Origin of the sequence: Tatumella sp. JGM130 (genome assembly GCF_018257525.1) — a bacterium.
Lineage (GTDB): Bacteria > Pseudomonadota > Gammaproteobacteria > Enterobacterales > Enterobacteriaceae > Tatumella > Tatumella punctata.
Genome location: NZ_JAERJS010000031.1, coordinates 1 through 43,081, shown reverse-complemented (window position 1 = coordinate 43,081; position 43,081 = coordinate 1). Strand labels below are relative to the sequence as shown.

The 43,081-nt window shown below is 50.8% G+C and carries 33 protein-coding genes and 2 pseudogenes; 24 read left to right on the top strand and 11 right to left on the bottom strand.

Annotated features, from left to right (window positions below):
* The first annotated feature begins 519 nt into the window (after positions 1 to 519).
* Positions 520 to 2,650 (top strand): annotated as a pseudogene (gene fhuE, locus JK211_RS13490) (ferric-rhodotorulic acid/ferric-coprogen receptor FhuE).
* A 57-nt stretch (positions 2,651 to 2,707) separates the two neighbouring features.
* On the opposite strand, the gene blc reads toward fhuE, so the two are convergent.
* A complete protein-coding gene (gene blc / locus JK211_RS13485) occupies positions 2,708 to 3,238 on the bottom strand; it encodes an outer membrane lipoprotein Blc (RefSeq protein ID WP_212709187.1) in 531 nt (176 codons plus the stop codon).
* 263 nt (positions 3,239 to 3,501) lie between these two features.
* Here blc and JK211_RS13480 point away from each other — a divergent pair, with 263 nt between their 5' ends.
* Positions 3,502 to 4,749 (top strand): hypothetical protein, encoded by a 1,248-nt coding sequence (locus JK211_RS13480; protein WP_212709186.1) that lies wholly within the window; start codon positions 3,502 to 3,504, stop codon positions 4,747 to 4,749.
* Between the two features lie 108 nt (positions 4,750 to 4,857).
* A complete protein-coding gene (katG, locus tag JK211_RS13475; RefSeq protein ID WP_212709185.1) occupies positions 4,858 to 7,065 on the top strand; it encodes a catalase/peroxidase HPI in 2,208 nt (735 codons plus the stop codon).
* Between the two features lie 62 nt (positions 7,066 to 7,127).
* Here the strand turns inward: katG and JK211_RS13470 are convergent, their stop codons facing one another.
* Entirely contained in the window at positions 7,128 to 7,895 is a 768-nt protein-coding gene (locus JK211_RS13470) for a GntR family transcriptional regulator (RefSeq protein ID WP_212709184.1), read from the bottom strand.
* A gap of 154 nt (positions 7,896 to 8,049) precedes the next feature.
* Here JK211_RS13470 and JK211_RS13465 point away from each other — a divergent pair, with 154 nt between their 5' ends.
* Positions 8,050 to 9,438 carry an MFS transporter gene (locus JK211_RS13465; RefSeq protein ID WP_212709183.1) on the top strand — a complete coding sequence of 463 codons (1,389 nt, stop codon included), beginning with the start codon at positions 8,050 to 8,052 and terminating at the stop codon, positions 9,436 to 9,438.
* Between the two features lie 79 nt (positions 9,439 to 9,517).
* Positions 9,518 to 10,474: a nucleoside hydrolase gene (locus JK211_RS13460; protein WP_212709182.1), complete on the top strand. Its 957-nt coding sequence runs from the start codon at positions 9,518 to 9,520 to the stop codon at positions 10,472 to 10,474.
* A gap of 51 nt (positions 10,475 to 10,525) precedes the next feature.
* Here the strand turns inward: JK211_RS13460 and JK211_RS13455 are convergent, their stop codons facing one another.
* Both JK211_RS13455 and proX read right to left on the bottom strand, forming a co-directional pair.
* Positions 10,526 to 11,881 carry a glycoside hydrolase family 28 protein gene (locus tag JK211_RS13455; protein WP_212709181.1) on the bottom strand — a complete coding sequence of 452 codons (1,356 nt, stop codon included), beginning with the start codon at positions 11,879 to 11,881 and terminating at the stop codon, positions 10,526 to 10,528.
* A gap of 264 nt (positions 11,882 to 12,145) precedes the next feature.
* Complete coding sequence (gene proX / locus JK211_RS13450) at positions 12,146 to 13,141, bottom strand: glycine betaine/L-proline ABC transporter substrate-binding protein ProX (protein WP_212709180.1); 996 nt, start codon at positions 13,139 to 13,141, stop codon at positions 12,146 to 12,148.
* Between the two features lie 580 nt (positions 13,142 to 13,721).
* Between proX and JK211_RS13445 the strand changes: the two are divergent.
* Positions 13,722 to 14,048: pseudogene (locus JK211_RS13445) on the top strand (helix-turn-helix domain-containing protein); the annotation flags it as partial.
* A gap of 51 nt (positions 14,049 to 14,099) precedes the next feature.
* Here JK211_RS13445 and yniD read toward each other — a convergent pair.
* Both yniD and JK211_RS13440 read right to left on the bottom strand, forming a co-directional pair.
* On the bottom strand, positions 14,100 to 14,204 hold the full coding sequence (yniD, locus tag JK211_RS16935) for a small membrane protein YniD (RefSeq protein ID WP_249213055.1): 105 nt from the start codon (positions 14,202 to 14,204) through the stop codon (positions 14,100 to 14,102).
* 107 nt (positions 14,205 to 14,311) lie between these two features.
* Positions 14,312 to 14,635, bottom strand: a complete 324-nt coding sequence (locus tag JK211_RS13440; protein WP_212709178.1) for a DUF6388 family protein — start codon at positions 14,633 to 14,635, stop codon at positions 14,312 to 14,314.
* 193 nt (positions 14,636 to 14,828) lie between these two features.
* Between JK211_RS13440 and yedD the strand changes: the two genes are divergently transcribed.
* The gene (yedD, locus tag JK211_RS13435; RefSeq protein ID WP_212709177.1) at positions 14,829 to 15,308 is read left to right on the top strand and encodes a lipoprotein YedD; all 480 of its coding nucleotides are present in this window, start codon (positions 14,829 to 14,831) and stop codon (positions 15,306 to 15,308) included.
* A 24-nt stretch (positions 15,309 to 15,332) separates the two neighbouring features.
* On the opposite strand, the gene JK211_RS13430 is transcribed toward yedD, so the two are convergent.
* The 3 genes from JK211_RS13430 to fliD are packed head-to-tail and all read right to left on the bottom strand — an operon-like array spanning position 15,333 to position 17,479.
* Positions 15,333 to 15,635 (bottom strand): hypothetical protein, encoded by a 303-nt coding sequence (locus tag JK211_RS13430; protein WP_212709176.1) that lies wholly within the window; start codon positions 15,633 to 15,635, stop codon positions 15,333 to 15,335.
* A gap of 1 nt (position 15,636) precedes the next feature.
* Positions 15,637 to 16,029 (bottom strand): flagellar export chaperone FliS, encoded by a 393-nt coding sequence (gene fliS, locus JK211_RS13425; protein WP_212709192.1) that lies wholly within the window; start codon positions 16,027 to 16,029, stop codon positions 15,637 to 15,639.
* A 19-nt stretch (positions 16,030 to 16,048) separates the two neighbouring features.
* Positions 16,049 to 17,479, bottom strand: coding sequence for a flagellar filament capping protein FliD (gene fliD / locus JK211_RS13420; protein ID WP_212709175.1), 1,431 nt, complete (start codon positions 17,477 to 17,479; stop codon positions 16,049 to 16,051).
* A gap of 234 nt (positions 17,480 to 17,713) precedes the next feature.
* On the opposite strand from fliD, the gene JK211_RS13415 reads away from it, so the two are divergent.
* The 6 genes from JK211_RS13415 to JK211_RS13390 all read left to right on the top strand — a co-directional run bounded on the left by JK211_RS13415 (position 17,714) and on the right by JK211_RS13390 (position 25,729).
* Entirely contained in the window at positions 17,714 to 18,532 is an 819-nt protein-coding gene (locus JK211_RS13415) for a flagellin (RefSeq protein ID WP_249213056.1), read from the top strand.
* 72 nt (positions 18,533 to 18,604) lie between these two features.
* Entirely contained in the window at positions 18,605 to 22,348 is a 3,744-nt protein-coding gene (locus tag JK211_RS13410; RefSeq protein ID WP_212709174.1) for a glycosyltransferase, read from the top strand.
* Positions 22,341 to 23,147, top strand: coding sequence for a glycosyltransferase (locus tag JK211_RS13405; protein WP_212709173.1), 807 nt, complete (start codon positions 22,341 to 22,343; stop codon positions 23,145 to 23,147). The genes JK211_RS13410 and JK211_RS13405 overlap by 8 nt, the downstream gene beginning before the upstream one ends.
* A 133-nt stretch (positions 23,148 to 23,280) precedes the next feature.
* A complete protein-coding gene (locus JK211_RS13400; RefSeq protein ID WP_212709172.1) occupies positions 23,281 to 24,000 on the top strand; it encodes an RNA polymerase sigma factor FliA in 720 nt (239 codons plus the stop codon).
* 30 nt (positions 24,001 to 24,030) lie between these two features.
* Entirely contained in the window at positions 24,031 to 24,522 is a 492-nt protein-coding gene (locus JK211_RS13395; RefSeq protein WP_212709171.1) for a flagella biosynthesis regulatory protein FliZ, read from the top strand.
* A gap of 238 nt (positions 24,523 to 24,760) precedes the next feature.
* Entirely contained in the window at positions 24,761 to 25,729 is a 969-nt protein-coding gene (locus tag JK211_RS13390) for a helix-turn-helix domain-containing protein (protein WP_212709170.1), read from the top strand.
* Positions 25,730 to 25,827: 98 nt separating this feature from the next.
* Here the strand turns inward: JK211_RS13390 and JK211_RS17125 are convergent, their stop codons facing one another.
* Complete coding sequence (locus JK211_RS17125) at positions 25,828 to 25,920, bottom strand: small membrane protein (protein ID WP_212709169.1); 93 nt, start codon at positions 25,918 to 25,920, stop codon at positions 25,828 to 25,830.
* Between the two features lie 317 nt (positions 25,921 to 26,237).
* Entirely contained in the window at positions 26,238 to 30,191 is a 3,954-nt protein-coding gene (gene putA, locus JK211_RS13380; protein ID WP_249213805.1) for a trifunctional transcriptional regulator/proline dehydrogenase/L-glutamate gamma-semialdehyde dehydrogenase, read from the bottom strand.
* Between the two features lie 414 nt (positions 30,192 to 30,605).
* On the opposite strand from putA, the gene putP reads away from it, so the two are divergent.
* From putP to JK211_RS13325, 11 genes are all read left to right on the top strand, one after another.
* A complete protein-coding gene (putP, locus tag JK211_RS13375; RefSeq protein WP_212709168.1) occupies positions 30,606 to 32,090 on the top strand; it encodes a sodium/proline symporter PutP in 1,485 nt (494 codons plus the stop codon).
* Positions 32,091 to 32,272: 182 nt separating this feature from the next.
* Positions 32,273 to 33,106, top strand: coding sequence for an iron uptake transporter permease EfeU (gene efeU / locus JK211_RS13370; protein ID WP_212709167.1), 834 nt, complete (start codon positions 32,273 to 32,275; stop codon positions 33,104 to 33,106).
* A gap of 45 nt (positions 33,107 to 33,151) precedes the next feature.
* Positions 33,152 to 34,273 carry an iron uptake system protein EfeO gene (gene efeO, locus JK211_RS13365; protein WP_212709166.1) on the top strand — a complete coding sequence of 374 codons (1,122 nt, stop codon included), beginning with the start codon at positions 33,152 to 33,154 and terminating at the stop codon, positions 34,271 to 34,273.
* A gap of 2 nt (positions 34,274 to 34,275) precedes the next feature.
* Positions 34,276 to 35,553, top strand: coding sequence for an iron uptake transporter deferrochelatase/peroxidase subunit (gene efeB, locus JK211_RS13360; protein ID WP_212709165.1), 1,278 nt, complete (start codon positions 34,276 to 34,278; stop codon positions 35,551 to 35,553).
* A 533-nt stretch (positions 35,554 to 36,086) separates the two neighbouring features.
* A complete protein-coding gene (gene phoH, locus JK211_RS13355; protein ID WP_212709164.1) occupies positions 36,087 to 36,875 on the top strand; it encodes a phosphate starvation-inducible protein PhoH in 789 nt (262 codons plus the stop codon).
* A 476-nt stretch (positions 36,876 to 37,351) separates the two neighbouring features.
* Positions 37,352 to 37,975: a glycoside hydrolase family 19 protein gene (locus JK211_RS13350; protein WP_212709189.1), complete on the top strand. Its 624-nt coding sequence runs from the start codon at positions 37,352 to 37,354 to the stop codon at positions 37,973 to 37,975.
* The gene (locus JK211_RS13345; RefSeq protein ID WP_212709163.1) at positions 37,972 to 38,514 is read left to right on the top strand and encodes a hypothetical protein; all 543 of its coding nucleotides are present in this window, start codon (positions 37,972 to 37,974) and stop codon (positions 38,512 to 38,514) included. The genes JK211_RS13350 and JK211_RS13345 overlap by 4 nt, the downstream gene beginning before the upstream one ends.
* A gap of 399 nt (positions 38,515 to 38,913) precedes the next feature.
* Positions 38,914 to 39,828, top strand: a complete 915-nt coding sequence (locus JK211_RS13340; protein ID WP_212709162.1) for an alpha/beta hydrolase — start codon at positions 38,914 to 38,916, stop codon at positions 39,826 to 39,828.
* Between the two features lie 389 nt (positions 39,829 to 40,217).
* Complete coding sequence (locus JK211_RS13335; RefSeq protein ID WP_212709161.1) at positions 40,218 to 41,015, top strand: (S)-acetoin forming diacetyl reductase; 798 nt, start codon at positions 40,218 to 40,220, stop codon at positions 41,013 to 41,015.
* A gap of 221 nt (positions 41,016 to 41,236) precedes the next feature.
* Positions 41,237 to 41,638, top strand: a complete 402-nt coding sequence (locus JK211_RS13330) for a cupin domain-containing protein (RefSeq protein WP_249213058.1) — start codon at positions 41,237 to 41,239, stop codon at positions 41,636 to 41,638.
* Positions 41,639 to 41,940: 302 nt separating this feature from the next.
* A complete protein-coding gene (locus tag JK211_RS13325) occupies positions 41,941 to 42,858 on the top strand; it encodes an Rpn family recombination-promoting nuclease/putative transposase (RefSeq protein WP_212709160.1) in 918 nt (305 codons plus the stop codon).
* The last annotated feature ends 223 nt before the right edge of the window (positions 42,859 to 43,081 follow it).

Sequence of the window (43,081 nt, the reverse complement as noted above, 5' to 3'; positions counted from 1 at the left end):
AGTGCAGAGGGCGCGGCCATTGCGCCCTTTGCCTGGTCGCCCGCAGCGGGGCCGTAAAAAATGACTTTACGTAATGGTGAACAGAATCCCGCCGGATTGATATGCGACATATCCTCATCAGAGTTACTGTACCGGCCCGGGCGTAATACCCGCACCGGTCTAATCCACCGGCCCGGAGTGCAGAGGGCGCGGCCGTGCGTCCTCTGCACATCCCCCCCCGATCCTGTATTGGTTCCGTATCTTTACATTGAACTGACAATAAAAATGATTATACTTCTCATTCTTATTTTTGTGTGTGATTTGTTTCTCTGAGCTATGGCTGGTTATGGCCTGCGGGACAGGGGAAAAACCGACAGAGATGCAGAGTAAAACGTACGGTTGCAAATATCTGCACCGCCGATAAAAACGCTATTGAGGATAATGATGCCTTTTTACAGCAGTCAGTTCAGGGGGCGGGAACATTGTCCCGTGATTTACCGGGTGAAGGATTCGCGGCCTTCTCTGTCATTACTGGCTGTTATGGTTGCCGGTGCATTATATATGCCCCATAGCCAGGCCGCGGCAGGTGACAGTGGTATAAAAAATAACACCCTGCTGGTGACCGGGAACGAACCAGTATCCGACAGTGATACCCCTGAAGATACGGATTATACGGTACCGGTGACCCGTGCTGCGACAAAAATGGCCCTGACCGCGCGTGACACCCCTCAGTCAGTAACAGTCATTACCCGTCAGCGGATGACGGATCAGCAACTCAATACGCTTAATGATGTACTGGAGAACACGACAGGTATTTCTGAAGAGAACTCGGGGGCTAACCGCAGTAACTTCTATTCACGCGGATTTAAAATAGATAACTATCAGGTCGATGGTGTTCCGGTCCTGGTCGATGATCGCTGGAATCTCGGTGATACCCTGTCAGATACGGCAATTTATCAGCGGGTAGATGTGGTCCGTGGTGCGGCCGGTTTAATGAGTGGTGCCGGAGACCCGGCAGCCTCAGTGAATATGATACGTAAACAGGCCGACAGTAAAACCTTTAAAGGCAACCTTGATGCCAGTTACGGTAGCTGGGATAACCAGCGCTATGTGGCAGATCTTTCCGGTCCCCTGAGTGAATCCGGCCGGGTCCGTGGCCGTGTGGTTGCCGGTTATCAGCACAGTGGCAGCTGGCTCGATCACTATCATACGCAAAAGAAATTCCTTTACGCGGTGCTTGATGCAGACATTACGGAGTCGACGACGGCTTCTGTCGGGTATGACTATGAAGACACCGATGTTCACGGAGCAACCTGGGGAGGGCTGCCGACCTTCTATCTTGACGGTAGTAAAACCAGTTATAAACGCAGTACTAATCTTGCTCCTGACTGGGCCTATAATGATGTACATACCCGGCGGGTGTTTGCCAGCCTGAATCAGGCTCTGGCTAATGGCTGGCAGTTCACACTGAGTGGCAGCCATACTGAGTCGACGATGGACAGTAAGTTGCTGTATATTGATGGTTATTTTAATAAAACCACCGGGATTGGTGTCGGGCCTTATACAGGGTACGATCTGTTGGGGGGGCACCGGTTATAATACGGCGAAACGCCGTGAAAATGCTGCTGATGCTTATGTCAGCGGGCCGTATCAGTTATTCGGCCGTCAGCATGAACTGATGGCTGGTGTCAGTTATATCCGGCAGAACAACCGTTATTACAGTGCGTCGACCAGTTTTACCTCGGCCGATGTCGGTGACTTTAATGACTGGGGGAATTACCCGCAGCCAGACTGGGACCCACAGGCCCTTGCAGAAGATAATACTATTCACCAAAAGTCGGCCTATTTTGCGACCCGGATTACCCTGGCTGATCCGTTGCATCTGATCCTCGGCGCCCGTTATACCCGCTATACCGCAGATACTCTGACCGAGAATATGGTGAAAAATAATATCACTCCTTATGCCGGAGTCGTATACGACATCAACGATACCTATTCTGCCTATGCCAGCTATACCTCAATCTTTAAGCCACAGACTTATCGTGATGAAAATGGTGCTTATCTGAGCCCGGTCACCGGTAAAAACTACGAAACAGGGATAAAAGGTGACTGGCTGAACAGTCGCCTGACGGCTTCTCTGGCGATATTCCGTATTGAACAGGATCATCTCGGAGCGACAGATTATGCACTGGTGAAAGGCAGCACAGATTATGCTTACTATGAACAGAACGGTACAGTCAGCCGCGGTGCCGAATTCGAAATTAACGGAGCAGTGACCGATAACCTGCAGCTGACTTTCGGGGCTACCCGTTATGTCGCCCGTGATGGCAGCGGCGATGCCTTACAACCAACCCAGCCGCAAACGACCTTTAAACTGTTTGGCAGCTACCGGCTGCCATCGCTGCTGGCGCTGACGCTCGGTGGCGGTGTTAACTGGCAGAACCATACCTGGGATAAAGTGTCGGGTCCTGATGGTACGGCTAACTGGTATGCTGATCAGGGCAGTTACGCACTGGTTAATCTGTTTGGCCGTTATACGGTGAACAAAAACCTGTCACTGCAGGCGAACCTGAATAACCTGTTTGATAAAACCTATAATATTGATGTCGGACGTAACACTATTTACGGTGCTCCGCGTAATATTTCAGTTTCGGCAAGTTACCGCTTCTGACAGATACGCGAACTCCCGTGCAGGGAGTTCGCGTATTCTGTCGAATGATAAACCGTATTACCCTGAGTGCTGTATCCGGATTAACTGGTCAACCGGGAAGCTAAGCTGCTTGGCCAGTGCGATATAACGATCAAGCACTTGTTGCGGGATCTGCGGAGTGCGTGACAGGATCCACAAATAATGCCGGTTTGGTCCGCTGACCAGCGCATACTGGTAATCATCATCCAGAGCTATCACATTATACCCGCCGTAGAAAGGACCAAAAAATGAGACTTTCAGGGCGGCAGTATCATGGCTGCCGGTAAAATAGGCTTTGCCTTCACTGCTTTTCCAGCGCCCGCTTTGCGGGTCGTATCCGCGGTTAACCACACTGATCCCGCCATCCTTGCGCTGTCCGTAAGTCGCAGTCACTTGCTGCAGGCCCCGTTCAAAACGGTTATCCAGCCGCGCGATTTCATACCATTTACCGAGATAACGGCTGGCGTCAAAAGGGGTCAGCGGGGTGATACCTTTCGGCGGAACAGGGGACTGACAGGCCACCAGAGTCAGTGATAATGCGATCCCTGTCAGTACGGGCCATACTTTCATTATTACTCCTGTTAATAGTGCGGTCTGCTGCTACGGAAGAGGATTTATCAGAGTATAGCACGGGGACTCAGGATAGCCGGTAACGGGCCCGTTGTCGGCTATCAAAGCGGTTGTAAGGCATTTTATTCAATACATTATTGATTTAAGGTTGTGGTGTTAACCGTAGGCGAGATGTTGTACGGCTGGCCTGACAAACAAAATATCTGGAACCGGGACAGCAGGCTAAGCCAGACTGGAAGGCCAATACTTTCAGAGGAAATAACATGACTGACACTATTATTTCACAGCCCCTGACAATAAATGTTCCGGCCGATTATGCCGATATCCAGTCAGCGTTAGATGCACTGGAAAATAGCACCCTCCGGGCCAGCGTAAATATACAGGTAGCTGACGGTGAGTATACTATTTCTGCCAGCATCACCTCGCGGATCCGGAATTATGATCAGTTGACCTTAAGAGGGAATGAACAGGACTGTTCAAAATGTATTTTGTATATAGACAATACCCAAAACAAAGACGGATTCTTATTTGAGAACGGGTTCGGTATCTCATGGCTCAATGGTTTTACTATTGCCGGCGTCAGTGGCTGGATTGCCGCCGGAGAATGGAACGACCAGTGTTACGGGGCAGGGATCCGCTCGGTAGGCGGCGGCAGCGTTATACTTGGGCCAGCCCTGCATATCACCAAAATGTACTACGGGATCCGTGCAATGAACGGTGCCTTTATCTCGAATGAAACTCAGCCTTCCGGCGGAAATCAGGGCGGCGGGATCACCGTCAGCAATGCCGGAGATGTGGCCTTCCATGCCTACGCTGCTACGCTGAAAGTTAACTGTGCTGAGGCTTATTTCAGCTCGCACAGCAGTGAATCTCTCGGCTTTGGTTTCTGTGCCGAAGCGGGCGGCTTTTTGCAATGTGAATATGCAATCTCTCAGGGTAACCTGCGGGCCGGATTCTATGCCCTGACCAATGGCTCAGTCTGGGCCCATGGCGTCAAAGGTATCAGTAATCTCTACGGTGTACTGGCCTGGGGCGGTGCGGTGGAATGTAATTCATTGGATAACTATATATCCTCTTTTTCCCTGAATAGCGGAGCCGGTATCTATGCGGCATATAATGGTTTTGCCGGTGCTAATAATGCCCGTTGTTCTCAGAATACTCACGGGGTGATGTGTGACAGCGGCGGGCTGGCTGATATTACCTATCTGACCAGCGAAAATAATACGGGCAATGGATTTTATTGCTCTGACTTCGGCGCGATGAGCGGAGGGTATTCAGCTGCCAGTAATAATCAGGGTAATGGCTACCATTGTGAATACGGCAGTTATATGAATATCAGCCACGGTATTGCCAGTAATAATAACAGTCATGGTTTCTATGCCAAAAAAAACAGTCATATTTATTGTTATGCATTTGGCGGGTCGGGGAACGGATATTTCTGCTCACCGGTGCAGACCAGCATTAACGCCAGCGGAGGAAACAGCAACGCCAGTATTGATGACACACTCTGAACGGCGAAGCCATTATAAGGCCGGAGCTATCAGACAGATAGGGTAATACAGGTATCAACAATAGCATGCTGCCGCTACTGTAAGCACAGTTTAATACAGGGGGTTAGCATGAGTAATTCAGAATATGGGAATAATAACCGGTCAGTTTCTGACGTGATTACACCAGAATCCGCGGCAGGAAAATGTCCTTTTCATCAGCAAAAAAATCATCAGGTTGCCGGGACAGGCACCAGAAACAGTGACTGGTGGCCGAATCAGCTGCGGGTGGATTTACTTAACCAGCACTCAGGACGTTCAACTCCGCTGGACAGGGAGTTTGATTACCGGCGTGAATTTGCCGGACTGGATTATTTTGCGCTGAAAGCAGACCTTACGCGTTTACTGACAGATTCTCAGGGCTGGTGGCCAGCCGACTGGGGCAGTTATATTGGTTTGTTTATCCGCATGGCCTGGCACAGTGCCGGAACCTATCGTGCCCTTGACGGACGGGGGGGCTCGGGACGTGGCCAGCAACGTTTTGCTCCTCTCAATGCCTGGCCTGATAACGTCAGCCTTGATAAAGCTCGCCGGCTGCTTTGGCCGGTAAAACAGAAATACGGACAGAAAATCTCCTGGGCTGATTTATATATCCTCGCGGGTAATGTGGCACTGGAAAACGCGGGTTTCCGCACCCTTGGTTTTGCCGGCGGACGTGAGGACGTCTGGGAACCGGATTTGGATGTTAACTGGGGAGCTGAACATCACTGGCTTGAACATCGTCATCCTGAAACTCTGGCTGACTCGTCCCTCGGGGCGACGGAGATGGGGTTGATTTATGTGAACCCGGAAGGACCGGAGCACAGTGGTGATCCGGCGTCGGCAGCACCTGCTATCCGTGCAACCTTCGGCAATATGGGGATGGATGATGAAGAAATAGTGGCATTGATTGCCGGTGGTCATACTCTGGGGAAGACACATGGCGCAGGCCCTGTCAGCCATGTGGGTGCGGATCCTGAGACGGCACCGATTGAAGCTCAGGGATTAGGATGGGCCAGCAGTTTTAACAGCGGTGCCGGTGCCGATGCCATCACCTCCGGACTGGAAGTGACCTGGTCACAGACCCCGACCCGCTGGAGCCACTATTTCTTCGAGAATTTATTTAACTATCAATGGGTACAGACTCGCAGCCCGGCGGGTGCGATTCAGTTTGAAGCCAGAGAGGCCCCGGACAGTATTCCGGATGCGTTTAATCCGCAGAAAAAACATAAACCGGCGATGCTGGTGACTGATTTGACGTTACGCTTCGATCCGCAATTTGAAAAAATTTCGCGACGTTTCCTTAATGACCCGCAGTTATTTAACGACGCCTTTGCCAGGGCCTGGTTTAAACTGACTCACAGAGATATGGGCCCGAAAGCCCGGTACCTCGGTCCGGAAGTGCCGGAGAAAGATTTTCTCTGGCAGGATCCGCTGCCGACAGTACATCAGTGTCCGTCACCGGCAGATATTGCTGCCCTGAAACAAAAAATTGCGGCCTCCGGTCTTAGCGTCTCTGAACTGGTATCTGTTGCCTGGGCCTCTGCGTCAACGTTCCGTGGCGGCGATAAGCGCGGCGGTGCCAATGGTGCACGGCTGGCATTATTACCCCAGCGTCACTGGCCGGTGAATGCCATCGCGGCCAGGGTGCTGCCGGTACTGGAAGCTATTCATCAGTCATTCCCTGTGGCCTCACTGGCAGATATTATTGTACTGGCCGGGGTCGTCGGGCTGGAAACAGCGATTAACGCAACGGGACTGATAGCCGAAGTACCCTTTATGGCCGGCAGGGTGGATGCCAGTCAGCAGCAGACGGATATTGATGCGTTTGGTTTACTGGAGCCACAGGCTGACGGATTCCGCAACTATTATAATGCCACAGGGACAAGTGCTGCAGAGCAGTTGTTAATTGATAAAGCGCAACAACTGACGCTGACAGCGCCTGAACTGACAGTACTGGTCGGTGGTATGCGTTCCCTGGGGGCGAACTTTGACGGCGGGTCCGCAGGGATATTTGGCAGCCATACGGGTGAACTGAATAATAGTTTCTTTGTTAACCTGTTAGATATGCGTACTGAATGGCTGCCATCCGCCGGTTCAGATCATCTTTTTACGGGGCGTGAGCGGAGCAGTGGTGAAGTCCGGTATACGGCGACCCGTGCTGATCTGATTTTTGGTTCTCATCCGGTATTACGTGCCATTGCTGAAGTTTATGCCAGTGAGGACGCCGGAGAAAAACTGGTGAAAGATTTCGTGGCTGCATGGACTAAAGTCATGAATCTGGACCGTTTCGATTTATAACCACCGGCAGTCACGGCAGTCACGGCAGTCACGGCAGTTCCCGCAGGACAGGGGACCTGCCGTTACAGGGCTGATACCGACTGATTAATACTCAGCGGAAAACCGGCTTTTATCACCATTTTCGCCAGGTAAAGCGGGCCGGACGGGTATCTCAGTGATCGGGTCAGTACCATCACCGGGGCGTCGGCCGCAATGTCCAGCTTTTTACCGCGATCTTCCCCCGGAACTCCTGCCTGCAACTGGCAGACTGCCGGTTGCGGTGTCTCTTGCAGTATATTCAGTAACAGCGAGTGCACTGACCGGCAGTGGTACTGGCGGGCGGAAAAATCAACCGCCGGAGCAATACGCGGGTCTGCCGCATCCAGACGCTGACCCGCGGGCAGATGTTCCTGTAATAAAGCTATCACTGTATTGCCACTGTAGATCAGGCTTTCACAGAACCAGCTTGCGTCATCATCACTGGTTTCCAGTAATTTATGTGTGAAATCTGAAGGCTGCTGTAACCGTGCATCAATCCGTTGCAAACGTATTTCCCCCGGCGGGCAGCCAAATATTTCCTCAGGGGGAAGCAAATTTTCCAGACCCGGGGTCGGGAGTTTATGGGTAACAAAGCGTCCGATACCGCGTCTGGTGAGTAACAGACCATCTTCTTCCAGCAGCATCAGTGCTTCACGGATTACGGTCCGGCTTACCCCCATTTGTTCACCCAAATCACTCTCTTTTGGCAGCATTGCACCCGGCAGCAGCAGACCCCGGCGAATGGCGGCAGACAGCCGTGAATAGACCGCAACCCGTAACGGTTGTCCGCTTCCGGCAGTCAGGGGAGACATAAGAAATTGATTGATCTCTGACATGAGCATATTTAAACAGCAGTAACAGAAAAGAAAATAGTAAGTGGATCCCGGTGATAAGTAAAACGCATTTGTGAGATATTATACAGGCAAGTATAACATCTGATTTATTATTACTCTGACAGGACTTTTTATGAACTCTGTGGCAGTATCACCGGCTTCCGGCGGGCTGGAAGGCAAAAATGCCGCTCTGCTGGTTTCTGCACTTATGCTCGCGATTCTTGCTTTTCAGCTGAATTGTTCGATGCTTTCACCGGCTTTGCCCGAAATGGCGAAGCAACTTAATGTCAGCATGACGGATATTTCCGCCGTGTCGTCATTGTTTTTTCTTTCCGGATCAATTTGCGGAGTGGTACTGAGCCGTTTCAGTGATTTTATTGGTCGCCGGCGTATGCTGATTGCGGTGATGGTTATCTGCAGTGTCGGTACGCTGATCAGTGCCTTTACCCACGACTATTACACTATGCTGGCCGGGCGCGTACTCCAGGGAGCAAGCAGCGCGACATTTCAGCTTTCCTATTTGCTGCTGCATCAGCGTATCAGCCGCCGTCTGTTCGGTACCGCCATTGGCGTGATTACTGCGGTGAATGGTGGTGTCGGGGGCATCGATGGTTATATAGGCGGGCTGCTCAGTGATGCTTATGGTTACCAGTCCATTTTTCTGATCACACTGGCGGTGTGTGTAGTAGCGCTGGTGGCAATAAGCCTGCTTATTCCCCGTGATGAACCTGGTGTAGCTGAAGGTAAAATGGACTGGCCGGGAGCTGTGATACTGTCCTTCAGTATTATTTTTATTAATATCTGCCTTGATAAAGGATCGTCAGCGGGCTGGTTAAGCCAGCAGACACTGTTGTACCTGCTGCTGTTTGTGGCAGCCATTGTGCTGTTCTGGTTTATAGAAAAACGTCGTGCAATACCCCTGGTGCCGGTGGAACACTTTTTTACCCGTCAGTTCTGGCCGGTCATTGCCACAACTATCCTGATTCTGGCGGGTGTCTTTTCGGTGCTGGGTTTCGCGGTGATTATTATCTCGCAGGATACCCATGCCGGCCTTGGGATGAGTGCTGCCCGTTCATCGCTGCTGTTTCTGACCCCGCCAGCGTTGATGGGTTTTCTCTCGGCGCCTCCGTCGGGCTGGCTGGCCGGAAAGGCGGGCTGGATTAAAACATTCAGAACCGGACTGGTACTCTGCCTGGTCCTGATGGTGGTCATTACCCTGAATCCGGTAAATAAACCGGTACTGATCGTCAGTTTATTACTGCTGGGGATAACCTACTATGGTGTGGTACTGAGTTGTATCAGTGGACTGAGTGTGCTGTTGTCGCCCAAAGAAGCACCATCTTCCCTGACGGCGGTAAACGGGGCGTCATTCGGTCTCGGGGCGGGGCTGGGAATTGGTCTGATTGCAGCTTCGGTGGGCAGTGGTACCCTTGAAGGTTTCCGTCACGGATTAATGATCAGTACCGGGCTGACAGCCCTGGCGGTTATTTCCGGTTTTATGGTTAAGATGCGGAAAACATAATTTGTCGTGACATAGTATGCCAGTGTGGCTGCAGGTTTATCAGCGCTACACTGGCCCTTCTGTTCAGTAAAGGTACAAAATGCAACCACTAAAACTGTTTTTTGACTGTGACACAGGTATTGATGATGCTCTGGCGCTGGGGTATTTGCTGGCGGAAAAAGAGAAGGTTGAGATTGTCGGTATAGGCAGTGTCTGCGGTAACACTGACGCCGCTTCGGGGGCACGTAATACCCTTAATTTGCTGAGTCTGGCAGGTGCCGAAGGTATTCCTGTGGCACAGGGGAATGCCGGCCATTTGTGTGCTGCTTTCCATAACAGCAGCCAGCATATTCATGGTGAAAATGGCATCGGCGATGTGATACTGGCCGATTCTCCACACCCGCTGGCGGCAGGTAGCGCGGCAGAGCTGCTGGTGGATCTGGCCAGAAAATATCCGGGAGAATTACAGGTGCTGGCGACCGGGCCACTGACTAATCTGGCGTGTGCGCTACAACTGGAACCCGGCTTAGGGCAGTTATTGGGTCAGGTGACTCTGATGGGCGGAGCGGCCAATGCACCGGGAAACCGGACACCGGTAGCCGAAGCTAACATAGCAGAAGATCCGGAAGCGGCAGGAATAGTGTTCAGTGCTCTGGATAATCTGGTCATGGTGCCGCTGGATGTCACCATGCAACAACTGTTTGAAGAACATCACCACCGGCAATTACTGAACGCAGAACGGCCCTTCGCCCGTGCGCTGGGTGAAATGCTGACCCTGTATATGGGTTTCTATCAGCAAAAGCTGGGCCGCAATGTTTGTGCAATCCATGATCCGGCGGCGGCATTCTTTGCTGTGCAGGGACTGGAAGGATGTGTTGCGCCAAAAGTGAAAGTGGTGATTGATGATACCCGCGGGCCGGGCAGAGGTCAGACAATTTGCGATTTACGCGGTCAGTATAGCGGGTTCCCGCCACAGGAAAATGCCAACTGTCAGGTGGTTCTGAATACCGATAAAGATCTGGCCCCGTTACTGATCGAAAAACTGCTGAATGTTTAACGGCGTTGATCTGTAACAGTACCGCCGGCAGTACTTCTGCGCTGGCGGTGATTACACGGCAGGAAAAGGGCGCCATTTTGCAGAACACTCTGGCTGTGGCGCGGGTGGTGACAATGGCATCCGTAAGGAGATACGTGCTGGCGGCGGAGAAATCCCCTGTTTTCCGGTGGTTAAGCGGGTAAAGACTACAGACCATTGAGTGTCCGGACTGAAAGTCACCGCGTCTATTGTCACCTGCAGAGGATGCTGTGCATCATATCCCCTCAGAACAACAGTTCCTTTGCCGGCACCTTCGGCATTGATATTACTCAGCATAATATGACGATAATCGGGAATCTTATCACCGGTGGCAGCCGGGTTATAGCGGCTATCGAAAGAGACCGGCCAGCGATTATTACGCATACAAATATCCGAATAGTCAATATCACTGACCAGTCCTCCGCGGCTGGCATCACTTTTTATACGTAAGCCGGAGGTGGTGCCATCAAGGGTGAGATTATGTATCACAACATCTCTGACTCCGGCATTAACTTCACTGCCAATTGACATGCCGTGTCCGGAATAGAAGTGGTTGTCAATCACAGAAATATGCTCAGAGGGGCCATTACCGGCTTTAATCGCGATATTGTCATCACCGGTGCGGATAAAGCTGTGAGAAACAGTAATATCCTCCGAAGCCGCAGGATCTATACCGTCAGTATTACGTGCTGAAGCGGGGGTATCAATGATGATTCCCCACAGTGTTGCGCCCTGTACATGGCTAAGCACAATATGGAAACCCGGGGCGTTACGTAGCCGGATGCCGGAAACAATAATATTCTGTGAGCCTGTTATTTGCAGTAAACGCGGGACATTTTGTTTTCCGCCCGCGACGGACTGTGCACGGCGTGCCAGTTGCCACCATGTTTCTTTGTGACCGGCCATCAGACTGCCACCCTGACCGTCAATAATTCCTTTTCCCTGAATACCGCCACCGTTGCTGCTGCGGAGAGTAATAAAAGGCCGGCAACCGGTACCCCGGTTATCAATGGTGCCACAACGCCCCTGACCGGTATCATAGCGCTGCGGGTCCGTATCCGCTTTTAAGACACTGCCCGCGCTGAGACGCAGGAATACCCCCGCAGGAATGGTCAGGGGGCCGGAAAGAAAGGTATTGCCGGCAGCACCGGTGCTTAGCCGGAGGGCCTGACCGGCAGGACAATGATCCAGAGCCTGTTGAATGCGTTGCTGTGTCATGGTGACGGCTTCGCCGGACTGAGGATAAAGGGTGGTGCAGACTGGCTGAATTTGTTGCGGGGCGCTAACTTCGCGGCGATCACCTGCCGCTGCCGCAGGGCGTAAATACAGTCCGGAGATCGTTATCAGGGAAGCGATAATACAGGTCAGGGCAGTTGCTGGTCTTAACATCAGGGCCTCACTTTTCCACTGTCCGGGTGTCGTCTGTCACTTAATATCTTCTGAATCTGAATCTGAATCTGAATCTGAATCTGAATCTGAATCTGGATTGGCCAGTCTGAACGCCGGAGAATACCGGAAACTATAAGCCATTTAGTGAACAGGTGATACTTGCGATTATTCGTGTCGCAGGGAAAGAGCAAGACGGATGCTTAGAGCCATAATACTGTCGTCGTGGTGCAGGCAGTTACCGGCACCACGACGACACAGACCGGTTTACTGTTTTGCAGCCTGTTTTGCCGCAGTAATCCAGCTATCGAACTCTGCCTGGTGGGCATGGATCCAGCCATCTACCTGGGCTGAAACATCAGCGGCAGAATCTTCACCATTATGCATACTGAGGTTCTGTGCACTGATATCCTGTAACGGCAGTTTCATGACAGAGAATAATTTTCTTGCTGCCGGATTGTTTGCTGCCCAGGCTTTGTTAGCAATAATATTTTCAACATTGACGCTGAAACCATAGTTTTTACCGTTTGGCAGCCGGGTATCTTCTTTTGGCTGACCGGCAGGAGAAGCAGAGAACGGCACCGTCAGCCAGACAACATCTTTACCCGGTTTTAATACAAAGTTCACCCAGTAAGGTGTCCAGGTGTAATATAAAACAGGTTTTCCGGCGTTATAACGGGAAATAACATCAGCCAGCATGGCAGAATAACTGCCCTGGTTCTGTTCCACTGTCTGGCTCAGGCCATAAGCTTTAATCTGCGCATCAATGACGCTGCCACAGGCCCATCCAGGTTCACAGCCGGTCAGTGCGGCTTTTCCGTCACCGTTATCGTCGAATAATTTTGCAATTTTCGGATCTTTTAGCTGGGAAATATCGGTAATATGGTATTTTTCAGCAGTTTTTTTATCGATTAAATAACCCTGAGCGGCACCGGTAATATAAGGTCCGGTACGGAAGAAACTTTTATCCCCGCCTGCTGACTGATACATTGCCGATTGTAACGGCTCCCAGTCAACGGCAGAGTAGGTAGCATCGCCACGGGCAACCGAGGCATATATGACACTGTAATCCACTTCCTGGGTCGGTTTTACATCATATCCCAGCGTTGACAGTGCGCGATTGACTAACTCTGTCTGGAAGGATTCTTCAGCCAGCGGACTTTTCACTGCCTGAACAGTAATTCCTTTACCCGGCAGGTCCTGCGCAGCGACGCTGCCACAAAAAGAAAGTACTAATGCAGGGAGAATTATTTTTTTATTCACATGTTGCTCCTGTTGTTCAGTTATTTTTAACCTAACAACACGCGAATTATAAATCAACTTTAATTCCTGATAGCCATTCTGACAGAATTATATTCTGTTTTTTTTGTAATGACACTTTTAGTTATCGGCGATTTTTTAGTAAATTAATCACCGATATTATGATTTATGGTCAGCTGCTTTATTTCCTGGTTCAGAGAACAGAATTCCGTGGACACAGACCACCGGGCGGGATTATTTTGTTATAAAAACGTAAATCAAACACCCGGATGATGGTATTTTCGCGCAGGGTAATTATCTCCTGACATACAGGGATGATGGCGGGTAAGAGCAATAATTACCACCGGTTATTTTCGGGAATCTATCAGGCTATTTTGTCAGCACAGAATGTTTTCATGAATGATATTCATAACGCTAATGATTTATCAGGTTATTAATTCCCGGTTATTTTCAGCGTATACTCTGCTGTTCTTATTATTGTTATTTCAGGGGCATTCCCCGGCAGCGGAAAATCACCCGCTCACGGGACAATATTCTGTATGACAATTTCTTTCTATTAATTCCGAAAGCCAGTGAGGAAACTATGGACAGAAAAAAAATGCTTATTCTGACATTAACCCGGTGGATCGATGAAAATATCCACTTACCTCTTAAAATTGAACAGGTCGCAGAGCGTTCCGGTTATTCAAGATGGCATCTGCAACGCATGTTTTATCAGGTGATGAAACAGAGCCTGGGTAAATATATCCGTGAAAAAAAACTGACACTGGCGGCACAGGATTTACTGACCGGGGATGAAACAGTGATGGAAATCTCCCTGAGGTATGGTTTCGAATCTCAGCAATCATTTACCCGTTCATTTTCGGGAAAATATCATCTGCCTCCGGCAACCTTCAGGCGACAGCATCACCCGGAAACAGTGGCGGGAAATATTGTATGGGATAATCGGGCAGGGGACAGATTATCCCCAAATCATTGCTGCCCAGCGCAGCAACAGCAGTCCCAGACAAATTAATACCAGTACCAGCACCATTTTTCCGTATTTTTTACTTCTCTCGTTAGCCATTCAGCGTTCCCTTGATTGCAATTCCCGCAGGCGTCACAGTAGCAGAGCAGATATTAACTGGCAATCCGTGACGTGCTGCATTTTTGGTACCCTGCGGGAACCTCCGTTTACAGTTCGTTCTTAATGCAAAATTCTTCCCAGCTCATCCCCAATGCGTCAGCATGAGACTTGAGGTAATTTTCGATAGCATCGGCTGCAACGGCTTTATCCGGTTCAGCCAGCTGGATGGAAAAGATGATACCGTCGAGCTTTTTCTGGCGCAGAAAAGCGGCGTAGATCCTCTCAGCCTGCATTTCACGACATTGTTGTAAGGTCATTCCTGCCAGCTGCGCGTCCGCATCGCTGAGTTCGTCCAGAGCGGCCCGAAAATCCGGATGGGCGGAAAAAAACATATCACGGGCAATGGCATAATATTGTTCAGGAGTTTTCATAACATTTATTGTCCAGCTAAAACATGGCGGAATTGTATCTGCTCTGCCGCCGGATGTCAGGTGAACTGTGTGATTATGCTGAATCTGTGGTAAAAACAGCTGTCCGGTAGCCAGAGGGGCTGCATTAGACGCGGGACACTATATAATAGCCCGCGAATATCCGATATCAGACACGGGCTTGCAGAGAATTTATATGAAAAGATGGATAATGTTGTTACCGATGCTGGCACTGGCCGGTTGTGTGCAGATCGATAATTATCAGCAGGCGGTTAAATTACCGGCACCTGCCGGTCTGGCGGGGGTCTGGCAAACAGAGGGTCCGCAGGACGGACTGGTCAGCAGCCAGGCAATCGCGTCTTTGCTGGTCAGCCCGCAGGGGGACACCCTTGACTGCCGTCAGTGGCAGCGGGTGATTGCTAAACCAGGTAAGCTGGCACAGGTCGACGGTAAACTGGTAAATATTAATCGTTTGCTGCGGGTTATGCCGTTAGAAACTGATAACGGGGTGTTACATTATGACGGACTGACTCTGAAAAAAGTCAGTCAGCCAACCGCGGAATGTCAGAAAGCGCTTGGCGAAGCTGATGCACATCCGCAACAGGATGTTATCCAGAATATTCAACCGTCATTACTGGAAAACCACTTTGCCGATGGCACCGCCGCCGCTGACTAGTTGCTGCACAGAGCAGGCCATGGTCTAGACAGAAAAATAGGCTTTCAGCACTTTTTGCTGCTGTCTGCCCTGGCTGAGCAGAACGGATGTGTCCTGAATTGCCTGACGGATCACCGCCGATAAATGCTGATGCTCTGCCAGCAAGAACTGCTGTTGTGTCCGGTAATATTCTTTTTCGCCGGATGAACAGTCAGGCGGGCTGGCGGCAAGTTGCCTGTAACCTGCCACCAGTGCCGTCAGTTCCGTCCATTGTTGTGCTTCCGCCAGCGCCTGTAATTGCCGGCTGGTTTCTGCCAGCTGTGTCAGCCATTGTGCGTAACCGGACATGCTACCCTCCCTGGCTGCTGGTCTGCAGGCTCTGTTTCCAGCCGTCGGCAATATTACCAATCAGCAGGCCTGCTTCGCTGATGGCGTTAATATCCTGATGCAGATTGGCCTGCAGGAGCCGGAAAATAACATAGTCATACAGTGCAGTCAGTTGCTGTGCCAGCGGGTCATCCGGCCAGTCAGCGAGAGGTGCTTTCAGTCCGTTTTCGATAATATCCATTGCTTTCGACAGATTATGCCCTTTAGCCCGGATATCCCCCTGTTCGGTAAATAATCTGGCACGGGCGAGGGCGCTGAGAGCACCCTCGAACAGCAGTGTGGTCAGTTGCTGTTGATCGGCGCTGAGTACGGCACTTTCAATACTGATGGCTGCATACGCATTTGCGCCAGTCATGGTTTTCACGCGGCCTTCCTTATTTATCCGATGAATTATCGAACTGTGATGATAAATATTGTTTAGTCTGATCCATCTGTGACATGACTTTATTCAGTTCAGTAAACTGGGTTTTATAACGGGCCATGGTACTGTCTATAGCTGACTGCATATTGTCATAACGTTTACTTAAATCTTCGTAATTGCTGTTGAGTGAATCAACGGCATTTGCCAGTATCCCCTTGTTTCCGACGCCATCACTTAGCATGCTGGTCAGTGTATTATTCATCAGGGTGGCAAAACCGGTGGTTTTACCGTCGCCGGTAAAAAAGGCGATCACTGCCCGGGGATTGTTTTGTAATGCGTCATTGAGTTTCGTGTCATCGACAGTCAGGATCCCTGATGAGCCATCGGACTGAATGGTTGGATCCATGCTGATCCCCAGCTGGGCGGGGATGGTAAAAGCGCCCGGCTGTGACTGTGTCAGCATGGATTGCAACCGCACCTGGATATTACGCACGGTACCATCGCCGATCAGCGGCCCGTTGGAAGAACTGTCCTGTGCGGCGGCCCCGCTGCCGGAAAAACTGGTCAGGGTGGCAATTTCAGACTGTAGTTTGTTATAAGCGGTGACCCAGTTTTTGATGGCTTTGACACTGTCATCAGTGTTGTTGCCGATGGTCAGGGTTTCTTCATTTTGTGACACGGATTTGAGGTTCAGTGTGATCCCTGCCGGTGCGCCGGTGACCGTATTACTTTTACTGTCGATTGCAATGCCGTTGACCGTCAGTTTTGCGTCCTGGCCGGCGCTGGTCTGATGCAGGGCTGATGTGCTGTCGGAGGCAGAATAACCGATAATACTTTGCAGTTGATCATCACCGCTGACTGACAGGGAAATATCATTACCCGCTCCTGTGTCTTTGGCGGTCAGTGACAGATAATATTCACCGTCGGCGGCACGGATGCTGGTGGCATTAATTGCCGCACCGCTCTGGTTTATGGCATTGACAATACCATCCAGCGATGTCTGCTCATCACTCAGGGTCAGCGTGACCGGGCTGTCCTGACCGGTTTGTAATGTCAGGGTACGGCTGCCGGTAGCAGAACTGCCCAGTGGCGTGGTATTGCTGCCGATGCTGCCGGATAATACCGACTGTGCTGTCGCCAGCTGGCTGACTTTTATCTGGTAGTTACCGGTGACGGCACTGCTGTCAGTTGACGCGGCGAAGGACTGATTACTGCTGGTTACCGCGGTTGCATTAAAGGTTGACGCTTTGGTCAGAGCAGCCAGCGCAGTTTGTAAACTTTGCAGACTGCTTTTTAGCTGTCCGAAAGCAGATATTTTATTTTTACAGGCTGTGGCTTCATTAGTAATAGGGGTGAGCTTCGCTTCCTCAGATGCTTGCAGGTTATTATACAGGTCGGTCAGGTTCAGGTTGCTGCTGATATCCAGGTTGCTGATGGCGGTCATAATGGGATCCCGTATTGATAAAGGTGTAACCGGAGTATCGGCGCGAAATCCTAAAGGTTTATCTGCCACCGGACGGTGATACTGGTCCGTTGAATACACCGCTCAGCACAGGATGAGGTTTTTTTAGACGGCTGGCTAAAGTTAAGCGCTGCATCACCGATATCAGTCATGAACGCAAAAGGGTTGAACCTTTTTGCTTATCCAATCAACTTTCATTTATTGAAGGATAAAATCATGGCTGTTATTAATACTAATATCATGTCGTTAACTACCCAGACTAATCTGAATAAAGCACAGTCAGCACTGGGTACAGCGATCGAACGCCTCTCTTCCGGTCTGCGTATTAACAGTGCGAAAGATGATGCTGCCGGTGAAGCGATTGCCAACCGTATGTCATCTAATATCCGTGGTCTGACCCAGGCATCCCGTAATGCCAACGATGGTATTTCTCTGGCTCAGACCGCAGAAGGTGCCCTGAATGAAATGAATACCAACTTGCAGCGTATTCGTGAGCTGACAGTGCAGGCTAAAAACGGGACTAACAGCGCGGATGATATCAACTCAATCCAGGCGGAAGTGGATGCCCGGCTGGCAGAAATTAAACGTATCGGCAGTGCGACTACCTTTAACAATATTCAGTTGTTCGACAGTACTAACACCAGCGTCAATATTCAGGTTGGTGCGAATGATGATGCGGGTGCTAACGTCATTTCTATTTCTTTGTCAGATAATGGCTTCAAAGCACAGACTCTCGGCAGCGATTACAGTGTTACCGGCGCAAGTGCCTTGTCGGATATCGATGCCCGAATCTCCGATGTCGATACCGCACGTAGTGGTCTGGGTGCGATTCAGAACCGTTTTGAATCAACCATTAATAACCTGAATGCGACAGTCAATAACCTGTCAGCCTCTCAGTCACGTATCCAGGATGCGGACTATGCAACGGAAGTTTCCAGCATGTCCCGTGCGCAGATCCTGCAACAGGCCGGTACATCGGTGCTGTCAAAAGCCAACCAGGTCCCGCAAACCGTGCTTTCCCTGCTGCAAAATTAATTTGTTTCACCCTGATTTACCGGACCCCGCACTGCGGGGTTTTGTTGCGGGTAACGGGCAGAAGGACAAATTATGCAACGTATTCTTTTTTCGACAGATAAACTGCGGCAGGCCACTGCCGCCGAAGCAACCATTCTGTGCCTGGCTGGCTGGTTTTTGCGCCATGGCTGGGCAGTTGATGTTTGTGCGCGGTTGATTGACGGGGACTATTATCAGCAATTATCCCGCTGGGCTGCCAGCGGCCGATTACGGATTTTTACTGATGATGATCATCAATCCGGTGCAGATCCGCTGGCAGATGACGATGCAGACTACGATCTGCTCTGGATCTGTGGTGGTTACCTCGCCAGCGGACTAATCGACCGTTTACAGCAGGGGACCATTACCGGCCGTTGCCTGTTTCAGCATTTTACTGCTTCGGCGGGCAGACCTTATTATTCTGGCAGTAGCAGCGAGAATGCCCTGGCATGGCGGATTCTGACGGATTCAGCCCTGAGTTATGCGGCACTGTCACTGCGTGGTGTCTATGCGCCATCCCTGCGTTTAATGCCACTGGCGTTTGATGATCAACTGGTATGCTCTTCATTTTGTCCGCCTGCCGGTCCGTTACGGAAAATACTCTGGGCCGGCGATCAGTATTGCCCGGCGATAGATCTGCTCAGCCAGTTGCTGAATATGCAGAATATCCGCCTCGATTTCCTGCCATCGGGTCAGCAGGCTGCGTTATTAACCAGTCATAAATTAACGGAATATCAGCTGGTTATCGGAGAGAATCAGCTGATTGCCAGCGCGCTGTGCCTGGGGATCCCGGTGTGTGTCGCCGGGCAGGGGGGATGGTGCGGTTATCTCGCCGCGGGGGACGGGTTTCAGCGGGCAGCCGACAGTTTTTTTACGGCGTCGGAGGGGACTGAGATGGACGGTCATCAGTATTTTGATGCGTTAATCGACGGTTATCCGGCGGCACAGCAATGGGCGGCGTCTTTCAGGGATCAGGCTCTCAGTCGCTGGTCATTTTCGGCATTATTACCGCCTTTGCTTACAACCCTGCCCGCAGGGATCCCCCTGACAATGACGGCCGCAGAGGCTACAGAATGGCGGCTGGCCAGAAATATCCTGGCACAGCAGGCAGACAACAGCCGGCAATTATTACAATGGCTGAACCACCGGCAGATCAGTGAAACCCGGCGGGCGGTATTGCTGGCGGTGACAACAGGCCATGGTGAGGTTGCCAGTATCGGGGTGATCATCCTCGACCGCCGGCAGGACCGCGAAGCCTGCGAAGTCACCCTGCGATCACTCGAACAACAGAGCCTGAAGCCGCGACACTGTGTGTTGATCAGTGAGAAAGAATACCCGTTTCTGAGTGTCATATGCGGGGAACAACTGAAGATGCCGGCCGATAGCCGGGGGGTACAGCAGGTTGTCAGCGGAGTCCCGCTTCACAGCTGGCTGATTGTTGAGGCCGGAACCCATTGCCTGAAAGATAGCTTATTATTATTTGCCGATCATCTGTTACAGCATCCGCTCACTGCTGTCTGCTACAGCGATATTTTGCAGGGGACGCGGTTAGCGGATGCCAGCCTTGTACTGAAGCCGGACTGTAATATTGATTTGCTGCGCAGCCAGGCTTACCCGGGCGAAGAGCTGTTGATCACCACGGCCTGTCTTAAAGATCATCTGCCCCGGTCGCCGGTGTCTGATGAGCTGATGTTCTGTGAGCTTATCTGGCGGGTGATCGAATCTTCCGGACCCTCAGCTATCGCTCATCTGCCGGAAGCCCTGTTATTGATCCCGCACCGGGTGACATCAGATCAATTACCAGTATTGCGACGGAAGATCACTGTTCAGCATTTGCAGCGTTGTGGTATTGAGGCAGCCGAGGTCAAAGATCAGCAAAATGGTGTCGATCAGGTCAGTTATCCGCAACCGGTAAGAGCGCGTGTCAGTATTATCATTGTGACTAAAGATCAGCAGGCATTACTGCAACACTGCCTGGAGTCTGTCACCGGACAGACAGACTGGCCGGATTATGAAGTACTGGTAGTGGATAATGGCTCACAACAAGCGGCGGCCCGTGAATATCTGGAGCAGTTACAGGCACTGCAGTTAGCAAATCTCCGGCTATTGCGCTGGCCGGGTGTATTTAATTTCGCTGCGATCAATAACTTTGCTGCGGCACAAGCCAGCGGAGATTATCTGCTGTTTCTGAATAACGACTGCCAGATAAGCCACCGCGATTGGCTGACTGAATTACTGAAGGTCGCGGCACGGCCGGAGGTTGCTGTTACCGGTGCGAGGCTGCTATACCGTGACGGACATTTGCAGCATGCCGGGTTTGTTACCGGCATTGAACAAGGGGTCGCCGGTATCTACTGTGGAGCCCCGGCTGAGGCGGCGGGCTATTTTCATTATCTGCACTGTGCGCAACAAGTCTCTGCGGTCAGTGCCTCCTGTATGATGGTCCGGCGTGAAGTCTTCGATGCTGTCGGCGGATTTGATGGTGTAAATTTTGCCGCCGGACAGGCTGATGTAGATCTCTGTCTGAGGATACAGCAGGCAGGATATCTGGTGGTCTGGACGCCACAGGCAACGCTTTACCATATGGGCGGGGCAACACGGTTATCTGCGGCCTGTTATCCGTCGGAGTGTACCGCCGGGCAGCAGGCGCTTGATGCGTTACGTCAGAGCCGTAAAGGATCCCTATGCCGGGATATTCGCTACCATCGTCATTTAAACCGCAGTGGCCAGTTGTTCAGTCTGTCAGTGCGTACCGACAGACTGCAGCTTCCGTTACCGGGACGACCACTACCGGTGATGATCGCCGGACATGTGAATTTTACCGGCTGCGGTAATTACCGTGTGATACAGCCCTATCAGTTGATGGAACAGCAATTACAGCTGGAGGGCGGCCTGATTCATGGTCTGCCTGCCGCGATGGATATCGCTGAACTGCAACCGGATAGTGTGCTGTTACAGATGCCTTTCGACCCGCAGGTTGAAGAAACTCTCCGCCAGTACCGGCAAATGAGTTCAGCCAAAATTATAATGGAATATGATGATTATTTCGTTACGCTTCCGGCCAGTAATCATCATCGTCATAAACTCCCCAAAGATATTGCCGGACAGCTGCGCCGGACCATGAGCCTTGCCGATCATCTGGTGGTGTCTACCCCGGCACTGGCCGATGCCTACGCTGATTTTCACCGGGATATTCGTGTTGCTGAAAACCGGCTTAACCCGCAACAGTGGGGAGCGTTAGCCAGTCATCGCCGCCAGGGAAAAAAACTCCGTATTGGCTGGGCCGGTGGTGATAGTCATCAGGGCGACCTGGCGATTATCCGCCCGCTGGTGCAGGCATTACAGGATGAAGTCGAATGGGTCTTTATGGGGATGAAACCATTACAGGTACGCTGTGAATTTCACTGCGGTGTGCCGTTCGACTGGTATCCGCAAAAACTGGCCAGTCTGAATCTGGACCTGGCACTGGTTCCCCTGGAGATAAACCTGTTTAACGAATGTAAAAGTAACCTGCGGTTGCTCGAACTGGGGGCTTGCGGGGTACCGGTTATTTGCAGCGATATTGAGCCTTACCGCGGTCAATTACCGGTAACGCGGGTTAAAAACCATTTTAAACACTGGCTGAAAGCGATCCGTGAACAGTTATCTGATCCGCAGGCACTGGCCCGCAGAGGGGATGAACTGCAACGGGCGATCCGCCGGGACTGGCTGCTGACCCCGGATAACATTGCCGAATGGCGGCAGGCCTGGCTGGGGACACCGGCAACACTGATCAGCAAGGGGATAAGCGATGACTGAGCGGAGTGAACGGATCGGGGTAGGTATTGTGACTTGCAATCGTAAGCCGGGTTTACTCAGGCTTTATCAGTCTCTGCCGCGGCACCAAATAGATGCGCTGATTATTGTGAATGACGGTGAACCGGACGCCGCCTATCAGCAACTGGCGGCGACACTGGTCCAAAATGAGGAGAACCAGGGGGTCGGCAGAAGCAAAAATACCGCATTACGTTATTTGCAACAGCAGGATATCGAACATTTTTTCCTGATCGAAGATGATATTTACATTAAAGATCCGCGGGTGTTTGAACGCTATATCACCGCTGCCGCAGAAACCGGGATTCAGCATTTTAATTTTGCATTGCACGGCCCCTATAACGTCACTGACGATGGGGTACCGCGTCCCAGACTGCAAGTAAATTATCCGTCATTTTGTCTGCCTTTGTACCCGAGTTGTGTGGGTGCCTTCTCCTATTACAGCAGATGCTGCCTGCAACAGGCCGGGCTGATGGATGAGGTATTTTATAATGCCCTCGAACATGTGGAACATACCTGGCGCATTATTGAAGCGGGAATGCACCCGCCATATTCCTACTTCGCCGATATCGAAGACTCGGGGAATTATCTCGGCGATGAAGGCTGGAGTACCAGCCAGTCGACGATTTGCCGGCAGATGACTTTCCGTGCTGTCTGTCTGGCGGCGGCGATGCAATTTAATGCTAAATACGGCTATATGTTGTCAGAATTACCGGTCCCGCAACCGGATATCGCACTCAGAGTCCTTCGTACCATCAGGCAACGTTTTTCCCGGTGTGTATAAGGCTGTATACAGGTCGAAAACTGCGATTGTCAGCGGGATAACAACTTAAATTTTAAGCCTTTATTCAGCCGATGGTTGTCCTGCCCGCGGACTGATAATTTCTCCACAGCTTGATTAATTCAGGACAGAAAGCGTGGAGAGTTTATATACCGCAGGAGGGGTCACTGATAAACAGGAGATCTGGCTGCAATATGTACAACTGGTGCGACATGAAGCCCTGCGATTACAGGTACGGCTGCCCGCCAGTGTTGACCTGGATGATTTGATCCAGGCCGGAGGGATCGGGCTACTGAATGCGATTGAACGCTATGATGCTGCGCAGGGCACCGCATTTACCACTTATGCGGTCCAGCGGATCCGTGGCGCGATGCTGGATGAGCTGAGAAGCCGCGACTGGGTGCCGCGCCGGGTCAGGCGCGAGGCCCGTGAAGTGGCTGCGGCAATTTCCCGTCTTGAACAGGCATCGGGCCAGCCGGCGGGTGAGCAGGAAATTGCCGCCAGCCTGCAACTGAGCCTCGTCGAATACCGGCAAATCCTGATGGAGACGAACACCAGCCAGCTGTTTTCTCTGGAGACGCTGTGTGAGGAAAACGGTGATGGTGCGGAACTGATGATAGAGCACCGTGAGGAGGCTAATCCGTTAAATCAGTTACTGGACAGCAGCCTGAGAGAACAGGTAATGCAGGCGATTGACGGATTGCCGGACCGTGAGAAACAGGTCCTCAGCCTTTACTACCAGGACGAACTTAACCTGAAAGAGATAGGCGCTGTTCTGAATGTCGGAGAATCGCGTGTCAGTCAGCTGCACAGTCAGGCAATCAAAAGATTGCGGGCACGTCTGAATGATGCTTAACGGAAGATTAACTCAGCGCCGGAGCGCGTAATGACTATGAAAACTAATAATCAGCGTTTGAGCCGCTATATTCGCGATTATAAATATGCACAACACCAGTGCTGTAGCTGTGGCAATGAGCTCAGCCGCGTTCGTTTATTATTGTCAGGAATACTGATCACCCATAAAGATATTATGCAAATGGACCGGCCGGTAACCCGTGAGGAATGGCAGATCTTTATGTCACGGCTTGAGCCTGTTTGCCGGTTCTGCTCTACGGTCAGCGCAGGGCGTCCGGCAGCATTATTTGATATTCCAAAATTTAAACAATATCTGCTGGAAGATAACAGTTTATGTCTGGCGACCGTACGTGAATATGTTATGCGCCTGAGAAGGCTGGATCTGGCACTGTCCCGGCAGGGAATGGCCGCTGATCAATTACCTGACCTCTCGTCTCAGGAACAGTGGGAAAGGTTACTGCCGGAAAAGAGCCGGATTAACTATCGTATCGCGCTGGCTAAGTATGCCTGTTACTTTCCGTAATCCCCGCTGTCGTGCCGAGGCAGTAGCGAAGCGTGGAACAGCAGTTACAGAGATTCAGCCTTATGGCCGGAATCTGCGGGCAATCGTAGCGGTGATCACCGGAGATGACTTGCCGCAACCGGCAGAAATTTTTTGATAAAAATACAGTACCGCAGGGGGATAGTATTTTTCAGGTAATTTTTGTATGTTGATGGTAATCCCTCCTTCCTGCGGTTTTTTCTGAAAATAAGATACGACTATGACGCGGCCATCATCGTTATACACCCGGCATATTCTGGAGGCCTCTGCTATTGATCCGGAAAAGCGATTCTATGATATCGAAAGTAATCTGCGATGTTACGGAATTACGGTAGTTAATAATCGCCGCCCTGAAGATATTATTGCTTATCATCAGACGATCTCCGCGGCGGGGGGGGACTATTGCAGCGCGATGGGGTCTGAGAACGAAACTATTTTCGATCCACATCTGGCGACGGAAAATCCGGTATTTATTTCTGTATTGATGCAGGGTGAACAGGTCATCAGTGGCTACGACCGGAAGTTATCAACCCGTATTCGGCCGGGAAGCTTATTTGTTCATCAGCGTGCTGATTATTTCCACTACCATGCTAAAGATGTTAAACAGCTTTATATTCTGCCGTCGACTAAATTAGTGACACCGGTATTTAACGGACGATTAAATCACCCGATAGTGGTCGTCGATCAGCATCCGCTGGCCGGTTTTATAAAATCGCATATGCAATTACTGGATATGGCTTCACAACACTTATCCCTGAGGGAAACAGAGCTGATAGTCGACGGTCTGATGAATATGGGGTTACTGATGTTGTCTGATATAGCCCGCGAGGCCGGACTCAGGGCTTCCGGGAAGCTATCCTGCCTGTATAACAGTGCTAATTCGATGATTATGCTGAATTTCAGAAACCATGATTTTGACCCGGACCGTTTATCAGTATTAATGAAATGTTCCCGTGCCAGCCTGGATCGCGCATTCAGGGAACAACATACTTCTGTCATGGTAACCATTAAAGAATGCCGGTTAACTGCCGCCCGTCATTTACTGGAAACAGATCCGCGGATGCGTATTGAACAGATTTCCTGGGCGTGTGGTTTTATTAGCCATTCAAGGTTTGGCCAGTTGTTCAGAGAAAAGTATCGTGTCAGCCCTAAGGTATGGCGTGATAATTACAATAGTAAAACATTATAAGTCATCCGGCCGAAGATGACTGATATTCAGCCGGGTCATCATATATCATCCATGATGATTAATATATTTAACCCGAAGATTATTTCTTCTGCAGAGAATTAATGCCGCCGTGAAGAAAAGTGCCTGGTTTTTCTTTCTTTAAAGTAAGAATACATAGAAAGTATAGCGACAATGAGCAGAGTTAAAGCCATTCATAATAAACTGACGGTGCCCGTATCCATAGCTGTCTTCCCCTGTCTGTTATGCTGAATTAAAGCGACGAACAATTGATCTGTAATGATTTTCCCCGGCGAGATTGTTCCGCGAAAGGGCGGATAACAGAGAGACTTGCAGAGTTAACGATACTATGGTGTGAAATTCAGGTCGGGGGAAGCGCATCCGGCCTCAATGTTGTTCAACTGGCCTCAGATAACGTCATCTTTACCGGACAGGTGTGAGCCAGAGATGAAAACGGCGATGCAGTTGCATCGCCGTGAGCGGTTATTGAAATCCCCGCTGAGGATAAGTATCAGCCGATGGTCATCAGGCTGGCATTCCCCCCGGCGGCGGCTGTATTGATACTGACTGTACGCTCGAGTAACAATCGTTCGGTAAAAATACCGGTCTCTCCGCGGGAAAAACCCTGTACCGGGACGATAGCACCATCACGCTGTGCTGTCTTTTCGCACAGCAGGCTCAGTTGATCAGCATCGCCGTGGAAAATAACAGCATCGTAATCCTCCCCGATGGCCTCCGGGCTGAGGTCGATCTGCTGCCGGACTGCCTTAGGCAGCTCACTCAGCCACTGTCGGTTATTGTCGCTCTCCTGCCACAATACACGACATCCGGTACAGATCACTGCAGCTAACTGGCACAGGGCATCAGCCTGATTGTCAGCAACACAGAATACCCGTTGACGAGGCAACAGGGCATAACTGTTACGCTCGCCCGTCGGGCCGTTTAACAGCCGGACGGTATTACTGTGGTTGTTATCTGCAAAATGACGACACTGTTGTTGTAACAGTGTATTTTTCTGCCCCGTGGCATAATCATTCAGCGCCGTAAACGGTGCAGACGGTATCTGGCTGGTCAGGGGGGACGATAAATGTGACAGTGTCACTGATATACCATTATCCGGCCGTGAAGAGAGCAGCCGGTACAGATATAATGGCCCGCCGGCTTTTGGCCCTGTTCCCGACAGACCTTCACCGCCAAATGGCTGAACACCGACAACCGCGCCGACCATATTCCGGTTGACATACAGGTTACCGGAGCAGATATCACGGGTGACCTGGTTGATAGTTTCATCAATCCGGGTATGCACACCAAAGGTAAGCCCGTAACCTGTACTGTTAATGTCCTCAACCAGTTGTGGCAGCTGGTTGCGGGCGTAACGTACCACATGCAGTACCGGCCCGAAAATTTCCTGTTGCAGATCCTGTGGGCTGTTAATTTCGATCAGGGCAGGGACCACGAAATGGCCATTCTGCAACGGGGTCGTTTTACCGCTATCCGGATGGGTAAGACGACTGACATTAAAGCCCTGCTGTGCCATTGATGATATATGCTGTTCAATCATTTGTTGTGCCTGCCGGTCAATCACCGGACCGATATCTGTCGCCAGGTATTCCGGATTACCGGTGCGGTATTCGGCCATCGCGCCGCGCAGCATCTCCAGAGTATGGTCTGCGATATCGTCTTGCAGACATAACAGGCGCAGGGCGGAACAGCGTTGTCCTGCACTGTCAAAGGCCGAGGCCACGACATCAGTCACCACCTGTTCAGTCAGGGCTGAGGAGTCAACGATCATAGCGTTAATTCCGCCGGTCTCGGCGATCAGCGGAACCGGCTGACCTGACGGGGTCATTCGTCCGGCAATATTCTGCTGCAACAGCGCCGCAACGGCGGTGGAGCCGGTAAAAATCACTCCGCGGATGGCCGGATCGGCAACCAGTTGTGCACCGACCGTTTTCCCTGAGCCTGGCAGAAATTGTAATACACCGCGCGGCACACCCGCGTCGTGCATAATTTGTACGGCTTTCATTGCTATCAGCGGGGTCTGATCGGCCGGTTTTGCCAGAACGGCATTACCGGCAGCCAGCGCGGCGGCAATCTGACCGGTAAAAATTGCCAGCGGAAAGTTCCACGGACTGATACAGGCGACCGGGCCAAGGGGACGGTGGGTGTCGTTATCGAAGTCGGTACGGACGGTATTGGCGTAGTAACGCAGGAAATCGACGGCTTCGCGGATTTCTGCTATCGCATTCTGGAATGTTTTGCCGGCTTCACGAACCAGAATCCCCATCAGGGTCTGTGTCTGGTCCTCCATGATCATCGCAGCGTTATCCAGAATACTGGCACGTTCCTGCGGAGGAGTCGCGAACCAGATGCTGCAGGCCTGAGTACTGGCTTGCAGGGCGGCGCTGACCTCCTGTGGTGTCGATTTTCGTACCATACCGACCGTATCCTGTTGTGCTGCCGGATTGATCACCGGTTGCGGATCAGGACGCTGATTATCCGCGGATAAGGGCGCATCAATCAGGGGTTCAGCCTGCCACAGTTGTGCAGCACTGTTCAGTAACGCGCTGGATAAAGAAGCAAGGCGGTGCTCGTTAGCCAGGTCCAGGCCCGCTGAATTCTGCCGTTCCGTGCCATAGAGCTCACGGGGTAACGGAATTTTAGGGTGTGGCAGACCGACCGTGCCTTCTTCCAGACCGGTTTGTTCGGTTGCCAGCACCGGGTCGATGATTAAATCGTCCAGTGACAGGGATTTATCGGCAATACGGTTAACGAAGGAGGTGTTAGCTCCGTTCTCCAGTAACCGCCGGACCAGATAGGCCAGTAATGTTTCGTGGGTGCCGACCGGGGCATAGATTCGGCATGGACGGCTCAGTTTTCCTTCGGCGACCGGACCGACTACCTGCTCATATAATGGTTCTCCCATACCATGCAGGCACTGGAATTCGTACTGACCCGGGTAATAGTTATTACCGGCCAGCTGATAGATAGCCGCCAGGCTCTGGGCGTTGTGGGTAGCAAACTGGGGATAAATCAGGTTAGGGACCGACAATAATTTGCGGGCGCAGGCCAGATAAGAGACATCGGTATAAACTTTACGGGTATAAACCGGGTAACCTTCAAGGCCTTCAGTCTGCGCCCGCTTGATTTCGCTGTCCCAGTAAGCCCCCTTAACCAGGCGGATCATCAGGCGGCGATGGCTGCGTTGTGCCAGCTCCGTCAGCCAGTCAATAACAAACGGGCAGCGTTTCTGGTAAGCCTGAATAACAAAACCAATGCCATTCCAGCCCTCCAGTTCCGGCTCAAAACACAGTTTTTCCAACAGGTCGAGTGACAGTTCCAGCCTGTCTGCCTCTTCGGCATCAATATTAATACCGATATCGTATTCGCGGGCCAGCAGCGTCAGTGATTTCAGCACCGGATAGAGTTCATTCATTACCCTGTCATATTGCGCCCGTTGATAGCGGGGATGCAGAGCGGAAAGTTTAATCGAGATCCCCGGACCTTCATAAATACCGCGGCCATTAGAGGCTTTACCAATAGCATGGATTGCCTGCTGGTAAGAGACCAGGTAAGCTGCGGCATCTTTACGGGTCAGTGCGGCTTCGCCCAGCATATCGTAAGAGTAACGGAAACCCTTATCTTCCAGTTTACGGGCATTAGCCAGTGCTTCAGCGATGGTCTCTCCGGTCACAAATTGCTCACCCATCAGACGCATCGCCATATCAACACCTTTGCGTACCACCGGCTCACCGCTCTTACCGATAATCCGGTTCAGGGAACGTGACAAGCTGGCCTCATTATGGGTAGCAACCAGCTTACCGGTGACCAGCAGTCCCCAGGTGGCGGCATTGACAAACAGTGAAGAGCTACGGCCAAGATGTGACTGCCAGTTGCCATGACTGATTTTGTCACGGATCAGGGCATCGCGGGTGGGCTTATCCGGAATACGTAACAATGCTTCTGCCAGACACATCAGAGCAACCCCCTCCTGAGAAGAAAGGGAAAACTCCTGCAGCAGGCTCTGTACCATACCTGAGCGCCCGCTGCTTACTTTCTGCTGGCGTAAGTTTTCGGCCAGCTGGTGTGCCAGCTGGCGGGTTTTTTCCGACTGTACCGGGTTTAACCTCGCCTGCTCAAGGATCATTGGCACACTATCCGTTTCCGGACGTCGCCAGGCGGCGGTAATCGCCGAACGGGTCACTGACTGTGGTAACACCTGTTCCGCAAAATCGAGAAACGGCTGCACCGGTTCTTCTCTGGCGGCCACAATGTCCGGATCATAACCGGCAGAAAGCTGTTCAGAAATATAAGGGCTGTGACCGGATTCAATGGCCTCCAGCAGGTTAAACACCGCCTGGCGAATTAACCAGTGAGGTGTCCGGTCTATTTTTAGTGCGGCTGACTTTAACCGCTCCCTTGTCTGTTCGTCGAGCTTTACACCCATTGTGGTGGTGGTTGCCATGTGAGTCTCCGTTTGCGGTTAATTATTATAGGTTGCACCTCAATATCACCGATGTTGCAACCTGTTGCAACTATGAAAAACTTATGAATATAAAAAGTATCATATCACCGGGTATTTATTGTGGTGATACAAGGCGGGGTGCATAGTTACCCTCCCGTAAAGAATAGCTATTTATCTATTAAAATCAGGGTTGCATAAAGTTGCAAAATCAAAAAAATTGATCAGGCGCGGATTACGGAGAAAAAAGGAGTGCACCAGGGTGAACAACATGTTACTTCATTGTTACAAGCGGGCAGGGGGAGTGAAAAAATACACGATATGTGCAGTTTCTATGCGTAAAGCCGGAGGAGTGACTATTTTGTCGTGCTATTTACGCTAATTGTGCCTGATAATAAAAGAAAAATGGAGACAAACATGACAATCAGTACCCCGTTAGTGGTGACATTTATTATTTATATTTTTGGCATGCTGCTGATCGGCTTCTTCGCCTGGCGTTCTACCAAAAACTTTGACGATTATATTCTCGGTGGCCGTAAAATGGGCAGCCTGGTCACTGCATTATCTGCAGGTGCATCGGATATGAGTGGCTGGCTGCTGATGGGGTTGCCTGGTGCTATTTTTCTGGCGGGTATTTCAGAAAGCTGGATAGCTATCGGTCTGCTGATCGGCGCCTGGTTTAACTGGAAAATTATTGCCGGTCGTTTACGGGTGCATACGGAGTATCACAATAATGCCCTGACTCTGCCGGACTATTTTTCCAGCCGCTTTGAAGATAACAGTAAATTATTACGTGTGATTTCTGCGGTCATTATCCTGGTATTTTTCACTATTTACTGCGCCTCAGGCATTGTGGCCGGTGCACGGCTATTTGAAAGCACTTTCGGAATGAGCTATGAAACAGCCCTCTGTGCCGGAGCGACAGCTACTATTATCTATACCTTCCTCGGAGGGTTTCTGGCCGTTAGCTGGACAGATACGGTACAGGCCGGCCTGATGATTTTCGCCCTGATTCTGACGCCGGTAATTGTGATATTTGCGGTCGGTGGTATCCCTGATGCGCTGGCAGTGATTGAAGCACACGGCTCCGGTTTTACCAATCTGTTTAACCGTATGGATTTTATTGCGATTGTTTCGCTGCTTGGCTGGGGACTGGGTTACTTTGGTCAGCCACATATCCTGGCACGTTTTATGGCGGCAGATTCGCACCGTTCAATGCATGCCGCAAGGCGGATTGGTATGACCTGGATGGTCCTTTGTCTGGCCGGTGCCGTGGCGGTAGGTTTCTTTGGCATCGCTTATTTTGATAATAATCCTGCGCTGGCTACAGCGGTAAATCAGAACGGCGAGCGGATATTTATTGAACTGGCTAAAATTCTGTTCAACCCGTGGATTGCCGGAGTCTTACTGTCGGCGATTCTGGCGGCGGTAATGTCCACCCTGAGCTGCCAGTTGCTGGTCTGTTCCAGTGCCCTGACCGAAGATTTTTATAAAGCGTTTTTACGCAAACATGCCGGACAACAGGAGCGGGTCTGGGTAGGGAGGCTGATGGTGTTGCTGGTGGCGATTATCGCAATACTGCTGGCCCGTGATCCGGATAACAAAGTCCTGGGGCTGGTCAGTTACGCCTGGGCAGGTTTTGGTGCGGCTTTCGGTCCGGTAGTATTGCTAAGTGTTTGCTGGAAACAGATGACGCGTAACGGGGCATTGGCCGGAATGATTGCCGGTGCAGTCACGGTAATTGTCTGGAAACAGTTTGCGTTATTCGGGTTATACGAGATTATTCCTGGCTTTATTGCCGGATTACTGGCGATTGTTATTTTCAGCTCAATCGGACCACGTCCGTCCCCGCAAGCATTACAGCGCTTTGACAAGGCCCGCCAGGCATTTCTGAGTGACTGATAACCGCTAAGATAACCACTGAGCAAAAAACCGTTCCATCGTCGATGGGGCGGTTTTTTTTCGATTTTATTCGCCTGACGGGAAATGTTTACTGACAGAACTTGCGTTTTTATAAATGAGAATAATAATCGTAATTATTTACACTATTTTACCGATGCTGACGTTTCGGTATAAGGTCAGTTATGTTTGTTCCTTTCCTGATAATGCTCCGTGAAGGCCTTGAGGCCGCATTAATTGTCAGTCTGATTGCCAGTTATCTGCAGCGAACCGGCCGTAGCCGATGGTTTCCGGCGATGTGGTCCGGCGTCGGAATGGCTGCTGTACTCTGCCTCGGACTGGGCATTTTCATCAACCTGACTACCGGAGAGTTCCCGCAGAAACAGCAGGAATTATTTGAAGCTATTGTGGCGATGGTTGCGGTCGTAGTGCTTACCTGGATGGTGTTCTGGATGCAGCGGGTCGCCCGTCATATAAAAACCGGGCTGACAGATGCTATCGAACATGCTTTACAACGCAGCAGTGGCGGAGGACTGGCTCTGGTATTTATGGTGTTTCTGGCAGTGGCACGTGAAGGACTGGAATCGGTGTTTTTCCTGCTGGCGGCATTCACTCAGGATGTGGGATATGCACCACCGGCAGGTGCAGTGCTCGGGCTGGTGACCGCCATTTTCCTCGGCATACTGCTGTATCGTGGGGGGATTACCCTTAATCTTGCCGGTTTTTTCCGCTGGACCAGTTTATTCATTTTATTTGTTGCCGCGGGCCTGGCTGCCGGTGCCGTCCGCGCTTTTCATGAGGCGGGTATCTGGAACGGTTACCAGTCTGTAGCTTTTGACCTTAGTGATATTTTATCGACCCATTCAGTGGCGGGTACCTTACTGGAAGGTATTCTCGGATATCAGGAGGCCCCGACAGTCAGTGAAGTGGCTGTCTGGTGCCTTTATCTGATTCCCGCATTACTGCTGTTTTTCCGCAGCGCGGGTCCGGTAGTCACTGTCAGCCGGCCGGCCAGCTGATATCCGGGTACTGCTATTTTAAACCATATAAACAGGGATTCAGACATGAAAACAGTTTTCCGTCGTCATGCATTACTCACCGCGATGCTGGCGGTTTCAGGGCTGGCCAATGCAGCCGGTACTCCTCAGGTGACTGTGACGGTAACGGACACCAGGTGTGAGCCTATGGCATTAACCGTCAATGCCGGTAAGACACAGTTTATTATTAAGAATAACAGTCAGAAAGGGCTGGAATGGGAAATACTTAAAGGCGTGCTGGTGGTTGAAGAGCGTGAAAACATTGCCCCCGGATTCAGCCAGAAACTGACGGCAACCCTCGACGCCGGAGAATATGAAATGACCTGTGGCCTGTTGAGTAACCCTAAGGGGAAACTGACAGTCAAGGCCAGTGGTCAGCAGGGTGAAACCCGGCAGCAGAACCATTTACTGGCACTGCAAGGCCCGGTAACCGCCTACAAGGCCTATGTTGTTGCGGAAGTGACTCAGCTGGTGGCAGGGACTAAACAATTCACTGATGCTATTAACGCCGGTGATATTGTCCGTGCCAGGGCGCTGTTTGCGCCGGTCCGCCGCCATTATGAACGTATTGAACCTATCGCAGAGCTGTTTTCTGATCTTGATGGACGGATTGATGCCCGCGAAGACGATTACGAGAAAAAAGCAGAAGATCCTGCATTCACGGGTTTTCACCGGCTTGAGAAGGCATTATTTGCCGATAATTCGGTGGCGGGTATGGGACATTATGCAGACCAGTTGTATCAGGATACCCTGGAACTGCAGCAGCGTATTAACCAACTGGCTTTCCCGCCTGCCAAAATGGTGGGCGGTGCTGCCGGTTTAATGGAGGAGATCGCATCAGGGAAAATTTCCGGTGAAGAAGACCGCTACAGCCGGACCGATCTTTCAGATTTCCGTGCTAATCTTGACGGTGCACAAAAAATCGTTTCCCTGTTGCACCCCTTGCTTGAAAAACAGAACCCTGCATTACTGGCTAAGATCACCGCGAACTTTACTAAAGTTGATTCTATTCTCGACAAATATACCGAGGGTGACGGTTACCAGTCTTATGACAAGCTGACTATAGCAGACCGTAATGCGCTGAAAGGGCCGGTCACTACACTGGCTGAAGACTTATCACAACTGCGCGGCACGCTGGGCCTCGATTAAACATGACCTGTAAACCTCAGACCACCGAACCATCGCGGCGGCGGTGGTTAAAAAAACTGGGCCTGCTTGGCGGTGCTGCCGCAGTCAGCGGGGGCTGTCCGTTTCAGTCGCAGGCCAGTACCGCGGAACAAGATCCTTGTGTTCCACAGGATCAACGTTACGGGCTTGAGCCGTTCTACGGGCCACATCAGGCCGGTATTATCACGCCACAACAGGCGTCGATGATGTTACTGGCATTTGATGTGCTGGCAGAGAATACCGCAGATTTACAACGGATGTTCAGATTGCTCACTGAGCGTATCGCATTTCTGACCACTGGCGGACCGGCTCCGGCACAAGAAAATCCGTTATTGCCACCAATGGACTCAGGGATCCTTGGGGCGGATATCCTGCCGGATAACCTCACTATTACTGTCTCGGTGGGAGCATCATTATTTGACAGTCGTTATGGGTTACAGGCCCGTAAACCACGTAAACTGCAAATCATGACCCGTTTTCCGAATGATTCGCTGGATGCTGCCTATTGTCACGGTGATTTACTGTTGCAGATCTGTGCTAATGGCCGGGATACGGTGATCCATGCGGCCCGTGACATCATCAAATATATGCCGGATTTACTGGCCGTTCGCTGGAGGTATGAAGGTTTTATTTCTGCCCATGCTGCCGCCAGTCGTGGTAAAGAAACGCCGGTAAACTTGCTGGGTTTTAAAGATGGCACAGCCAATCCACAGACTTCAGACCCTGAACTGATTGAACGGGTGTTGTGGGTTGCTCCCGCTTCGGGAGAACCTGAGTGGGCAACCGGCGGCAGTTATCAGGCCGTCAGGCTGATTCGTTTCCATGTTGAAATGTGGGATCGGACACCGTTGCATGAGCAGGAAACGATTTTCGGGCGTAATAAAACCAATGGTGCACCGCTGGGTATGCAGCATGAACATGATGTACCCGACTACAGTCAGGATCCACAAGGGCAGATTATCCCATTGGATGCACATATGCGGCTGGCGAATCCACGTGATGCCGGCAGTGAGCAACGGTTGCTATTACGCCGTGGTTATAGTTATTCCGGCGAAGTACTGGCATCGGGACAACTGGATATGGGGCTGCTGTTTGTCTGTTATCAACGGGATTTGGAAAAATCTTTTATCAGTGTACAGCAACGGCTGAATGGTGAACCTCTTGAAGAATATATCCGGCCATTTGGCGGCGGATATTTTTTTGCCTTACCCGGCGTTGCCGATAATCAGCATTATCTGGCCCAGTCACTGCTCGAAAATTAACCTTTTTTATGACGGTAATATAAATCAGTTGCTGGCCTCAGGACTGATTTATATATCATATCACCGGCGTCAGGGGACTATTCTGATCATTATTCCCGCCGGAAAGAAATAAAATAACACTTTGTTTTTTATTTGTTATTTTATTAATTTACTCGGATTTCTGATTATTTTTTATCGAATTAGTAAAAATAGTGTTGCATTTCACTGCCTGTCAGGTACAAATTATTCCCTGTAAGTGATGGTGTCGATAGTTTCTCCGGAGAGTATGGATGAATTGTGACTGCTGGTATGACTTCAGAAACATTTCACTTGTGTCGCCCGGCACAGGTACTGGCTGTAATCAACACTTATTAGCAGCTTCTCCCTTATTCTCATTACTGCATGTCTCTTTTACTGGTGCACGTTCATTCGAGCGATGCGCTGATTTCTATGGCCGTTTATGGCTTAAAAGGAAGCCTGTTAACCTCTAAAGCGTTCACGTATACGCGTCTGTTTTCAGACACGGAAAATGAAACCAACTGTAAGGTGCCAACATGGGAAGACAGAAAGCAGTGATTAAAGCGCGTCGTGAAGCGCGCCGGGTGATCCGTAATGACTCACGTAGCCACCGGCAGCGCGAGGAAGAATCGGTGACTTCGCTGGTACAAATGGGGGGTATGGACTCTATTGGTATGGCGCGTGACTCCCGCGATCGCTCAGTCATCGCAGCCCGTAATGATGCGCAGGCGCGCTATCTGGCTGCCATCGAAAATAAACAACTTATTTTTGCCACCGGCGAAGCCGGTTGTGGTAAAACCTGGATCAGCGCTGCAAAAGCTGCGGAAGCATTATCCGGTAAAGATGTTGAACGTATTATCGTGACCCGCCCGGTATTGCAGGCTGATGAAGATCTTGGTTTTCTGCCCGGCGATATTGCTGAGAAGTTTGCGCCTTATTTTCGTCCGGTATATGACGTGCTGGTAAAACGTCTCGGTGCCTCATTTATGCAATACTGCCTGCGCCCCGAAATTGGGAAAGTCGAAATAGCCCCCTTTGCTTATATGCGCGGGCGGACCTTCGAAAATGCATTTGTCATTCTTGATGAAGCACAAAACGTTACTGCCGCGCAGATGAAAATGTTCCTTACGCGATTAGGCGAAAATGTGACTGTGATTGTTAACGGGGATATTACCCAGTGTGATTTGCCGTCGGGGGTGACTTCCGGGCTGGCAGATGCCTTACAGCGTTTTACGGATGACCAGCTGGTCGGTCTGGTACATTTTGATAAACAGGATTGTGTCCGTTCAGAACTGTGCCAGCGTACTTTGCAGGCCTATGACTGAGTGATAAACCGGCCCTGATACACCTTTCCTTCAGCCTTTTAACGGTTATTTACCTGAGGCCACAGCCTGACAGCTGTGGCCTGTTCTTTTTACAGGTCGTTTAACGTGAATAAGAGCGGGGGGCAGGCTGCTTACCTGTGACTGATAGCGGATCGTTCGGCCTGTATCAATAATTTTCCTGTTTGCGGGCAGGGCAGATATTTCTTCTGTCCGGCTGGCAGTATCCGGAAATTTATCCGTCCCCGGGCAATTTGATTTTCTGAAGTAATAACGGTGTCTCCGGAGCGGCTATATCCCTGAAAACACCTGTCGCAGGGTACCCGCGTATAATAATCGGTGCTGCTGCTGAGTTTTTGCTGGCTGGCTATTGGCACAACCGGCGTTGCTGGTCGCTGACCGGGTAAATACCTAGGCTGATGATCCACATTAACTGCCCGCAATGGCGGGTTTCTGAAATTCAGGGATCATCATCTATGATGCAACAGCAACAACTTATGCAAGCCGCAGGGATCAGTGAAACACTGGCCATGGTCTGGCTGGGCCCGCTGACCAGAGCGATGTCAGAGTTTTCGATTGAACAGCCGGAAGATCAGGCAATGTTTATTGCTCAGACCGGCCACGAATCTGCCGGTTTTAGCGTACTCACCGAAAATTTTAACTATACCTGCCATGCCTTAGCCGAATTATTTCCACAATACATCACCGGTCAGCAGGCGGTATTACTGGGACGCAGTGCTGAACAGCCAGCCCAACAGCAACAGATTGCGGAATTAATCTACGGTAACAGGCTGGGTAACCAGTCGGCAACCGAAGGCTGGGTTTATCGCGGACGAGGACTGATCCAGATCACTGGCCGCGGTAACTATAGTGATTGTGCCGGCGGCCTGAACCTGCAGTTGCTGAGTTATCCTGAAATGCTGGTGCAACCGGAACCGGCCGCCCGTTCAGCGGCCTGGTTCTACAAAACCCATGGTTGCCTGGCATATCCGGGGAATATCCGCAAAGTAACGCAGATCATTAATGGTGGCAGTACCGGGCTTGCTGATCGTCAGGCCAGATTCACAATGGCATTACAGGTATTTAGCGGGAGTCACGGATGAACATAAAATCCCTGCTTATTACTCTCGCTATGCTGATTTGGCTGAGCAGCCTGATCCTGACCGGGGTTGTCAGCTGGCGCTACAAAACTGCGCTGGTGGCACAGCAGCAGGCGGAACAACAGCAACAACAGCAGGCTGCGATCATTACTCACCAGCAGCAACAATGGCTACAGACCAACAGACTCTCGCAACAGGTACTGGCGGCAAATACCCGCAGCAGGGAACAGACAGAGGAAAAACTTAATGAATATCGGAAAATTCTGCGTAACCGGCAAAGTTGTAACCAGCCTGTGCCTGATGATATTGCTCAGCGGTTGTACCGTTACGCACAAAGCTTACGAACCCGCGGAATGTACACTGCTGCCGGCAGCACTGCTACAGCCGGTAGTCGCGCCATTACCCCCGGACAGTTAACTTACTGTCAGGCGGTGTTATGGATAGATCCGTTACTCCATGCTCTGGAAACAGCCAATAATCAGTTAATTGCCATCTCGGGTATTGAACAATCACGGGCAGGTAAAACGGGCCGGAGTCAATGATGATATTTGCCGGTGGATAACTATCATAAACCCCGGCCCGTGGTGCCCGGCAGCAAGCCGGGCCCGCGGGAGAAGTTACCCTGCCGCTCAGGGATGTTTTTCTCTGTCGAAAACGCTGTGTTCCTGGCTCTTTCAGATAACAGAAAAATGACATTCCGGCGATAACTCCTGAACCGATCGCAATAACAAACAGCAGGCCGTTCGCCCTGTTTCAGGTCATGTTTTGCTGTCTCCGGGATCACCGGGCGATACAGCGGAACCGGTGCCTGCATCTGTTCCGGATCTGTCTGTTATGCTGTCCGAATAACCATCATGCTGAAATATCTGCGGATACTTTATTCACATTTCCTGCGCATTGTTATGCTGTGATAACCGCAGCGTTGATCAAACGGAGTGGTTATGGACCGTCGTCGTTTTTTGGAATGTGTGGCAGGCGGACTACTGCTCAGCCGGGCCCGCGGTAGTTTGTCGGCCGGGAATCGCCCTGCACAGATTATTCCATTGTGGCCGGGAACACCACCGGGAGGCGGGGGCCCTGACGGGGGACTCCGGGTATCGCGCAGTGGTGCACAAAGCAATATCGTCCGCCCCTTGCTGACTGTTTATACACCGCCACGGACTGAGGGTTATGGGGTATTGGTTGCCGCCGGTGGCGGATATAAACGAATTGAAACAGCAAAGGAAGCGTTACCCGCGGCCCGGTGGCTAAATCAACGGGGATTTACGGCTTACATATTGAGCTATCGTCTGCCGGCTGAAGGCTGGAATGATGGTAACCTGGTGGCATTACAGGATGCACAGCGTGCCTTAAGGATAATCAGGGCACGGGAGGAACATGTCAGTGTACTGGGTTTCTCGGCCGGAGGCCATCTGATGGGAATGGCTGCAACACGCAGTCATTTTGACGGCTATCCGCCACAAGACAGTATTGACAGCCTGCCAGCAAGGGCTGACCGGGCCGCATTGATTTACCCGGTGATCACCTTGCAGTCACCTTACAATCATACATCAACCTATAACGTGCTGGCCGGTCGCGAGGCAACACCCCGCCAGCAAGCGCAATTATCAGTGCCGACTTTTGTCACCCCGCAATCACCGCCTTTTTTGCTGGTTCAGGCCTCGGATGATCCTGTCTCCGACCCGCAAAATACCTTAATTATGCAGGCTGCCTGTCAGCGTAATCACGTCCCTGTTGAACTGTTCCGTTATTCCAGCGGCGGCCATGGTTTTGCAATGGGCAGGCCAGGTACACCCACTGTCCGCTGGCCGCTGCATTATCAACACTGGTTACAGGCGTGGCGAAACAAACAGTAAAACACCCTCTTTTGTTCAATATTTATTATTAATAATCCCGGGTGTTTTGCCCGGTACTATTAGGGCTGATGGAATACCGCAAGAGGTAACTCTACAGGGGGGAGGTTTGCCGGCGGACACTGGCAATAATGATACAGAGAAAGACATTATCAGCCAGGTGGCAGGAGCTGGATAACTCTTTGTAGTAACAGATTTTTGTAAGGCGGGTAATTAAGTAATTAATGCTATTAATCATTAACCAGCCTGACAAATAATTTAAAAGTTTGATCTGGATCACTCTAATCTGCTCTCAGGGGGGTACCTTAGGATTATCACAACAAGTTCATACGCCGGTAATTATCATCGTTTATACAACAGATAAATTTATGTGATTTCAAAAGGAAATAACCATGAGTGCAGAAAAAAAAGTTGCAGTGGTCACAGGTGCAGGTCAGGGTATTGGCAGGGCGGTGGCACTGCGACTGGCCAGAGATGGTTTCAGTATCGGCAGTCTGGACTTTAACGGAGAATCTGCCCGTGAAACTGTTGATCTGATTACCCGTGCAGGCGGAGAAGCACTTGCTGTGGTAGTGGATGTAGCTAATCGCGAACAGGTTTTTGCTGCGGTTGATAAGGTCGCTGAGAAATTCGGCCGTCTTGATGTGATCGTAAATAATGCCGGACTGGGTCCGACCACACCGATTGAAGACATCACACCTGAAATATATCATAAAGTCTTTGACGTGAATGTCGGTGGTGTCTACTGGGGTACCCAGGCAGCGCTGAAACATTTCAGGAAAAGAACGCCCGCAAAAACCGGGGATGTGATTGGTAAAATCATTAATGCATCTTCGCAGGCGGGTCAGGTCGGTAATCCTGATCTTGCTGTGTATGGTGCTACTAAGTTCGCGGTGCGCGGTATCACCCAGACGGCGGCAAAAGATTTGGCTAAATTTGGTGTAACAGTAAATGCTTATTGCCCCGGTATTGTTCGTACGCCGATGATGGAAGGTATCGCCAAAAAAGTGGCTGAAGAGAATGGTCAGTCACTGGAATGGGGGCTGGAACAGTGGGCGAAAAATGTTACTTTGGGCCGTATTTCTGAACCAGAAGATGTTGCAGCTTGTGTGTCCTATCTTGCCGGCTCTGACTCGGACTATATGACCGGGCAGGCATTAATTATCGATGGTGGTATGACATTTAACTGATTTCCCTGCTAATTAATAGTTATTTCCCCGACAGGTTATTAACCTGGCGGGGTGATGGTATTTGTTCCGGTTAACCTTCCTTCAGTCAGCCACCGTTCAGTTGCGGGTAAACTGCCTATTATTGAATTCTGCTCACATGCCTATTCTGAATTGACTCTCTTATCAGTATTCCGCCGGAGCGATAGACTGGTCTACGCAGACTTTCTGATCAGGAGAATATTATGATTACCGTATTACAAAGCGGCGATAAGCCGTCAGCGAAAGGCCCTGATGAATATTTTACCGGAACCGTTCGTATTGATGCCCCATTCTGTGGCTCCGGGCCAGCGACGGTGAGCGGAGCGACTGTTACCTTTGAACCGTCAGCCCGTACTGCATGGCATACTCATCCTTTGGGACAGACACTGATTATCACTGCTGGTACTGGTTTTGTCTGTGAGTGGGAGCGGCCGCTGCAAAAACTCCGTCCCGGAGATATTGTATGGATTCCGGCGGGTGTTAAACACTGGCATGGGGCCAGCCCGCAAAACAGTATGACGCATATTGCGATTGCCGAGGCTGAAAACGGTAGCGTTGTTGAATGGATGGAGAAAGTCACTGATGAGCAGTACGCTATAGCGTGATAAAACCGAGGACGGCAGAGCTGCTCTTATCCTGTTGTCCTTTCCGTAAATGTCTTATCGAATTTTACGGATGATACCTTTAATTTACGCAGAAAAATCAACCAGAAGAAAGCCCGGATCCAATCGCTGATGGAAAAGCTAAAATACTTTATTTATCGCTGTCTCGCCATTCTTAAATAACTCACTGATTTTATTAATGTAATACGCACCATGGTGTAAATAATCGTCATCCCTCCGGCTGCTAATATCTGCGTTTTCACCACTGTGATAGCATGTACAGGTCATTTTTCAGAGCAAGTGCCATGATAAAGAAGGCTCATACCCCGACACCTCACGATGCGACATTCCGTCAGTTTATGACACAGCCTGATATTGCCCGCGATTTTATAGAACTCCACCTGCCGGCTGATTTGCTTGCTCTCTGCGATCTTCGTACACTGAAACTGGAGTCCGGTTCTTTTATTGAAGATGACTTGCGACAATATTTCAGCGATGTGCTCTATAGCCTGAAAATGTCTTCCTCTGACGGATACATTTATATACTGGTCGAACATCAGTCAGCTCCTGATAAACATATGGCATTTCGTCTGCTCCGCTATGGGGTTGCTGCCATGCAGCGCCATCTGGACGCTGGTTATAAGAAATTATCGCTAGTGATACCGGTACTGTTCTATACAGGTAATCGCAGTCCATATCCATATTCTACCCACTGGTTTGATGAGTTTGACGATCCTGAACTGGCTGGCAAAATTTATAATCGTGCTTTTCCGCTGGTCGATGTCAGTATTATCCCCGATGAGGAAATCGCGGGGCACCGCAGTCTGGCTGCTCTGACTCTGTTGCAAAAACATATTCAGCAGCGCGATCTGGCTGAACTGGTAGACCGGCTGGCCCCCATCTTACTGGCCGGAGACCTGTCTTCATCACGGGTGATATGGCTGATACACTATATTTTACAGGCAGGTGAAACATCAGATGCCGAAGTCTTAGTACGTGAACTGGCACAACGGGTGCCTCAATACGGAGATCCACTGATGACTATCGCACAACAGCTTGAACAGAAAGGTATTGAGAAAGGTATTGAGAAAGGTATTGAGAAAGGTGAACGCGAAGCGACCCTGAAAATTGCCCGTAATATGCTGCGTAATGGTGTTACCCGAGACATTATCATTACCACAACCGGCCTGAGTGAAGCCGAGCTGGTCCGGCTTTGCTTTTGAACCTGATCCTTCTACTGCCAGCATGCCCTGCGGCCATACAACAGGCTGTGTTGTCGAACCCTGCGAGGGCTCTCACCCTCCCGGGCCGGTGCTCGCTGAAAGCGATAAAAAAGCCTGAACTTTCGTTCAGGCTCTCTTAATAAATAATGGCGGTGAGGGAGGGATATACGTGCTGCGTTGCAGCACGCCCTGCGGGTGGCCTGCGGCCATACAACAGGCTGTG

Bases quoted from the DNA above. Each gene is read 5' to 3' on its own strand.
- JK211_RS13390 (WP_212709170.1), top strand. From the start codon at position 24,761: ATGACGCGGCCATCATCGTTATACACCCGGCATATTCTGGAGGCCTCT.
- JK211_RS13325 (WP_212709160.1), top strand. From the start codon at position 41,941: ATGATAAAGAAGGCTCATACCCCGACACCTCACGATGCGACATTCCGT.
- fliS (WP_212709192.1), bottom strand. From the start codon at position 16,029: ATGACTGGCGCAAATGCGTATGCAGCCATCAGTATTGAAAGTGCCGTA.
- JK211_RS13405 (WP_212709173.1), top strand. From the start codon at position 22,341: ATGACTGAGCGGAGTGAACGGATCGGGGTAGGTATTGTGACTTGCAAT.
- putA (WP_249213805.1), bottom strand. From the start codon at position 30,191: ATGGCAACCACCACCACAATGGGTGTAAAGCTCGACGAACAGACAAGG.
- JK211_RS13430 (WP_212709176.1), bottom strand. From the start codon at position 15,635: ATGTCCGGTTACGCACAATGGCTGACACAGCTGGCAGAAACCAGCCGG.
- JK211_RS17125 (WP_212709169.1), bottom strand. From the start codon at position 25,920: ATGGCTTTAACTCTGCTCATTGTCGCTATACTTTCTATGTATTCTTAC.
- yniD (WP_249213055.1), bottom strand. From the start codon at position 14,204: ATGGCTAACGAGAGAAGTAAAAAATACGGAAAAATGGTGCTGGTACTG.
- JK211_RS13340 (WP_212709162.1), top strand. From the start codon at position 38,914: ATGGACCGTCGTCGTTTTTTGGAATGTGTGGCAGGCGGACTACTGCTC.
- efeB (WP_212709165.1), top strand. From the start codon at position 34,276: ATGACCTGTAAACCTCAGACCACCGAACCATCGCGGCGGCGGTGGTTA.
- JK211_RS13415 (WP_249213056.1), top strand. From the start codon at position 17,714: ATGGCTGTTATTAATACTAATATCATGTCGTTAACTACCCAGACTAAT.
- JK211_RS13440 (WP_212709178.1), bottom strand. From the start codon at position 14,635: ATGAAAACTCCTGAACAATATTATGCCATTGCCCGTGATATGTTTTTT.
- fliD (WP_212709175.1), bottom strand. From the start codon at position 17,479: ATGACCGCCATCAGCAACCTGGATATCAGCAGCAACCTGAACCTGACC.
- JK211_RS13480 (WP_212709186.1), top strand. From the start codon at position 3,502: ATGACTGACACTATTATTTCACAGCCCCTGACAATAAATGTTCCGGCC.
- JK211_RS13350 (WP_212709189.1), top strand. From the start codon at position 37,352: ATGCAACAGCAACAACTTATGCAAGCCGCAGGGATCAGTGAAACACTG.
- JK211_RS13395 (WP_212709171.1), top strand. From the start codon at position 24,031: ATGACTATGAAAACTAATAATCAGCGTTTGAGCCGCTATATTCGCGAT.
- JK211_RS13410 (WP_212709174.1), top strand. From the start codon at position 18,605: ATGCAACGTATTCTTTTTTCGACAGATAAACTGCGGCAGGCCACTGCC.
- katG (WP_212709185.1), top strand. From the start codon at position 4,858: ATGAGTAATTCAGAATATGGGAATAATAACCGGTCAGTTTCTGACGTG.
- JK211_RS13345 (WP_212709163.1), top strand. From the start codon at position 37,972: ATGAACATAAAATCCCTGCTTATTACTCTCGCTATGCTGATTTGGCTG.
- efeO (WP_212709166.1), top strand. From the start codon at position 33,152: ATGAAAACAGTTTTCCGTCGTCATGCATTACTCACCGCGATGCTGGCG.
- yedD (WP_212709177.1), top strand. From the start codon at position 14,829: ATGAAAAGATGGATAATGTTGTTACCGATGCTGGCACTGGCCGGTTGT.
- phoH (WP_212709164.1), top strand. From the start codon at position 36,087: ATGGGAAGACAGAAAGCAGTGATTAAAGCGCGTCGTGAAGCGCGCCGG.
- JK211_RS13330 (WP_249213058.1), top strand. From the start codon at position 41,237: ATGATTACCGTATTACAAAGCGGCGATAAGCCGTCAGCGAAAGGCCCT.
- JK211_RS13335 (WP_212709161.1), top strand. From the start codon at position 40,218: ATGAGTGCAGAAAAAAAAGTTGCAGTGGTCACAGGTGCAGGTCAGGGT.
- JK211_RS13455 (WP_212709181.1), bottom strand. From the start codon at position 11,881: ATGTTAAGACCAGCAACTGCCCTGACCTGTATTATCGCTTCCCTGATA.
- JK211_RS13465 (WP_212709183.1), top strand. From the start codon at position 8,050: ATGAACTCTGTGGCAGTATCACCGGCTTCCGGCGGGCTGGAAGGCAAA.
- JK211_RS13470 (WP_212709184.1), bottom strand. From the start codon at position 7,895: ATGTCTCCCCTGACTGCCGGAAGCGGACAACCGTTACGGGTTGCGGTC.
- putP (WP_212709168.1), top strand. From the start codon at position 30,606: ATGACAATCAGTACCCCGTTAGTGGTGACATTTATTATTTATATTTTT.
- JK211_RS13460 (WP_212709182.1), top strand. From the start codon at position 9,518: ATGCAACCACTAAAACTGTTTTTTGACTGTGACACAGGTATTGATGAT.
- blc (WP_212709187.1), bottom strand. From the start codon at position 3,238: ATGAAAGTATGGCCCGTACTGACAGGGATCGCATTATCACTGACTCTG.
- efeU (WP_212709167.1), top strand. From the start codon at position 32,273: ATGTTTGTTCCTTTCCTGATAATGCTCCGTGAAGGCCTTGAGGCCGCA.